The organism is Luteimonas saliphila (genome assembly GCF_016774335.1).
Lineage (GTDB): Bacteria > Pseudomonadota > Gammaproteobacteria > Xanthomonadales > Xanthomonadaceae > Luteimonas > Luteimonas saliphila.
Map to the genome: position 1 here is coordinate 270,977 of NZ_JAETWA010000045.1, position 56,305 is coordinate 327,281.

General features: G+C 70.0%; 54 protein-coding genes, 1 tRNA gene and 1 pseudogene (2 of these 56 cut by a window edge). 36 read left to right on the forward strand and 20 right to left on the reverse strand.

Features of this window, described 5'->3' with window-relative positions:
* Positions 1–2, forward strand: a 2-nt sliver of a protein-coding gene (locus JMO03_RS16575; protein WP_202844847.1) for a formylglycine-generating enzyme family protein. Its footprint begins 1,891 nt before the window's first position; a 2-nt sliver of its 1,893-nt coding sequence is all that appears in the window; its start codon lies off the left edge, out of view; only part of the stop codon is in view: it crosses the left edge, with 2 bases visible at positions 1–2.
* An 18-nt stretch (positions 3–20) separates the two neighbouring features.
* The gene (locus JMO03_RS16580; protein ID WP_202844848.1) at positions 21–932 is read left to right on the forward strand and encodes a M48 family metallopeptidase; all 912 of its coding nucleotides are present in this window, start codon (positions 21–23) and stop codon (positions 930–932) included.
* Positions 933–994: 62 nt separating this feature from the next.
* Here JMO03_RS16580 and phbB (JMO03_RS16585) read toward each other — a convergent pair whose 3' ends face one another.
* The 4 genes from phbB (JMO03_RS16585) to gluQRS all read right to left on the reverse strand — a co-directional run bounded on the left by phbB (JMO03_RS16585) (position 995) and on the right by gluQRS (position 4,206).
* The gene (gene phbB / locus JMO03_RS16585) at positions 995–1,735 is read right to left on the reverse strand and encodes an acetoacetyl-CoA reductase (protein WP_202844849.1); all 741 of its coding nucleotides are present in this window, start codon (positions 1,733–1,735) and stop codon (positions 995–997) included.
* Between the two features lie 63 nt (positions 1,736–1,798).
* Positions 1,799–2,290 carry a polyhydroxyalkanoate synthesis repressor PhaR gene (gene phaR / locus JMO03_RS16590; RefSeq protein ID WP_202844850.1) on the reverse strand — a complete coding sequence of 164 codons (492 nt, stop codon included), beginning with the start codon at positions 2,288–2,290 and terminating at the stop codon, positions 1,799–1,801.
* 215 nt (positions 2,291–2,505) lie between these two features.
* Positions 2,506–3,246: a beta-ketoacyl-ACP reductase gene (gene phbB, locus JMO03_RS16595; protein WP_202844851.1), complete on the reverse strand. Its 741-nt coding sequence runs from the start codon at positions 3,244–3,246 to the stop codon at positions 2,506–2,508.
* 48 nt (positions 3,247–3,294) lie between these two features.
* A complete protein-coding gene (gluQRS, locus tag JMO03_RS16600; RefSeq protein ID WP_202844852.1) occupies positions 3,295–4,206 on the reverse strand; it encodes a tRNA glutamyl-Q(34) synthetase GluQRS in 912 nt (303 codons plus the stop codon).
* Positions 4,207–4,346: 140 nt separating this feature from the next.
* On the opposite strand from gluQRS, the gene htpX reads away from it, so the two are divergent.
* Positions 4,347–5,234 carry a protease HtpX gene (gene htpX, locus JMO03_RS16605; protein WP_202844853.1) on the forward strand — a complete coding sequence of 296 codons (888 nt, stop codon included), beginning with the start codon at positions 4,347–4,349 and terminating at the stop codon, positions 5,232–5,234.
* A gap of 185 nt (positions 5,235–5,419) precedes the next feature.
* Here htpX and JMO03_RS16610 read toward each other — a convergent pair whose 3' ends face one another.
* Together JMO03_RS16610 and epmB are read right to left on the reverse strand one after the other, a co-directional pair.
* Positions 5,420–7,510: an EAL domain-containing protein gene (locus JMO03_RS16610; protein ID WP_202844854.1), complete on the reverse strand. Its 2,091-nt coding sequence runs from the start codon at positions 7,508–7,510 to the stop codon at positions 5,420–5,422.
* 63 nt (positions 7,511–7,573) lie between these two features.
* A complete protein-coding gene (epmB, locus tag JMO03_RS16615; RefSeq protein ID WP_202844855.1) occupies positions 7,574–8,587 on the reverse strand; it encodes an EF-P beta-lysylation protein EpmB in 1,014 nt (337 codons plus the stop codon).
* Positions 8,588–8,660: 73 nt separating this feature from the next.
* On the opposite strand from epmB, the gene efp reads away from it, so the two are divergent.
* The 8 genes from efp (at position 8,661) to JMO03_RS16655 (ending at position 17,073) form a co-directional block, all read left to right on the forward strand.
* On the forward strand, positions 8,661–9,227 hold the full coding sequence (gene efp / locus JMO03_RS16620) for an elongation factor P (RefSeq protein WP_202844856.1): 567 nt from the start codon (positions 8,661–8,663) through the stop codon (positions 9,225–9,227).
* Positions 9,228–9,694: 467 nt separating this feature from the next.
* A complete protein-coding gene (locus tag JMO03_RS16625) occupies positions 9,695–11,038 on the forward strand; it encodes a TRZ/ATZ family hydrolase (protein ID WP_202844857.1) in 1,344 nt (447 codons plus the stop codon).
* Between the two features lie 83 nt (positions 11,039–11,121).
* The gene (gene ubiG / locus JMO03_RS16630) at positions 11,122–11,844 is read left to right on the forward strand and encodes a bifunctional 2-polyprenyl-6-hydroxyphenol methylase/3-demethylubiquinol 3-O-methyltransferase UbiG (protein WP_202844858.1); all 723 of its coding nucleotides are present in this window, start codon (positions 11,122–11,124) and stop codon (positions 11,842–11,844) included.
* A 169-nt stretch (positions 11,845–12,013) separates the two neighbouring features.
* The gene (gph, locus tag JMO03_RS16635) at positions 12,014–12,712 is read left to right on the forward strand and encodes a phosphoglycolate phosphatase (RefSeq protein ID WP_202844859.1); all 699 of its coding nucleotides are present in this window, start codon (positions 12,014–12,016) and stop codon (positions 12,710–12,712) included.
* A 14-nt stretch (positions 12,713–12,726) separates the two neighbouring features.
* Positions 12,727–13,386 (forward strand): isoprenoid biosynthesis enzyme family protein, encoded by a 660-nt coding sequence (locus JMO03_RS16640; protein ID WP_202844860.1) that lies wholly within the window; start codon positions 12,727–12,729, stop codon positions 13,384–13,386.
* A 73-nt stretch (positions 13,387–13,459) separates the two neighbouring features.
* Complete coding sequence (gene folE2, locus JMO03_RS16645; protein ID WP_202844861.1) at positions 13,460–14,383, forward strand: GTP cyclohydrolase FolE2; 924 nt, start codon at positions 13,460–13,462, stop codon at positions 14,381–14,383.
* Between the two features lie 53 nt (positions 14,384–14,436).
* Positions 14,437–16,116 (forward strand): sensor domain-containing diguanylate cyclase, encoded by a 1,680-nt coding sequence (locus tag JMO03_RS16650; protein ID WP_202844862.1) that lies wholly within the window; start codon positions 14,437–14,439, stop codon positions 16,114–16,116.
* A 15-nt stretch (positions 16,117–16,131) separates the two neighbouring features.
* A complete protein-coding gene (locus JMO03_RS16655) occupies positions 16,132–17,073 on the forward strand; it encodes a C40 family peptidase (protein ID WP_238346243.1) in 942 nt (313 codons plus the stop codon).
* A gap of 396 nt (positions 17,074–17,469) precedes the next feature.
* Here the strand turns inward: JMO03_RS16655 and JMO03_RS16660 are convergent, their stop codons facing one another.
* Genes JMO03_RS16660 through yidD form a run of 3 tightly spaced genes read right to left on the reverse strand, consistent with a single transcriptional unit; the run spans position 17,470 to position 19,991 of the window.
* A complete protein-coding gene (locus JMO03_RS16660) occupies positions 17,470–18,414 on the reverse strand; it encodes a M23 family metallopeptidase (protein WP_238346244.1) in 945 nt (314 codons plus the stop codon).
* Positions 18,411–19,757, reverse strand: coding sequence for a dihydroorotase (locus JMO03_RS16665; RefSeq protein WP_202844863.1), 1,347 nt, complete (start codon positions 19,755–19,757; stop codon positions 18,411–18,413). The genes JMO03_RS16660 and JMO03_RS16665 overlap by 4 nt, the downstream gene beginning before the upstream one ends.
* Positions 19,758–19,991, reverse strand: coding sequence for a membrane protein insertion efficiency factor YidD (gene yidD / locus JMO03_RS16670; protein ID WP_202844864.1), 234 nt, complete (start codon positions 19,989–19,991; stop codon positions 19,758–19,760). It abuts the gene before it with no gap.
* Between the two features lie 97 nt (positions 19,992–20,088).
* Between yidD and dksA the strand changes: the two genes are divergently transcribed.
* Entirely contained in the window at positions 20,089–21,036 is a 948-nt protein-coding gene (gene dksA / locus JMO03_RS16675) for an RNA polymerase-binding protein DksA (protein WP_337926436.1), read from the forward strand.
* 183 nt (positions 21,037–21,219) lie between these two features.
* On the opposite strand, the pseudogene JMO03_RS16680 reads toward dksA, so the two are convergent.
* The 4 genes and pseudogenes from JMO03_RS16680 to cysS all read right to left on the reverse strand — a co-directional run bounded on the left by JMO03_RS16680 (position 21,220) and on the right by cysS (position 25,070).
* A pseudogene (locus JMO03_RS16680) lies at positions 21,220–22,472 on the reverse strand (MFS transporter).
* Positions 22,469–22,912, reverse strand: coding sequence for a SufE family protein (locus JMO03_RS16685; RefSeq protein WP_337926437.1), 444 nt, complete (start codon positions 22,910–22,912; stop codon positions 22,469–22,471). Before JMO03_RS16685 ends, JMO03_RS16680 begins: the two are co-directional and overlap by 4 nt.
* A 244-nt stretch (positions 22,913–23,156) precedes the next feature.
* Positions 23,157–23,654: a hypothetical protein gene (locus tag JMO03_RS16690; protein WP_202844867.1), complete on the reverse strand. Its 498-nt coding sequence runs from the start codon at positions 23,652–23,654 to the stop codon at positions 23,157–23,159.
* A 39-nt stretch (positions 23,655–23,693) separates the two neighbouring features.
* Positions 23,694–25,070: a cysteine--tRNA ligase gene (gene cysS / locus JMO03_RS16695; RefSeq protein WP_202844937.1), complete on the reverse strand. Its 1,377-nt coding sequence runs from the start codon at positions 25,068–25,070 to the stop codon at positions 23,694–23,696.
* A gap of 145 nt (positions 25,071–25,215) precedes the next feature.
* Here cysS and JMO03_RS16700 point away from each other — a divergent pair, with 145 nt between their 5' ends.
* The 11 genes from JMO03_RS16700 (at position 25,216) to JMO03_RS16750 (ending at position 36,548) form a co-directional block, all read left to right on the forward strand.
* Positions 25,216–25,719, forward strand: a complete 504-nt coding sequence (locus JMO03_RS16700) for a hypothetical protein (protein WP_202844868.1) — start codon at positions 25,216–25,218, stop codon at positions 25,717–25,719.
* Positions 25,720–25,974: 255 nt separating this feature from the next.
* Complete coding sequence (locus JMO03_RS16705) at positions 25,975–26,988, forward strand: N-acetylornithine carbamoyltransferase (RefSeq protein WP_202844869.1); 1,014 nt, start codon at positions 25,975–25,977, stop codon at positions 26,986–26,988.
* Between the two features lie 72 nt (positions 26,989–27,060).
* On the forward strand, positions 27,061–28,299 hold the full coding sequence (locus JMO03_RS16710) for an argininosuccinate synthase (protein ID WP_202844870.1): 1,239 nt from the start codon (positions 27,061–27,063) through the stop codon (positions 28,297–28,299).
* Between the two features lie 124 nt (positions 28,300–28,423).
* The gene (locus JMO03_RS16715) at positions 28,424–29,512 is read left to right on the forward strand and encodes an acetylornithine deacetylase (RefSeq protein ID WP_202844871.1); all 1,089 of its coding nucleotides are present in this window, start codon (positions 28,424–28,426) and stop codon (positions 29,510–29,512) included.
* Positions 29,509–30,831, forward strand: a complete 1,323-nt coding sequence (locus JMO03_RS16720) for an acetylglutamate kinase (RefSeq protein ID WP_202844872.1) — start codon at positions 29,509–29,511, stop codon at positions 30,829–30,831. Before JMO03_RS16715 ends, JMO03_RS16720 begins: the two co-directional genes overlap by 4 nt.
* A 3-nt stretch (positions 30,832–30,834) precedes the next feature.
* A complete protein-coding gene (locus JMO03_RS16725) occupies positions 30,835–31,446 on the forward strand; it encodes a GNAT family N-acetyltransferase (protein WP_202844873.1) in 612 nt (203 codons plus the stop codon).
* Positions 31,443–32,396, forward strand: a complete 954-nt coding sequence (argC, locus tag JMO03_RS16730; protein ID WP_202844874.1) for an N-acetyl-gamma-glutamyl-phosphate reductase — start codon at positions 31,443–31,445, stop codon at positions 32,394–32,396. Before JMO03_RS16725 ends, argC begins: the two co-directional genes overlap by 4 nt.
* Before the next feature lie 116 nt (positions 32,397–32,512).
* Positions 32,513–33,805 (forward strand): argininosuccinate lyase, encoded by a 1,293-nt coding sequence (gene argH / locus JMO03_RS16735; protein ID WP_202844875.1) that lies wholly within the window; start codon positions 32,513–32,515, stop codon positions 33,803–33,805.
* 32 nt (positions 33,806–33,837) lie between these two features.
* Complete coding sequence (locus JMO03_RS16740; protein ID WP_202844938.1) at positions 33,838–34,071, forward strand: YciI family protein; 234 nt, start codon at positions 33,838–33,840, stop codon at positions 34,069–34,071.
* Positions 34,072–34,075: 4 nt separating this feature from the next.
* Entirely contained in the window at positions 34,076–35,215 is a 1,140-nt protein-coding gene (proB, locus tag JMO03_RS16745) for a glutamate 5-kinase (protein WP_202844876.1), read from the forward strand.
* Between the two features lie 76 nt (positions 35,216–35,291).
* A complete protein-coding gene (locus JMO03_RS16750) occupies positions 35,292–36,548 on the forward strand; it encodes a glutamate-5-semialdehyde dehydrogenase (protein ID WP_202844877.1) in 1,257 nt (418 codons plus the stop codon).
* Positions 36,549–37,189: 641 nt separating this feature from the next.
* Here the strand turns inward: JMO03_RS16750 and JMO03_RS16755 are convergent.
* From JMO03_RS16755 to JMO03_RS16765, 3 genes are all read right to left on the reverse strand, one after another.
* Complete coding sequence (locus JMO03_RS16755) at positions 37,190–37,402, reverse strand: hypothetical protein (protein ID WP_202844878.1); 213 nt, start codon at positions 37,400–37,402, stop codon at positions 37,190–37,192.
* Positions 37,403–37,856: 454 nt separating this feature from the next.
* Positions 37,857–37,933 (reverse strand) — tRNA-Pro (locus JMO03_RS16760).
* Positions 37,934–38,025: 92 nt separating this feature from the next.
* Complete coding sequence (locus tag JMO03_RS16765) at positions 38,026–38,688, reverse strand: helix-turn-helix domain-containing protein (RefSeq protein WP_202844879.1); 663 nt, start codon at positions 38,686–38,688, stop codon at positions 38,026–38,028.
* Between the two features lie 287 nt (positions 38,689–38,975).
* Here JMO03_RS16765 and hisS point away from each other — a divergent pair, with 287 nt between their 5' ends.
* The 12 genes from hisS (at position 38,976) to hisIE (ending at position 50,598) form a co-directional block, all read left to right on the forward strand.
* Positions 38,976–40,358: a histidine--tRNA ligase gene (hisS, locus tag JMO03_RS16770; RefSeq protein WP_202844880.1), complete on the forward strand. Its 1,383-nt coding sequence runs from the start codon at positions 38,976–38,978 to the stop codon at positions 40,356–40,358.
* 192 nt (positions 40,359–40,550) lie between these two features.
* Positions 40,551–42,434, forward strand: coding sequence for an HAL/PAL/TAL family ammonia-lyase (locus JMO03_RS16775; protein WP_202844881.1), 1,884 nt, complete (start codon positions 40,551–40,553; stop codon positions 42,432–42,434).
* 16 nt (positions 42,435–42,450) lie between these two features.
* Positions 42,451–42,825, forward strand: a complete 375-nt coding sequence (locus JMO03_RS16780) for a hypothetical protein (protein ID WP_202844882.1) — start codon at positions 42,451–42,453, stop codon at positions 42,823–42,825.
* Between the two features lie 275 nt (positions 42,826–43,100).
* The gene (locus tag JMO03_RS16785) at positions 43,101–43,427 is read left to right on the forward strand and encodes a YerC/YecD family TrpR-related protein (RefSeq protein ID WP_202844883.1); all 327 of its coding nucleotides are present in this window, start codon (positions 43,101–43,103) and stop codon (positions 43,425–43,427) included.
* A gap of 9 nt (positions 43,428–43,436) precedes the next feature.
* Positions 43,437–44,351 carry an ATP phosphoribosyltransferase gene (gene hisG / locus JMO03_RS16790; RefSeq protein ID WP_202844884.1) on the forward strand — a complete coding sequence of 305 codons (915 nt, stop codon included), beginning with the start codon at positions 43,437–43,439 and terminating at the stop codon, positions 44,349–44,351.
* Between the two features lie 11 nt (positions 44,352–44,362).
* Complete coding sequence (hisD, locus tag JMO03_RS16795) at positions 44,363–45,676, forward strand: histidinol dehydrogenase (RefSeq protein WP_202844939.1); 1,314 nt, start codon at positions 44,363–44,365, stop codon at positions 45,674–45,676.
* Positions 45,673–46,791 carry a histidinol-phosphate transaminase gene (hisC, locus tag JMO03_RS16800; RefSeq protein WP_202844885.1) on the forward strand — a complete coding sequence of 373 codons (1,119 nt, stop codon included), beginning with the start codon at positions 45,673–45,675 and terminating at the stop codon, positions 46,789–46,791. The genes hisD and hisC overlap by 4 nt, the downstream gene beginning before the upstream one ends.
* Positions 46,791–47,867 (forward strand): bifunctional histidinol-phosphatase/imidazoleglycerol-phosphate dehydratase HisB, encoded by a 1,077-nt coding sequence (hisB, locus tag JMO03_RS16805; RefSeq protein ID WP_202844886.1) that lies wholly within the window; start codon positions 46,791–46,793, stop codon positions 47,865–47,867. The genes hisC and hisB overlap by 1 nt, the downstream gene beginning before the upstream one ends.
* A complete protein-coding gene (gene hisH / locus JMO03_RS16810) occupies positions 47,864–48,466 on the forward strand; it encodes an imidazole glycerol phosphate synthase subunit HisH (protein WP_202844887.1) in 603 nt (200 codons plus the stop codon). Before hisB ends, hisH begins: the two co-directional genes overlap by 4 nt.
* A complete protein-coding gene (gene hisA, locus JMO03_RS16815) occupies positions 48,463–49,215 on the forward strand; it encodes a 1-(5-phosphoribosyl)-5-[(5-phosphoribosylamino)methylideneamino]imidazole-4-carboxamide isomerase (RefSeq protein ID WP_202844888.1) in 753 nt (250 codons plus the stop codon). Before hisH ends, hisA begins: the two co-directional genes overlap by 4 nt.
* A complete protein-coding gene (gene hisF, locus JMO03_RS16820; protein ID WP_202844889.1) occupies positions 49,215–49,988 on the forward strand; it encodes an imidazole glycerol phosphate synthase subunit HisF in 774 nt (257 codons plus the stop codon). The genes hisA and hisF overlap by 1 nt, the downstream gene beginning before the upstream one ends.
* The gene (gene hisIE / locus JMO03_RS16825; RefSeq protein ID WP_337926438.1) at positions 49,981–50,598 is read left to right on the forward strand and encodes a bifunctional phosphoribosyl-AMP cyclohydrolase/phosphoribosyl-ATP diphosphatase HisIE; all 618 of its coding nucleotides are present in this window, start codon (positions 49,981–49,983) and stop codon (positions 50,596–50,598) included. The genes hisF and hisIE overlap by 8 nt, the downstream gene beginning before the upstream one ends.
* Before the next feature lie 185 nt (positions 50,599–50,783).
* Here hisIE and JMO03_RS16830 read toward each other — a convergent pair whose 3' ends face one another.
* Complete coding sequence (locus JMO03_RS16830) at positions 50,784–52,598, reverse strand: sensor domain-containing diguanylate cyclase (RefSeq protein WP_202844891.1); 1,815 nt, start codon at positions 52,596–52,598, stop codon at positions 50,784–50,786.
* A gap of 105 nt (positions 52,599–52,703) precedes the next feature.
* Here JMO03_RS16830 and JMO03_RS16835 point away from each other — a divergent pair, with 105 nt between their 5' ends.
* Positions 52,704–54,278, forward strand: a complete 1,575-nt coding sequence (locus JMO03_RS16835) for a calcineurin-like phosphoesterase C-terminal domain-containing protein (RefSeq protein ID WP_202844892.1) — start codon at positions 52,704–52,706, stop codon at positions 54,276–54,278.
* Positions 54,279–54,303: 25 nt separating this feature from the next.
* On the opposite strand, the gene JMO03_RS16840 is transcribed toward JMO03_RS16835, so the two are convergent.
* The 3 genes from JMO03_RS16840 to JMO03_RS16850 form a co-directional block, all read right to left on the reverse strand.
* Positions 54,304–55,089 (reverse strand): C13 family peptidase, encoded by a 786-nt coding sequence (locus JMO03_RS16840; protein WP_202844893.1) that lies wholly within the window; start codon positions 55,087–55,089, stop codon positions 54,304–54,306.
* 128 nt (positions 55,090–55,217) lie between these two features.
* Entirely contained in the window at positions 55,218–55,937 is a 720-nt protein-coding gene (gene mtnC, locus JMO03_RS16845) for an acireductone synthase (protein ID WP_202844894.1), read from the reverse strand.
* 48 nt (positions 55,938–55,985) lie between these two features.
* On the reverse strand, positions 55,986–56,305 hold the 3' portion of the coding sequence (locus JMO03_RS16850; protein WP_202844895.1) for a 1,2-dihydroxy-3-keto-5-methylthiopentene dioxygenase. It continues 238 nt past the right edge of the window; 320 of the gene's 558 nt are visible here — the last part of the coding sequence; its start codon lies beyond the right edge, outside the window — the gene reads right to left on this strand; its stop codon occupies positions 55,986–55,988.

A 56,305-nucleotide genomic window follows, 5' to 3' on the forward strand; every position in this document is an offset into this window, starting at 1 on the left:
GATGCAGCGGAGGCAGGGCGATGCGACGTGACCCGTTCGGTGGCCGCCACGGACGACAGTCCGCAGGGCGCAAGCGCGGCATCAACCCGCGCTTCATCATCCTGCTGCTGTTCGCCGGCTACGGCGTCTACTACTGGTTTTCCAACCAGGCGGTCGATGCGGTCACCGGCGAGTCGGTGCTGATCGACAAGGGCCTGTCGATCGAGGACGAGAAGGCGCTCGGCCTGCAGGCCTACCAGGAGATCCTGTCGCAGGAGCAGCCGGTCGATCCCAATTCCCAGATCGCGCGCCAGGTGCGCAGCATCGCCGAGCGCCTGGTCGCCAAGGTGCCGGAGGTCGAGGCTGCGCTCGCGGCCGAACACGACCTGCCGGCGCCGACGTTCTCGCGCGGCTTCGAATGGGAGGTCAACGTCATCCAGTCCGAGCAGGCCAACGCCTTCTGCCTTCCCGGCGGCAAGATGGCGGTGTACACCGGACTGGTGCCGGTGGCGCAGAACGAGAATGCGATGGCGGTGGTGATGGGGCACGAGATCGCGCATGCGCTGCTGCGCCACGGCGCCCAGCGCATGGCCCAGCAGAAGCTCACGCAGGTCGGGCAGATGGCCGGCGCGATGAGCGGCATGGACCCGCAACAGCAGCAGATGATCATGGCCGCGATGGGCTATGGCTACCTGTTGCCGTACGCGCGCAAGCACGAGATCCAGGCCGACGAGGTGGGGCTGATGCTCGCCGCGGCCGCCTGCTTCGATCCCCAGGAGGCGGTGCCGCTGTGGGAGCGGATGGGCGAAGCCAGCGGCGGCCAGGCGCCGCCCGAGTTCTCCTCCACCCACCCCAACCCCGGCACCCGCATCGCCAACCTGCAGTCGCTGATGCCCAAGGCGCTGGATTACCGCAAGCGCTTCTGCACGGAGGCAGCCGGCGCCGCTCGCTAGCGCCCGGGTGTCGATCGCCTGGGGATTGCCCGGCCAGTCGCGGCCGGATGGAGCCTGCCGGCTCAGAACGCCATGTACAGGCCGCCGTTGACCGGGATGTTGGCGCCGGTGATGTAGCCGGCCCCGTCGTCGCTCAGGAACTCGACGGTGCGCGCGATCTCGTCCGGATGGCCGAGGCGGCCGACCGGGACCTTGTCCACGATGCCCTGGCGGATCTCGTCTGGAATCGCCGCCACCAGCGCGGTCTCGCAGTAGCCCGGCGAGATCGAATTGACGGTCACGCCCTTGCGCGCCACCTCGCGCGCGAGCGCCATGGTGAAGCCGTGCATGCCGGCCTTGGCGGCGGAATAGTTGGTCTGGCCGAACTGGCCGGTCTGGCCGTTGACCGAACTGATGTTGACGATGCGGCCGAAGCCGCGTTCGACCATGCCGCCGATCGCGTGCCGGCACAGGTTGAACACGCTGTCGAGGTTGACCGACAGCACCGCGTCCCATTGCGCGCGCTCCATCTTGCGCAAGGTGGTGTCGCGGGTGATGCCCGCGGCGTTGACCAGGATGTCGAGCGGGCCGTGCGCGGCCTCCACGTCGCGCACGAAGGCCTCGCAGGCATCGAAATCGGACACGTCCAGCGCCGCGAAGTGGATATCGAGGCCGTCGACCTCGTGCTCGAAACGCGCGATCCGCTCGGGGTTGCCGCCGAGGTCGGCGGCGACGACGCGGCGACCGGCGCGCGCCAGCGCGATACAGATGGGCGTGCCGAGTCCGCCGATGCCGCCGGTGACGACGGCCAGTCGTTTGCTCATGGGGATGCTGTGGAGAGGGGAAGAAAAGTCGAACGGCCGTCGCCGGCCGCGTGTCGCGGACGATCAGCGGCCGCGCTTGTTGTCCGGCGGGCGCCGGTCCGGGTCCGGCTTCTGGCCGACGCTGCCGGTCAGGTTCTTCTGGAACTCCTTCCACAGCTCCATGTTGCGCTCGGTGAGCTGGTTCATCATCGCCCACGGCGTCTGCCCGAGCACACCGCCCATCTGCTGGCGGAACTGCTGCTGCTGGTCGAGGAACACCTGCATCGAGCGTTCCAGGTAGCTGCCCATGAACCCCTGCAGCGAATCGCCGTAGAAGCGGATGATCTGGCTGAGCAACTGGGTCGAGAGCACCGGCTCGCCGTCGGACTCGTGCTCGGCGATGATCTGCAGCAGGACCGAGCGGGTGAGGTCGTCGCCGGACTTGGCGTCGCGGACCTCGAACTCCTCGCCGTCGACGATCAGCTGGCGCACGTCCTCGATCGTGATGTAGCTCGAGATCTCGGTGTCGTACAGGCGGCGGTTGGGGTACTTCTTGATGATCCGGGTCGAAGCCATTGGAACGGATGCCCGAAGGATGGTGCCGCGCAGCATGGCGCAGCGCAGCACGGCTTGCAAGCCGACGCGTTCAGGCCTCTCGGCGCGGATGCCGCCGTGCCGGCGGGCGGGACCGCGTGCTGCGCAACATACGGGCGCGTCCGGTGCGGAAGTGGGCAGCAAGAAGGCCGGCATCGCCGGCCTTTTCGCTGTCGCAGCAGCGGCCCGGGTTTCCGCTACCAGCCCATGTGGTGGCCGCCGTTGATGTCGAGGTTGGAGCCGGTGATCCACGCGGCCTGTTCGTCCACCAGGAAGGCCACCGCGTAGGCGATCTCCTCGGGCTTGCCCAGGCGCCCGGTGGGGATGTCGGCGGCGATCTTGGCGCGCACTTCCTCGGGCACCGCCATCACCATGTCGGTGGCGACGTAGCCGGGCGAGACGGTGTTGACGGTGATGCCCAGCTTGGCGTTCTCGCGCGCCAGGGAGATGGTGAAGCCGTGCATGCCGGCCTTCGCCGCGGCGTAGTTGGCCTGGCCGTACTGGCCCTTGAGGCCGTTGATCGAGCTGATCTGGATGATCCGGCCCCATTTGCGCTCGCGCATGCCCTCGATGATCGGACGGGTGACGTTGAACACCGAGTTGAGGTTGGTGTTGATCACGTCGTTCCACTGCTCGGCCTTCATCTTGTGGAAGGTGCCGTCGCGGGTGATGCCGGCGTTGTTGACCAGGATGTCGATCGGGCCGAGGAGCCGTTCGACCTCGCGCACCATCGCCTCGGCCTCCGCCGGCGAGGTCACGTCGCCCTTGACCAGGGTGAAGTCGTAGCCGTCGGCCTTCATCTGCGACTGCCAGGCCCGGGCCTTTTCCTCGCTGCGGTAGTTGGTCGCGACCTTGTGGCCCTGATCCGCAAGCTTCTTGCAGATCGCCGTGCCGATTCCGCCGGTACCACCGGTCACCAGAGCCACCCGTGTCGTCATGTCCTGCTTCCTTCCCGTTTTCGCCGCCGCCGCGGCACCGGGGACAGTCTAGTCGCCGAGGGCGACAGTCGTGTTGTGCATCGCGGCGCGGAACGCGACCGGTGCGTGCGGGATCCGCGCCGGCTCGAAGGCGGCGATCGCGGCCGCGAGGAAGACTTCCGGCGAACCGGCGGCGCCGACCGCGCCCGGGTTCTGGCCGAGTACCCGCCAGGCCACGCGCAACGCAGGCAATGGCGCGCGCTCGTCCAGGGGCAAGGCGGCCTGCGACTTCGACAGCTTGCGCCCGGCCTCGTCGAGCACCAGCGGCAGGTGCGCGTAGCGCGGCGTCGGCAGCCCGAGGCGCCGCTGCAGCAGGATCTGGCGCGGGGTGGAATCGAGCAGGTCTGCGCCACGGGCCACGTCGGTGACGCCCTGCGCGGCGTCGTCGACGACCACCGCCAGCTGGTAGGCCCACAGGCCGTCGGCGCGGCGCAGGACGAAGTCGCCGACCGTGGAGGACACGTCCTGGCGCATACGGCCGTGGATCGCGTCGACGAATTCGATGGCCGTGCCGGCGGGGACGCGCAGGCGGATGGCCGGATCCGGACGCCGCGCGCCGGCGATGCAGCGCCGGTGGATGCCGCCGCTGCGGGCCAGTGCGGTGCGGCTGCAGTGGCAGACGAACGCGTCGCCGCTGTCCAGCAGCCGTTCCAGCGCTTGCAGATAGGCCGCGCCGCGGGTGCCCTGCCAGAGCACGGGGCCGTCGCCATGCAGGCCGAAGGCGGCCAGCGTCTGCAGTTGCGCCTGCGCCGCGCCCGGCACCTCGCGCGGTGGATCGAGGTCCTCGACCCGCACCAGCCATTCGCCGTCCGCACGCCGTGCCAGCAGCCAGCTGCCGAGCGCGGCGACCAGCGAACCGAAGTGCAGGGGTCCGGTGGGCGAGGGCGCGAAGCGGCCGCGATAGGCGATGGAGGCGGGCATGGACGGCGGCTGAATGGTTCGGCGGGCGGACGCCGCCCGGCACGATGATCGCCGCGCGCGACTTGAATTTCACCTCCGGCAACCATAATCGTTGCAGACGACGGGCAATCACGACACCCGACTCCCGAAGAGACCCGACCATGTTCAAACGCATCACCCTGTTCCTGCTGACCAACCTCGCGGTGCTGGCTCTGGTCAGCATCGTCATGGCGATCTTCGGCGTGAACCCCTCGACCTTCGCCGGCCTGCTGGTGTTCGCCGCGCTGTTCGGTTTCGGCGGTTCGCTGCTGTCGCTGTTCCTGTCGAAATGGACCGCCAAGCGTTTCAGCGGCGCGCTGGTGATCGCGCAGCCGCGCAACGAGACCGAGCGCTGGCTGGTCGAGACGGTGCGGCGCCAGGCGCAGGCCGCGGGCATCGGCATGCCCGAGGTGGCGGTCTACGACGCACCGGAAATCAACGCCTTCGCCACCGGTGCCAACCGCAACAACGCGCTGGTCGCGGTCTCGACCGGCCTGCTGCGCTCGATGGACCGCGACGAGGCCGAGGCGGTGCTGGGGCACGAGGTCGCGCACGTCGCCAACGGCGACATGGTGACGATGGCGCTGCTGCAGGGTGTGCTCAACACCTTCGTGATCGTGCTCGCGCGGGTGGTGGCGCGTGCGCTCAGCCAGTACATGGGCCGCGACATGGGCGGGATGGCGTATTTCGCCGTGGTGTTCGCCCTCGACATGATCTTCGGCCTGTTCGCGAGCATGATCGCGATGTGGTTCTCGCGCCATCGCGAATTCCGCGCCGACGCCGGCGGTGCGGCCCTGGCCGGCAGGCACAAGATGATCGCCGCGCTCGAGCGGCTGGCGCAGAACCACGGCCAGAACACGCTGCCCAAGCAGATCGCCGCGTTCGGCATCAGCGGCGGCATCGGCCACGGCCTCAAGCGCCTGCTGATGAGCCATCCGCCGCTGGAAGAGCGCATCGCCGCCCTGCGCGCCGCGCCGCCCGAGGCACTGCGCGAGGGCGTGCTGGTGTGAGGAGCCGTGATTGGTGACTGGTGATTGGGCGCCCTCCGGGCCCTGTCAATCCGTCATCGACGAAAACGCAGAAAGGCGCGGACTTCCGCGCCTTTCGCTTTTCTCGAATCACCAATCACGAATCACCAGTCACCAGTCACCAATCACCAATCACGAATCACGAATCACGAATCACCACACGTCCATCACTCGAAATCGTAATTCATCACCGGGCTGGCAGTGGCCAGGAAGTGGCCCTCGACGTAGTCCACGCCCGACGAGAACAGGATCGACATGCTGGCCGCGTCCTGCACGTATTCGGCGATGGTGCGGATGCCCAGTTCCCGCGCGCGCTTGGCGATGTCGCGCACCCGCGCCTGGTTCTCCTCGTTGCGCGGCAGGTCCTCGATGAAGCTGCGGTCCATCTTGAGGATGTTCGGTTTCAGGTGCGCCAGCAGCTGGAACGAATCCAGGCCGACGCCGAACTGCTCCAGCGCGAGCCGGCAGTCGAAGCGGCCGATCGCATCGGCGAAGGACTGTGTCGCCTTCAGGTGGGTGAACACCTTGGCCTCGGGCAATTGCAGGACCAGGTACTCGCCCGGGACCCCGTGCGCCAGCAACTGCTCGCCGATGAACGCGGCCAGCCCCGTGTCGTCGAGCGCGGCCTGGGTCACCTTGACCAGCAGCGTCGTCGGGCGATTGGACGCGATGCGCTGGCCGAGCACCGAGATCGCCTGGCCGATCACCGCCCGGTCGATTTCGCCGAGCAGGCCGTGCTCCTCGGCGATCTGCATGAAGTTGCCGGGCGAGATCAGCTGGCCGTCGCCCGGGTCCAGGCGCAGCAGCGTCTCGTAGGTCGCGCCGGTGTCGCCCTGCAGGTTGATGATCGGCTGGTAGTGCAGCACGAAGCGCTGGTTGTCGAGGGCGTCGCGCAGGCGCGACACCCAGGCGCGCACGTGCTCCTCCTCGGCGCGGTCCATCGCGGCGGGGTCGAAGATCTCGTAGCGGTTGCCGCCCACGCCGCTGGACGATTCGGCGCCCTGGGTCGCCTTGGCCAGCACCTGGGAGACGCTGGCGATCTTCTCGCCGATCTGCACGCCGCCGATGCTGGCGGTGATCACGCTCGAGCGGGTGCCGATCGAGAATACGTCCGCGGAGAAGGCCGCGAGGATACGTTCGGCCAGCGCCGAGGTGCCCGCGTAGTCGCTGCCGCGGAGCAATACCGCCAGCGTGTGCTCGGAGAAGCGCGCGCCGATCGCGCGTCCGCCGAACTCCGCGTCGCGCAGCAGCGCCTGCAGCCGCTCGCCGATCGCGGCCAGCAGCGAGTCCGCCGAATCCAGGCCGATGTCCTGCAGCAGCCGGTGGTAGTGGTCGGGCTCGATCAGCAGCAGGCCGTGCTGGCCGTTGTTCTGGCCGGCGTCGTCGACCGCGTCCTCGAGCGACCGCAGGAAGGTCGGACGGTTGAGCAGGCCGGTCACCTGGTCGCGCTGGCGCAGTTCCTCCAGTTCCTGGGCCAGTTCGGGATCGAATTCCTGGCGGCGGAGCACCACCTGCAGGCAGGGTTCGCCCTCGTACTGGGCCTGGGTGAATTCCATCGAGGCCGGGAACCCGTTGCCCTCGAGGTCGCGTGCCTCGAGTTCGTAGCGCGGCGGCGGCGGTTCGCCCTTGGCGAGCGACCTGAGCAACTGCTTGAAATCCTCGACGTGCTGCGAGCCGACCATGTCCAGCAGCGACATCCCCTCGATGTCCTCGAAGCTGTCGTAGCCGAACATCTCCAGATAGGCGCTGTTGGCGCGGATGTGCATGCCTTCGTGCACGTAGGCGATGGGGTCGCGCGAGGACTCGATCAGTGCGTCGCAGCGGCGTTCGGTCTCGCGCAGGCGCGCCTCCAGGCGGCGCTGGGCGCGACGTGCCTCGAGGTCGTCCCATTCGTTGCGGACCTGGGAGAGGACCTGCTGCGGCCGGTGGCGGAGCGCGACGGCACGGGCCCCGGCGCTCAGGACCGCGTCGTATTGCGCCTCGTCGAGGCGTTCCGCGATCGCGATCACCGGCAGGTCCTTGCCGGTGCCCGTGACCAAGCTCATGGCGTCCTCGAACGTCAGCGACTGCGCCGCCAGCGCCGCCAGCACGAGGTCGGCGGGTCCCGCCAGCGCGGTGGTGAGTTCCTCCGCGGTGGCGGCCCGCACCGGGCGGACCGCGATCCCGGCATTGCGCAGGCCGCTGACCAGCGCCTCGGCGTCCTCGACGCGCTCGTCGACGATCAGCAGGCGCAGGGCGTTGTCAGGCTTCTTCGGCATGCGGTCCTCCGGTGGAAGCGGGGTTATGCCATGGCGCCGCGGGTCGCGTCCATTGCAGTGGGTTCACAGTGGGCGCTTGGACCCATCCCCGGCCACCTCGCGCACCAGTCGCGGCAGCAGGTAGCCGGGCAGGCGCGTGCGCAGGGCGGCGTGCAGGGCCAGCGCCTCGTGGTCGGGGACCTCGAAATGCGCGGCGCCGGCGACCCGGTCGAGCTGGTGCAGGTAATAGGGCAGCACCCCGGCGGCGAAGCCGCGTTCATGGAGCGCGGCCTGGGCGTCGACCGTATCGTTGACCCCGCGCAACAGCACGGCCTGGTTGAGCAGGGTCGCGCCGCAGGTGCGCAGCGCCGCGATCGCCGCATCGACCTGCGCATCGAACTCGTTGGCGTGGTTGGCATGGAGCACCACCACCACCGGCCAGGGCAGCGCCGACAGCCAGGCGAGGAGGACGTCGTCGACCCGTTCCGGCAGCACCACCGGCAGCCGGGTGTGGATGCGCAGGCGGCGGACGTGGGGGATGGCGGACAGCGCCCCGGTCAGCTCGGCGAGCTTGGACGTCGCCAGCGACAGCGGATCGCCGCCGGACAGGATCACCTCCTGCAGCGAGTCGTCGCCGCGCAGGGTGTCCAGTGCCGCGCGCCAGCCCGCCGCCGCCGCGGTCTGCTCGGCATAGGGGAAGTGCCGGCGGAAGCAGTACCGGCAATGGACCGCGCAACTGCCGGTGGCGACCAGCAGGGCGCGTCCGGCGTACTTGTGGATCACGCCGTGGCCGGCGCGGGCGGCGGCGTCGCCCACCGCGTCCAGCGAGAAGCCGGGGACCAGGCGCAACTCGGCATCGAGTGGCAGCACCTGGCGCAGCAACGGGTCGTTCGGATCGCCCGGGCGCATCCGGGCCGCGAAGCCGCGCGGCACGCGCAACGGGAATTGGGCGGCCGCGGCATCGGACACACCCGCCAGGCCGTCCAGGCCCAGCAGCGACAGCAGTTCGCGCGGGTCGCGGATGGCTTCGCGCCAGTGCTGCTGCCAGCCTCTCGGCTGCAGCCGGGCGGGGGCAGCAGGTATCATGGTGGTTTGCATGTCTTCGCCCGGCGCGCCGGACCTACCGATTCCCACATTCTAGCCGCCCGCGGGCGGTCCAGCAGGAGACCCCATGGCCAGTTTGGGCATGAACGACGTCAAGAACGGCCAGAAGATCCTGGTCAACAACGAACCGGCGATCATCACCGAGACCGACTACGTCAAGCCGGGCAAGGGCCAGGCGTTCACCCGCGTGCGCTACCGCCTGATCAAGTCCGGCCGGGTGCAGGAAATCACCATGAAGTCCACCGATTCGGTCGAAGCCGCCGATGTGGTCGATACCGACATGCAGTACCTGTACAGCGACGGCGAGTACTGGCACTTCATGAACCCGGAGAGCTTCGAGCAGGTGCAGTCCGACGAGGCCGGCATGGGTGGCGCGGAGAAGTGGCTCAAGGGCGAGGAAACCTGCGTGGTCACCCTGTGGAACGGCACCCCGATCATGGTGACCCCGCCGAACTTCGTCGAACTGAAGATCGTCGAGACCGACCCCGGCGTGCGCGGCGATACCTCGGGCGGCGGCGGCAAGCCGGCCAAGCTCGAAACCGGCGCGGTGGTGCGCGTGCCGCTGTTCGTCGGCCAGGACGAGGTGATCAAGGTCGACACCCGCTCCGGCGACTACGTCAGCCGCGTGAAGTGACGCAACGGCCCACGCGCCCCGCGCGTGGCTGCCGTTGCGTCATCCCGAGCCGCAGGCGAGGGATCTTCTCACGAGCGATGCGATACACCGGGCCCACGCGCACCGCGCGTGGCTGCCGTTGCGTCATCCCGAGCCGTAGGCGAGGGATCTTGTCAGGCCGACGCGGGTCGCCGCAGCCCGATTCCTCACCCGCTGCACGGATTCGGAATGACAGCTAGTGGGGAGGACCGGCTGGCAGCATCGCTGGCACCTGCTCCCGCCGGCCGCGGCGTTTTGTCATCCCGAGCCGTAGGCGAGGGATCTTGCCGGGCGGCCGACGCGGGTCGCCGCAGGCGGATTCCTCACCCGCTGTGCGGGCCCAGACTGACGGATACCGCGACCCGGCTCTTCGCGCAGGTCCGGTTCCGGACAGCGATGCCGGGCGATCCGTCATCCGCTTGGCGCCTACGGGATGACAGAATGGCGCGATGACGAACAACCAAACCCCCGATCCCTGCGACCTCCTGATCGAAGCCGGTTTCGTGGTCCCGGTCCAGCCGCATGGCGTGGTGCTCGAGGACCATGCCGTGGCGATCCACGATGGCACGATCGTCGCGCTCCTGCCCACCCCGGAGGCACGCCAGCGCTTCAGCCCGGCCGAAACGGTCGCGCGCCCGGACGCGGCGCTGATCCCCGGCCTGGTCAACGCCCACACCCACAATCCCATGACCCTGCTGCGCGGCGTCGCCGACGACCTGCCGCTCAAGGTCTGGCTGCAGGGCCACATCTGGCCGATCGAGGGCGCCGTGATCAGCCCGGCCTTCGTCGAGGATGGCGTGACCCTGGCGATCGCCGAACTGCTGCGCGGCGGCGTGACCTGCGTCAACGAGAACTACTTCTTCCCCGACGTGCAGGCGGCTACCTACCGGCGCCATGGCTTCCGCGCGCGCATCGGCCTGCCGGTGATCGACTTCCCCACCGCCTGGGCCGCGAGCGACGACGAGTACTTCGACAAGGCCGGCGCGGTGCACGACCAGTGGCGCGACGATCCGCTGGTGGCCACCGCGTTCGCGCCGCACGCGCCGTACACCGTCAACGACGCCAACTTCGAACGCATCCGGATGCTGGCCGACCAGCTCGACCTGCCGGTGCACCTGCACCTGCACGAGACCGCGCAGGAAGTGGCGCAGTCGATCGACGAGCACGGCCAGCGCCCGATCGCGCGCCTGGACCGGCTGGGCCTGGTCAACGACCGCCTGATCGCGGTGCACATGACGCAACTGACCGAGGCCGAGATCCACCTGTGCGCGGAGCGCGGCGTCAGCGTGGTGCACTGCCCCGAATCGAACCTGAAGCTGGCCTCGGGCTTCTGCCCGGCCTGCGCCCTGGCACGCGCCGGGGTCACGCTCGCGATCGGCACCGACGGCGCGGCCAGCAACAACGACCTCGACATGTTCGGCGAAACGCGCACGGCGGCGATGCTGGCCAAGGCGGTCGCCGGCGATGCCGCCGCACTGGATGCGTTCACCGCGCTGCGCGCGGCGACGCTGGGCGGCGCGAAGGCGATCGGCTTCGACCACCTGGTCGGCTCGATCGAGCCGGGCAAGCAGGCCGACCTGGCCTGCGTCGACCTCTCCGCGCTGGAGACCCAGCCGCTGCACCATGTCGTGTCGCAACTGGTCTACGCCACCGGCCGGCAGCAGGTGGGCGACGTCTGGATCGCCGGCAAGCCGAAGCTGCGCGATCGCTGGCTGGTCGACATGGATGCGACCCGCATCGTCGCCAACGCGCGCCAGTGGCGCGAGCGCATCGCCGCGGTCGTGCTGCCGTAGCGGCGTCGCCAGCCGAGGCGGCGATCACGGGGGCAGGGGAAGGGCGGCCTACAATGCGCAGGCACGTACAGGATCCCATTTCGATGACGACCTCGCCAGGCAGCGCCGCGGGCGCCAACTTCCACCAACAGGAACTCGACAAGTTCGGCGCCATCGCCAACCGCTGGTGGGACCCCGATGGCCCGCAGAAGCCGCTGCATGCGCTGAACCCGGTGCGGCTGGACTACGTGGCGCGACGCAGGCCGCTGCAGGGCGCCAGCGTGCTCGACGTCGGCTGCGGCGGCGGCCTGCTGAGCGAGGCGATGGCGAAGCAGGGCGCGCAGGTCACCGCGATCGACCTCGCCCCGGAGCTGGTCAAGGTCGCGCGCCTGCACGGGCTGGAATCCGGGGTGAAGGTGGACTACCGCGTGCAGTCGGTCGAGGACCTCTCCGCCGAGCGCCCGGAGGCATTCGATGCCGTGACCTGCATGGAGATGCTCGAGCACGTGCCCGATCCGGCGGCGATCCTGCGCGCCTGCGCCGCCCTGCTGCGGCCCGGTGGACACCTGTTCGTGTCCACCCTCAACCGCACCCCGACCGCGTTCGCGCTGGCGATCGTCGGCGCCGAGTACATCGCGCGCCTGCTGCCCACCGGCACCCACCGCTACAGCGAGTTCATCAGGCCCTCGGAACTGGCCGCGTGGTTGCGCGAGGCCGGACTCGAGCTCGAGGACGTCAGCGGCATGATGTACGAGCCCTGGCGCAACGCAGCGCGGATCGTCTCGCGCACGGACGTGAACTACCTCGCGTGTGCGGTGAAGCGGTGAAGCCGTGATTGGTGGTTGGTGATTGGGATGCACAATCCGGTCCGGCCAGGCTGCGGCGGGGCGCTTTGATGGGATCACGAACGAATTCGATCGAGTCCTGGCTCGACGTCTTCACGGCGCTCGCTGAAGCGCAATGCGAACAAGGGAAAAGCCGGGAAGCGGCATGGCAATGACCGGATCACGAATCACGAATCACCAATCACGGTCTTACCCCCGCGGCGTGCTGTTCGACCTCGACGGGACCCTGCTCGACAGCGCGCCGGACATGCTGGCCACGGTCAACCGCATGCGCGCGGTGCGCGGTCGTGCGCCGATGGTGCTCGAAGCGTTGCGCCCCCACGTCTCGCGCGGTGCGCGGGCGATGGCATCGGCCGCGTTCCCCGACGTGCCGCCCGAACAGGTACCGGAGCTGGTGCCCGAGTTCCTCGCCGTCTACCGCGAGGAACTGGGCCTCCACGGCCGGCCGTTCGAAGGCGTCGAGGCGCTGCTGGCGGAACTCGAGGGCGACGGCACGCGCTGGGGCATCGTCACCAACAAGCCCGAAACCCTCGCCCGCGACCTGTTGCCCGGCCTGGGCTGGGCATCGCGCTGCGGCGTGCTGGTCGGCGGCGACACCCTGGCGGAGCGCAAGCCGCATCCGCTGCCGCTGCTGCATGCGGCGCAGGCGCTCGGACTCGATCCGGGGAGCTGCGTGTACGTCGGCGACGACCGCCGCGACATCGATGCCGCGCGCGCCGCCGGGATGGCCTCGGTGGTGGCGCTGTGGGGCTACCGGCTGGACGACGACGATCCCGCCGCCTGGCAGGGCGATGCCATGATCGAGGCGGCTGCGGATCTGCTCGATCCGGCGGTCTGGCCCGGCCGCTAGGGGCGTTCGCGCAGATGGCGGAATCCGCATCGCTGGAGAGCTTCCTCGACAAGTGGCGCGCGCGCTGGCCGGAGTGGGGCGTGCTGCTGGTCTTCGTGCCGCGCGGGCAGCGGGTGGCGGCGGCAGCCTGGTATTGCCTGCTGCAGGAGCTTGCGGATGCGGCCTGGGGCGGCGGCGATCCCACGCCGGGCCTCGCCAAGCTCGCCTGGTGGCAGGAGGAACTGCGCGGCTGGGCGCGCGGCGCGCGTCGTCATCCACTGGGCGATGCCCTGCAGAAGCAGCAGGCGCCGTGGGAGGCCCTGGGACGGGCGCTGACGGTGCTGCCGGCAACGCGCTCGCCGGAATCCGCCGAAGGGGATGTCGACGCGTTGCGCGCGTTCGCCGTCCAGTTGCTGGCGTGCGAGGCGGCGATGTTCGGAGGGCGCGGGCCGGACGACCACGTGGTCGTGGATGTAGTCGCGGGGCTGCGCGCCGAGCGGTCGCTGGTGCAGGGCGATCCCGGGATGGCCACGGGCCTGCGCCCCGGGTTGCGGCCTTGCGCACCGTCCCGGCCACGGCGTCTGCAGCAGGTGGTGGTGCGGGAGCGCCTGCGCCTGATGGAAGGGGGCGGTCCCAGTGCGCGTCCGGCGTCCTTGCGCATGCTGTTGGCGGGCTGGCGCGCCGCCCGCGGCTGAGGCAACGCTGCGTTGCGTGGGCGATCCGCAGGGAGCCGGTAAACTAGGCGCCTCCTTCCCCGAACGGTATCCCGTGACCCAGACCCCAGCCCACAGCCTGCCCGACGTCGCCGGCGATGCCGCCAGCGCCGCGCGCGCGCTCGACTGGGTTGGGATGGACCGGATCGCGCTACCGCTGCGGATCGCAGTGGCCGACGGTGCGGCGCCGCTGCTGGCCCCCGCCTCGGTCGACGTGGCCGTCGACCTGCGCGATCCCGATGCCCGTGGTATCCACATGTCGCGCCTGTACCTGCGGCTGCAGGACGCGCTCAGCGCGGAGCCGGCGGGTCACGCCGCCCTGCGGCGCGTGCTGCAGGACTGCATCGATTCGCAGCAGGGCCTGTCCACGCGCGCCCGGATTGCCATCCGCTACGGGCACCTGCTGCGGCGCCCGGCGCTGGCCAGCGACCACAGCGGCTGGAAGAACTACCCGGTGGAGGTGCGAGCGGAGCTGGCCGATGGACATTTCGCGCTGGACCTGGCGTTCTCCGTGGAGTATTCGAGCACCTGTCCCGCGTCCGCCGCGTTGTCGCGGCAGATGAACGCGCAGCGCTTCGCCGCGGACTTCTCCGCCGCCACGCCGCTGTCCACGGGGGTGGTGCGCGACTGGCTGGCCTCGCCGCGCGGCCTGGCCGCGACCCCGCACGCGCAGCGCAGCCGCGCCGACGTCAGCGTGCGCCTGCGTCCCGCCTTCGACCAGTTGCCGCTGGCCGAGCTGGTGGACGCGATCGAGGCCGCGCTCGGCACCCCGGTGCAGACCGCGGTCAAGCGCGAGGACGAGCAGGCCTTCGCCGCGCTCAACGCCGCCAACCTGATGTTCTGCGAGGACGCCGCGCGGCGGGTGGCGGCGGCACTGGCCGGGGACGCGCGGATCGAGCGCTTCGATGCCACCGTGTCCCATTTCGAGAGCCTGCACGCGCACGACGCGGTCGCAAGGGTGAGTTCCTCCCCACGCTGAAAGGTGACGGGGGCACGATCCCCGCGTGATCCCGATCGGCTACGATCGCGCCCATGGGGGATCCGTGGCGCCCGAGGTGGCGGCGCAGTCTTGGACTGTGCTTCCTGCTGCTTTGGTCGACTGCCTTGGGGGCGGTCGAGCTGACCGTGCGCGAGTTGCGCGACGACCCTCCCGCCGCCGAGGTACTGGGCGGGCAGCATGATGCGAATCTGCAGCCGCCCCGGGAGCGGGCGACGATCCAGCAGACCGCGCGCGAGACGCAGTGGTGGCGGATCGATGCCGCCGCCCCGGTCGCGGCCGACACCTCACCGAAGCTGGTGCTGCGCTCGCCGTTCCTGTATCGGGTCGAGGCCTGGGTGCCCGGCGCCGATGCGCCGACGCGGCACGCGCTGTACGGCGCACATGCCGACGACCGCTACTCCGCCCGTGCCCTGGTGGTCGATCTGCCGGCGGGGATCCCGGCCGGCGACCCGGTCTGGCTGCGGATCGAGCACCGCTCGACCATGCTCACGGCGGTCTCGGTGGAAACGCTCGACGACGTCCATCGCCAGGACCTCGGCCACGTCGCATGGCGCTCCCTCGTGCTCACCAGCCTGGCGGTGCTGGTGATCCTGGCGCTGGCGTTCTGGGGCGGTACCGGCGAACGCAGCTATGGTTACTTCGGCGCGATGCTGCTGTGCGCGGTCGGCTACCTGGCGGCGATCGGAGGCGACCTGCGCTGGCTGCCCTGGGCCGACATGGTGTTCGGCACCAGCGCGCAGACGAACCGCCTGTTCGGCTGCACCGGCATCGTGTTCAGCAACCTGTTCCAGCGCAGTTACCTCGACCTGCCGCGCAAGCTGCCGTGGTTGGACCGGTTGCTGGGCGTGGGCACCGCGGTGGCGGCGGTTTCGGCCGTCTGCACGCTGTTCGGCGACTGGCCGGTGTTTTCGATGGCGGGCAACTTCGCACTGCTGTATTCGGCGGTGGTCCTGGTGGTGGCGAGTGGCGTGCTGTCGATCGGAGGCGATCGGGTGGCCCGCGTGGTGCTGGCGTCCTGGATCTGGTTGTGCGCCTTCTCGTTCATGGCCGCGGCGCAGATGCTGGGCCTGTGGTCCGGGCCGGCGTGGCTGGGGCAGGGTCTGGCGGGCAGCTTCGTGATCGCCAGCCTGCTGCTGGCCATCGGTCTGCTCGACAAGCTGCTGCAGTTGCGCCGCGACCGGGACCACGCCAACCGCCAGGCGGTGATCGATCCGGTCACCAAGGCGATGAACCGGCAGGGCATCGAGGAGCGGCTGTACCGCGAGGTGGAGGATGCACGCGAACAGGGCGCGCCGCTGTCGATCGCCTTCATCGACGTCGACCGGTTCAAGGAGATCAACGACCGCCACGGCCACAGCGTCGGCGACCAGTGCCTGCGCATCGTGTCCTGGCGGCTGCGCAACCAGTTGCGCCGCAACGAGGCCATCGGCCGCTACGGCGGCGACGAGTTCCTGGTCGTGCTGCCGGGCCGGCGCCAGGACGAGGCGCTGTCGATCGCCGAGCGCATGCGCATCTCGGTGAACTGCCGCCCGCTGTCGATGGCGGAGCTGGAACTCCTCGCCACGCTCAGCATCGGCGTGGCGGAACTCGAACCGGGCGAATCGATGGCCAGCCTGTTCGAGCGCGCCGATGCCGCGCTGTATGCCAGCAAGTCGGCGGGACGCGACCGCGCCAGCGCGGCGGCCCCGCAGGAAGGATTGTGGACCGTCTGAACCGAGGAGAGCGAAATGGACACCAACACCACGCCCGACGCGCCACCGCTGCCGCTGGCGGACCTGCAGACCGGCGACATCCTGCTGATGCTCGGCGAAGGTCCGCTGTCGGAGCTGATCGCCTGGGCCAGCGACGGCGCCTACAGCCATGCGGCGGTGGTCGCGGACGGCGGCGACCTGATCGAGGCGGCGGCCTCCGGCGTGAGGCGCTATCCGCTGGCGCAGCGGATCGCCGACCAGGCGAACTACCATTTCATCGACGCCTACCGCATGCTCGGAGACGGCGGCGGTCCGCTCGAACCTGCCGACCTCGCCGACATCCTGGCCAAGGCCGAGTCGCTGCTCGGGATCCCGTACCCGATCGACCAGTTGGCGCTGCTCGGCGCGATCATGGCGGTGCGCGGCAAATGGCCGGTGCACCCGTGGGCGCGGCTGCTGGTGCGCGTGGCCCTTGACCACGCGCTGCCGGACTCCACCGGGGGCATGGTCTGCAGCGAGGTGGTGTATCGCGCCTATGCCGAATGCGCGGCGACCCCGCCCGGGCGACTGGCACCGGAGATCGTGGTCGGCGCGCGCGGCACGGCGCCCTTTCCCGACATCGACTGGAAGGCGCTGTTCGACGAGATCTGGCCGCTGCTCCGGCCCGGCGGGCGGCAGTCGCTGCAGGCGCCGCGCAACCAGCTCAACGCGATGAAGAGCGTCGACCTTGCAGGGCTGGGCGAGGCGGACGGATCGCTGCGCCCGGTCTCGGACGACGAACTGGAGCTGGCACGGCAGGCGGTGCTGGCGCAGTCGGCGCACGTGGTGGCGAACGAGGGCGCGGATGCATTGCTGCGCACCGGCGCCGGGCCGGTGGACCCGAAGCCGAACCCGCGGCTGGTATCGCCCGAGGATCTGGCGGACTCGCCGAGCGTCGCCCGGCTGGGCCGCCTGATGCAGCGAGCATCCGCCGCTTGAGCACCTCCGCCGATCCGCGCCGTCGACTCCAGTCCTGCGATATGGCTGAACGCGTCGCCACGCGCGACACAAGCACGTAGCCCGGGTAAGCGAAGCGCACCCGGGATGGGACGGCAGGCGTGCCGGGAACGGCGCAGGCGCCCCGGATGCGGCCTTCGGCCTTATCCGGGCTACGGCCGCCACACCACGTAGCCCGGGTAAGCGCAGCGCACCCGGGTGGGAGGATGCGGGCGCACCGCGAATCTGCGCAGGCGCCCCGGATGCGGCCTTCGGCCTTATCCGGGCTACGGCCGCCACACCGCGTAGCCCGGGTAAGCGAAGCGCACCCGGGATGGGGCGGCTGGCGCGCCGGGAGCCTGCGCGGCGCCCCGGATGCGGCCTTCGGCCTTATCCGGGCTACGGCGTGCGTTCAAGCACCAACTGGGGATCGATGCGCACGTCGAACCAGCTCATGCCCCAATGCAGATGCGGCCCCGTCGACCGCCCGGTCGAGCCCACGGCCGCGATCACCTGGCCCTGTTCCACCCGATCGCCGACCTTCACGTCGATCCGCGACAGATGCAGGAAGTTGCTGCTGATGCCATGGCCGTGGTCGACCAGCAGGGTGCCGCCGGTCAGGTACAGGTCCTTGTCGGCGAAGGTCACGACGCCCGCGGCGGGCGCGAGCACCGGCGTGCCGCTGGCGGCCGCGATGTCCATGCCCGAATGCGGCGCACCGGGCTTGCCGTTGTAGACGCGGGCGCGACCGAAACGGCCGCTGATGCGTCCCTCGACCGGGCGCACGAAGGCCTGGGTGAAATCGGCGCGGGCATCGTCGCGGACGCGCGCAGCTGCGACCCGCGCCTGCTCGCGGCGGATGCGTTCGGCGATGGCCGGCGGCGGGTCGACGGTTTTCGCCGGTACCCCGTTCACGCGTTGCAACGGCCAGTCGCGCGCGGCTACCGCGATGCCCGCCTCCTCGCGGCTGCCATCGGGGCGTACCACCGACACGACCAGCGGACCGACCGCATCGCGACCCACGCCGAACACCACGGTGCCGTAGCCGGTGGTGCGCAGCGTGCGTCCGGCGTGGGTCACGGTGCTGCCCGGCGGCACCTTGCCCAGGACCATCGCACCCTGCTGCACGCTGGCGGGAAACACCAGCCGGTCGTCCGACGTGGCGGGCGCCGCCGCCTTGTCGTCGGCGACAGCCGGCGACGGCAAGACCGCAGCGGACAGCGCGAACAGCGTCGGCACGAGCGCGAAGCCGGCGCGATGCCACCACCTTCCCTGGTCCGCCAGCTTCCCGTGCAACGCGATCGCCACCCGACCGCCCGCCGGCGGTCGCGGACGCCACGTCATCGGGCGAACTCCAGGCGCCGCCCGCGCGCCGGTCCGACCAGCGAGCTGCCGTCCCAGGCAAGCTCGCCGTTCACCCAGGTCGAGGCGATCCGCGAGCGGAAGCGCGTGCCTTCGAACGGCGACCAGCCGCACTTCGACAGGACGTCCTCGCGGCGGACCGTGAACGGGGTGTCGTCCACCAGCACCAGGTCGGCGAAACAGCCTTCGCGCAGGTAACCGCGCTCGTGCACGTCGAACAGTTGCGCCGGCGCGTGGGCGAACTTCTGCACCAACTGCGCCGTGGAGAAGTGGCCCTCGTGCACGCACTCCAGCGCCGCGACCAGCGCGAACTGCACCAGCGGCAGGCCGCTGGGCGCGCGCACGTAGGGATTGTGCTTCTCTTCCCAGGTGTGCGGCGCGTGGTCGGTGGCGAGCACGTCGATCACGTCGTCGGCCAGCGCCTGCAGCAGCGCTGCGCGGTCGGAGGCGTCCTTGATCGCCGGATTGCACTTGATCTGGTGGCCAAGGCGCGCATAGTCGGCGCGGTCGAAGCGCAGGAAGTGGATGCAGGTCTCGGCGGTGATCCGCTTGCGGCTGCCGTCGGCGCGGATCATCGGCCCGCGCTCGAACAGCGCCAGCTCGTCCGCGGTGGAGATGTGTAGCACGTGCAGGCGGGTGTCGTGGCGGCGCGCCAGCTCCAGCGCCAGGCGCGTGGACTTGATGCAGGCCTCGCGCGAGCGGATGTCGGGGTGGCACTGCGCCGGGATGTCGTCGCCGTACTTCGCCCGGTACTCGGCGAGGATCGCATCGATCGTCGGCGTGTCCTCGCAGTGGGTGATGATCGGCACCGGGGTGTCGCGGAAGATGGCGTCCAGTGTCTCCGGGTCGTCGACCAGCATGTTGCCGGTGGACGCGCCCATGAACACCTTCAGGCCGGGCGTGGCCTTCGGGTCGATGCCGCGCACGTCCTCGAGATTGTCGTTGCTGGCGCCGAAGTAGAAGCCGTAGTTGGCGCGGGCGCGACCCGCGGCCCGTGCGTACTTGTCCTCCAGCGCGGCGTTGTTCAGCGTCGGCGGGCTGGTATTGGGCATGTCCATGAAGCTGGTCAGGCCGCCGGCGACCGCGGCGGCCGACTCGCTGCCGATGTCGGCCTTGTATTCCATGCCAGGCTCGCGGAAGTGCACCTGGTCGTCGATCATGCCGGGCAACAGGCGGCGGCCGCCGGCATCGACCACCGTCTCGCCCGTCCGGGCCGCCAGCCCGCTGCCGATGGCGGCGATGCGGTCGCCTTCGATGCGCAGGTCGCCGTCGAACTCGCGGCCCTCGTTCACCAGGCGGGCATTGACGATCAGGGTGTCGGCCATTCAGCGGGTTCCGTCGGTCTTGGGGGGCACCGGATCCAGGCCGCCCGGGTGGAGGGGGTGGCAGCGACCGAGCCGGCGCAGCGCCAGCCAGCCGCCGCGGAGCGCACCGAAGCGACCGATCGCCTCCATCGCGTATTCGGAGCAACTGGGCACGAACCGGCAGCGCGGGCCCAGCAACGGGCTGATGAAGCGCTTGTAGCCCCGCAGCAGGGCGATGAGGAATCGGTCGATCACGGCTTCGGTCGGGTTCGGCGCGGTTGCCGCTGCCGCCGGGGCAGGGTATAACAGCCCGCTTTTCCCGTCCAAGGGAAACCAAGAGGAATTGCAGCAAGTGGTCGTCAAGAAGTCTGCGAAGAAAACCGCCAAGCCCGCGAAAGCGGCCAAGCCTGCCGCCCGCAAGGCGGCCAAGTCCGCCGCCAAGGCGGTGAAGAAGGCGCCTGCGAAGAAGGCCGCCGCCAAGCCGGTCGCCGCGCGCAAGGCGCCGGCGAAGAAGACGCCGGTCGCGAAGAAGGCGGCCAAGGCGCCGGCGAAGAAGGTCGCCGCCGCCAGGCCTGCTGCGGCGCCTGCGAAGAAGGCCGCCAAGCCGGTGGCGAAGAAGGCTGCGGCGCACGCCACCAAGACGGCGCCCGCCAAGTCCGCGCCCGCACCGAACAAGGCGCCGGCCCCGGTGAAGGCGGCGTCCGCACCTCCCGCCGCCAAGAAGGCGAAGGACGCCACGCCCGCCAAGGCGCCGCCGTCGCCCGCGCCCAGGCCGGCCACCCCGCGTGTGCAGGGCAAGGTCGCCGTCGCGGTGACCACCAAGTCCTCGACGCCGGCGGTGAAGCCGAAGTTCAAGGTCGTTCCCTACGAGACCGACCCCGAGTCGGGCCGCCCGATCCTGCCCGCGGGCTACAGGCCGGCCGCGGACGAGGAGTACATGAACCCGCTTCAGCTCGAGTACTTCCGGCAGAAGCTGCTCGCACGCCGCGAGGAACTGGTCGACGAGTCGCGGCAGACCATCGAGAACCTCAAGGACGAAGTGCGCGACGTCGGCGACGAGGCCGAGCGCGCCAGCCGCGAGACCGAGAACGCGCTGGAGCTGCGCACCCGCGACCGCTACCGCAAGCTGATCAACAAGATCGAGAGCATCATCCGTCGCGTCGACGAGGGCGACTACGGCTACTGCGTCGACACCGGCGAGGAAATCGGACTCGACCGGCTCGAAGCCAGGCCGCAGGCCGAACGCACCATCGATGCCCAGGAACGCTGGGAGCACATGCAGAAGCAGATGGGCGATTGAGCGGCCCGTGCATCTTCGATCCAGAGAACCCCGCTTCGGCGGGGTTTTTCTCTTCCCGGGGCCGGAGGCCGGCGAAATGCACCGGGTCTGCCTGGCCGCCAGGCGGAAGTCCGCCTCGACGCGGGCGGCTTCCCATGCGTGGACATTGTCGGCGGGCTGACGCAGGACGCCCGCCCAGGCGGGTCACTTCAGGTCGCTGAAATGCAGCCGGCGCAGCTTCGGCGAGCGCCAGGCGGTCGCGGCGGCGATGCCGATCGTGACGCATCCGCCGAGGACCACCGCCGGCACCAGGCCGAGCAGTCGCGCCATCGAGCCGGCATAGAAGGCGCCGATCTCGTTCGAGGAGCCCACGAACAGGCCGTTGATCGAAGAGACCCGCCCGCGCATCTCGTCGGGCGTCGCCAGTTGCATGATCGTCGAACGGGTGACCACGGAAACGCCGTCGCAGACGCCCGACAGCAGCAGGAACGCCGCCGACAGCCAGAAGGCCCCGGACAGCCCGAAACCGACCATGCACGCCCCGAACCCGCCACCGCCCACAGCAGGATGCGCCCGGCGTCGCGATCCAGCGGATGGCGCGCCAGCCACACGCCGACCGCCACCGCGCCCAGCGCGGGCGCCGCGCGCAGGATGCCCAGGCCCTCCGGCCCGTAGTGCAGGATCTCGGTGATGAACGCGGGCGCCAGCGAGATCGCGCCGCCGAACAGCACCGCGAACATGTCCAGCGCCAGCGCCCCCAGCAGGATCTGGTGCCCGAACACGAAGCGCGCGCCTTCGGCGATGCTGGCGAAGATCGGCGCGCGCTGCGGTCGCGGCGCCGGTTCGCTGACCCGCAGCAGAAGCATGGCCATCGCCGCGAGCGCCGCGAACACCGCGGCCACGCCGTAGGCGACGGGCTTGCCGGCCCAGCCGACCAGGAAGCCGCCGATCGCCGGCCCCGTCACCAGTCCGGACTGGAACACGATGCTGCCCAGGCTGGCCCCGCGCACGTACTGTTCGCGCGGCAGCACCCGGGCGAATACCGCGTTGTAGACCGGACCGAGGAAGGCGCGCACGCAGCCGGTCAGGGCGATCGCCGCGTAGATCGCCACGAGCCCGCCGGCGGTCCACCAGCCGGCCGCGATCGCCACCAGCAGCAGCGGCGTGATCGCAAGGCATGCGGCCGCGAACGCGCCGAGCCTGCGCCGCGGCAGCACATCGACCAGATGGCCGGCGAACGGCGCGACGCAGAAGTAGGGCACCACTTCGGCCAGCCCGATCAGGCCCAGCATCCAGGGGTCGCGCGTGAGTTCGTAGACATGCCAGCCGACGGTCACCGCCACGCCCTGGTAGGACAGGATCGTGAAGATCCGGAACCCCATCAGCAGGCGGAAGTCCCGGTTGCGCAGCGGCGCCGCGCGGCTGTCCTCCGGCCGCTTCGGCCCGCCCGGGCTCACGCCAGCGTGCGCTTGGCGGACTCTCGGATGAAGCCCAGCAATGCCGCCAGCCCGTTGTTGCGGGTCGGCGAGAGGTGTTTGGCCAGGCCGATGTCGGCGATGTAGTCGGCCTCGGTCTCGACGATCTCGCGCGTGCTGCGGCCCGAGTACACGCGCAGCGCGAGATAGATCAGGCCCGAGACGATGGCCGAATCGCTCGTCGCGCGGAAATCCAGCCGCGCCGCATCGCCCTCGGGCACGATCCAGACCATCGACTGGCAGCCGAGCAGGCGGTGTTCCTCGGACTTCCACTCCTCCGGGAACGGCGGCAGCTTGCGGCCGAGGTCGATCAGGTACTGGTAACGCTCGGACCAGTCGCTGAAGAAGGCGAATTCTTCCTTGATCGCGGCCTGGGCGGCGGCGGGGGTGGGTTCGAGGGGGAAGGGGGTGGGGGTGGTCACTTGGGATTCGCGTGGCGCCGCAGCGAGCGTGGGCGTTGATTGATGTGGAGACGATATTGTCGCAGATGGGGTGTGGTGAGGAGGGTGGCCACCGGCTCCCCCTTCCATGCCGGAGGGAGTTGCGTGTGACCTCTCTGGCGCGCCAGGACACATGTCAGGTTTTCGTCGTCACGCATCGGAAGTGCCAATCCGACCTTGTTGCCTGTGAAGTCAAGAGCGTTCCGTCCGCCTGCGGCGGCCGGGTTCATTTCTTTTGATGGCGCCAAAAGAAACGAACCAAAGAAAAGGCGCTTTCCCGCAAGTGCACAAGCTCGCGACCGGAGGCGGGAACGGGATTTTTCGACACGGCATCCATGCCGTGGCGAAAAACGGCGCGCGTCCTGCGCGCCGCCCTCCGGGTCTCTCGTTCCGACGTCGCATCACCAAGGGCAGAAGCGGACCCAGTGAGTCCAACTTTTTTTGGGAACAGCGTCGCGCAAGGATGATCGACGGGAGGCAGGACAAAGAACAGACTTTCGCGCACTTTCTCAAACCACCGCGTGAATTCCAGACCCGGAGGGCGCCGCACAGGATGTGCGGCGTTTTCCGACCGAGCCATGGATGGCGAGTCGGAAAATCCCGATTCGCTATCAGCCTCGAGCTTGTGCCGTTGCGGGGAAAGCGTTTTTCTTTGGTTCGTTTCTTTTGGCGCTTTCCAAGAGAAATGAACCCGCTCGCCGACGGCGAGCGGAAGCTGTTGCACTATTTAGAGACCGGGTGGACCAGCGAGCTGCAGCACTCTTCAAGCCCGCTTCCACCGCACCCCCTGCGCCGTGTCCTCCAGCAGGATGCCTTCCGCGGCCAGCTGGTCGCGGATCGCATCCGCCCGCGCGAAATCCCGTGCTTGCTTCGCCGCCGCGCGTTCGTCGATCAATGCCTGGATGCGCTCGTCGCCCTCGCCGGAAGCGCCGCGCGCGAACCAGGCCTGTGGTGATTGCTGCAGCAGCCCCAGCGCCAGTCCCGCACCGAGCAGCTCCGACTTCAACTGTTGCCGCTCGCCGGCCGATTCCGCCCGGCGCGCCTCACCCGCGATCCGCGCGACCTCCGCCAGCGCCGCGGGCGTGTTGAGGTCGTCGTCGAGCGCGGCGTCCACCTCCGCGGGAATCACCACGTCAGCCTCGACATCGGCCAGGTCGCGCAAGGTGCCGTACAACCGATCCAGGGTCCGTACGCTCTGCTCGATCAGCGCGTCCGACCAGTCCAGCGGCTGCCGGTAATGCGCCGACAGCAGCGCGTAGCGCAGGGCCTCGGGCGGGTGCGCGCGCACCAGGTCGTGGACCTTCTCGATGTTGCCGAGCGACTTCGACATCTTCGTGCCCGACAGCGTCAGCATGCCGTTGTGCAGCCAGGTCCGGGCGAAGATCCGCCCGCCGTGGGCGCACTCGCTCTGCGCGACCTCGTTCTCGTGATGCGGGAACTGCAGGTCGACGCCGCCGGCGTGGATGTCGATGGTCTCGCCCAGGTGCGCGGCGGCCATCGCCGAGCACTCGATGTGCCAGCCCGGGCGGCCACGGCCCCAGGGCGACGCCCAGCCGGGGAGGTCGTCGCCGGAGGGCTTCCAGAGCACGAAGTCGCCGGAGTTGCGCTTGTACGGCGCCACTTCGACCCGGGCGCCGGCCAGCATCTCGTCCGGATCGCGCCGCGACAGCTTGCCGTAGCCCTCGAAGGTGTCGACCGCGAACAGCACGTGGCCATCGGCCTCGTAGGCGTGGCCGCTCGCGACCAGGCGCTCGATCATGGCGGTCATCTGCGCGATGTGCGCGGTCGCGGCGGGTTCGAGGTCGGGCTTGAACGCGCCGTCCACGCCCAGCGCGGCCATGTCCTCGCGGTAGGCGGCGGCGAAGCGGTCGGTGATCGTGGCGATCGGCACGCCGGCGGCGCGCGCCGCGGCGTTGATCTTGTCGTCGACGTCGGTGATGTTGCGCGCATAGCGCAGGTCGCCGTGGCGCCTGCGCAGCAGCGCGGCCAGCACGCCGAACACCACCGGTCCGCGTGCGTTGCCGATGTGGACGTAGTTGTAGACCGTCGGCCCGCACAGGTACATCGTCGGGCAGGCCGGATCGAGCGGCACGAAGGCCTCGAGGCGGCGGGTGAGGCTGTTGAACAGGCGCAGAGGCATCGGCACGCGGCGGCGGGAAACCATCGATTCTAGAGCGTGTCGCGGGCTGCGGGCAGGCTGACCCGGATGGAGGCGCATCGCGGCGTCGATCAGTACCCGTCCGGGTTCAGCCGAGGGCGGGCCGCGGGGGCCTACACTGGCGGCAATGGTCCGAGTCTTGAAGTCCACCCTCCCCAGGCCGTGCCTCGCGCCGCTCGTCGCGCTGGTCCTGTGCCTGGCGCTGCCCGCGGCCGCACAGACCGAAGCGGAGGCGGCTCCGGCGCAGCAGCCGGAGAACGTGAGGGTGGAATACGCCCAGGTGCTGCGCGCCGAGCCGGTGTACCAGACGCTGCATGCCACCAGCATGGTCGAGCGTTGCGAGGCCTCGACGCCGGTCGGGGACACGGAGGACAAGACCGGCTTCGCTCGCGTGATCGGGGCGGTCAGGGGCGCGCTGACGCCCGACCCCAAGGTCGAGGAAGTCGCGCCTTCCGCCGGCGGGCAATGCCGGATGGTCCCGGTGGAGCGCGAGTTCCGGCGTCCCATCGCCTACGACGTGGACTACGTGCATCGCGGCGTGAAGTACCGCTCGCGGCTGCCGGCAGACCCTGGCAACCGGCTGCGGGTACGGGTTTCGGTGACGCCGCTGGTTTCACAGGAAACCCCTTGAGTCCGCGGTATTTGTTGCAGTGCGTGCCGCGCCGTGCGAGGATGCGCGCCGTGAAACATGCCCTTGCCCACGCCGACGTCCTGACCTCCGCCCGCATGGCGGCCGGCATGACCTCGCGTGCGCGCCGACCGGATCCCTGCGCCTGAGCTGGGTCGACCGGACGTTTTCGCCGTCATGCCGGAACCCAGCCAGAGGCTGGGTTTTTTCGTTTCTGAAGCACGCAATCGCCATCTACCCGAGACCTGGATGCCGCCAATGAAGCATTTCCTCAACACGCAGGACTGGAGCCGCGCCGACCTCGACGCGCTGCTCGTGCAGGCCGCCGCGTACAAGCGCGAGAAGCTCGGCGATGCGCTGAAGGGCCGCTCGATCGCGCTGGTGTTCTTCAACCCGTCGATGCGCACGCGCACCAGTTTCGAGCTGGGTGCGTTCCAGCTCGGCGGCCACGCCGTAGTGCTGCAACCGGGCAAGGACGCGTGGCCGGTCGAGTTCGACCTGGGCACGGTGATGGACGGAGACACCGAGGAGCACATCGCGGAAGTGGCGCGGGTGCTGGGGCGCTATGTCGACCTGATCGGCGTGCGCGCCTTCCCGAAGTTCGTCGACTGGGCCTACGACCGTCAGGACATCGTGCTGCGTTCGTTCGCGAAGTACTCGCCGGTGCCGGTGATCAACATGGAAACGATCACCCACCCCTGCCAGGAGCTGGCGCATGCGCTGGCGCTGCAGGAGCATTTCGGCACCTCCGACCTGCGCGGGAAGAAGTACGTCCTCACCTGGACCTACCATCCCAAGCCGCTGAACACGGCGGTCGCGAACTCTGCTCTCACCATCGCCACCCGCCTCGGGATGGACGTGACCCTGCTGTGCCCGACGCCGGAGTACATCCTGGACGAGCGCTACATGGGCTGGGCCCGCGAGAACGTGTCCGGAAGCGGCGGCTCGCTGACGGTCAGCCACGACATCGACAGCGCCTACGCCGGCGCCGACGTGGTCTACGCCAAGAGCTGGGGCGCGCTGCCGTACTTCGGCAACTGGGCGCCGGAGAAGCCGATCCGCGACCAGTACCGGCACTTCATCGTCGACGAGGCCAAGATGGCGCTGACCCGCAACGGCGTGTTCAGCCACTGCCTGCCGCTGCGCCGCAACGTCAAGGCCACCGACGCGGTGATGGATTCGCCCAACTGCATCGCCATCGACGAGGCCGAGAACCGGCTGCACGTGCAGAAGGCCGTGATGGCCGCGCTGGTGCGCGGCGGTGATTCGTGATTGGTGATTGGTAAGGGCAAAGGCCGGGACGACGTCCCCGTTCCACATGTTTCATTTCCAGAGATCTTCCCCATGCAGCAGTCCGCTTCATCGAATCACGGATCACGAATCACCAATCACGAGTCCCGCGACATCGTCCTCGCCTTCTCCGGCGGACTGGACACCAGCTTCTGCGTGCCCTACCTGCAGGAACGCGGCTGGAACGTGCACACCGTGTTCGCCGACACCGGCGGGGTCGATGCGGACGAACGCGAGTTCATCGAGAAGCGTGCGGCCGAGCTGGGCGTGGCCAGCCACGTCACCGTCGACGGCGGGCCTGCGATCTGGAGCGGCTTCGTCAAGCCGTTCGTCTGGGCCGGCGAGGGCTACCAGGGCCAGTACCCGCTGCTGGTGTCGGACCGTTACCTGATCGTGGACGCGTCGCTCGCGCGCGCCGCCGAGCTCGGCACCAACGCGATCGCGCATGGCTGCACCGGCATGGGCAACGACCAGGTGCGTTTCGACCTGGCGATCAAGGCCAGCGGCGATTACCGCATCCTGGCGCCGATCCGCGAGATCCAGAAGGAGCACACCCAGACCCGCGTCTACGAGCAGGCCTACCTGGAGCAGCGCGGTTTCGGCGTGCGCGCCAAGCAGAAGGCCTACACGATCAACGAGAACCTGCTGGGCGTGACCATGTCCGGCGGCGAGATCGACCAGTGGGAGGCACCGGGCGAGGGCGCGCGCGGCTGGTGCGCGCCACGCGGCGCCTGGCCGGTCGAGCCGCTGACGGTGAGCCTGCGCTTCGAGCGCGGCGAGGCGGTGGAACTCGACGGCAAGATCCTGCCGGGCGAACAGATCCTGGCGAAGCTCAATCGCCTCTTCGCCTCGTACGGCGTGGGCCGCGGCATGTACACCGGCGACACCGTGATCGGCCTGAAGGGCCGCATCGTCTACGAAGCGCCGGGTCTGGTGGCATTGCTCACCGCGCATCGCGCGCTCGAAGAGGCGGTGCTGAGTAAGCAGCAGAACCGCTTCAAGCCGGAGGTGGCGCGCAAGTGGGTCGAACTGGTCTACGAGGGCTTCTTCCACGATCCGCTGAAGACCGACCTCGAGGCGTTCCTGGCCTCGTCGCAGCAGCAGGTCACGGGCGAGGTGGTGCTGGAGACCCGCGGCGGGCGCGTGGACGCGGTGGCGGTCAAGTCGCCGCACCTGCTGCATTCCACGGGTGCCACCTACGCGCAGTCGGCCGACTGGGGCGTGGAAGAGGCGGAGGGCTTCATCAAGCTGTTCGGCATGAGCAGCACGCTCTGGGCGGAGGTCAATCGCTGAGGCGCCGGCTTTCCGTCGTCCCGAACGTAGTGGGGGATCTGCTTTGCGCCGGTCCCGCGGGAGGAGATCTCTCACTGCGTTCGAGATGACAAGCTAGAGTCCGCCTGCAGGACGAAAGAAGACCATGCTCGACAGCATCCTCAAGCACCTCGAAGCCCTGGTGTCCTTCGACACCCGTAATCCGCCGCGGGCGATCGACAGCGGCGGCATCTTCGACTACATCCGCGCGCAGCTGCCAGATTTCCGGATCGAAGTCGACGACCACGGCGCTGGCGCGGTGTCGCTGTTCGCCGTTCGTGGCCAGCCGAAGTGCCTGTTCAACGTGCACCTGGACACGGTGCCGTCCTCGCCGCACTGGAGTGCGGATCCCCACGTGCTGCGGATCGGGAACGATCGCGCGGTCGGGCTCGGCGCCTGCGACATCAAGGGCGCGGCCGCCGGGCTGATCGCGGCCGCGCAGGCCACGCAAGGCGATGCCGCTTTCCTGTTCACCAGCGACGAGGAAGCCAACGATGCGCGATGCATCGCCGGCTTCCTGGCGCGCGACCATGGCTTCCGCGATGTGGTGGTCGCCGAACCGACCTCCTGCGAGGCGGTACTCGCCCATCGCGGCATCAGCGCCGTGCGCATGGCGTTCACGGGCAGGGCGGGGCACGCATCGGGTCCGGGGGCGCTCGACGCCAGCGCGCTGCATCACGCGGTGCGCTGGAGCAGCCGTGCGCTCGACTTCGTCGGGCTCGAATCGCACCGACGCTTCGGCGGACTGACCGGGCTGCGCTTCAACATCGGCCGGATCGAAGGAGGCATCAAGGCCAACGTGATCGCGCCCGCGGCCGAGCTGCGTTTCGGCTTCCGGCCGCTGCCCTCGCACGACATCGAGCAGCTGCACGCGGCGTTCCGCGGTTTCGCCGCGCCGGATGCGCTCGAAGCCTACGAGGAGACCTTCCGCGGCCCGTCGCTGCCCTCGGGCGATGTCGCCGTAGCGGAGGATCGCCGGCTCGCCGCGCGCGACCTCGCCGATGAGCTCGGCCTGCCGGTCGGCAACGCCGTGGACTTCTGGACCGAGGCCTCGCTGTTCTCCCGTGCCGGGCTCAACGCCCTCGTCTTCGGTCCGGGCGACATCGCCCAGGCGCATACGGCCGACGAATGGGTCTCGCTCGAACAACTGCAACGCTACGCCGGCATCGTCGGCCGCATCCTCGGATCCGCATGAACATCGACGCCAACCGGCAGACCCGGCAGACCATCGTGCGCCTGCTCTCGAGCATGGCCAGCGCGAAGGAGATCAGCCAGTACCTCAAGCGCTTCTCGCAGGTCGACGCCAAGCGCTTCGCCGTCGTCAAGGTCGGCGGCGCGGTGTTGCGCGACGACCTCGAAGCGCTGACCTCGTCGCTGACGTTCCTGCAGGAGGTCGGCCTGACGCCGATCGTCCTGCACGGCGCCGGGCCGCAGCTCGACACGGAACTGGCGGCTGCAGAGATCGGCAAGCAGACCGTCAACGGCCTGCGCGTGACCTCGCCCGAGGCCCTGGCGATCGTTCGCCGCGTGTTCCAGGCTTCCAATCTCGCGCTGGTCGAGGCGTTGCAGCAGGGCGGCGCGCGCGCGACCTCGATCACCGGCGGCGTGTTCGAGGCCGACTACCTCGACCGCGACACCTACGGCCTGGTGGGCGAGGTGAAGACGGTGAACCTGGCGCCGATCGAGGCCAGCCTGCAGGCCAGCTCGATCCCGGTCATCGCCAGCCTGGGCGAGACGCCAGGCGGGCAGATCCTCAACATCAACGCCGATTTCGCCGCCAACGAGCTGGTGCGCGTGCTGCAGCCGTACAAGATCATCTTCCTCACCGGCACCGGCGGTCTGCTGGATGCGGACGGACAGGTGATCGACTCGATCAACCTGTCAAGCGAATACGAGCACCTGATGCAGCAGCCGTGGATCAACGGCGGGATGAAGGTGAAGATCGAGCAGATCAAGGACCTGCTCGACCACCTGCCGCTGGAATCCTCGGTCTCCATCACCCGCCCGGCCGACCTGGCCAAGGAGCTGTTCACGCACAAGGGCTCGGGCACGCTGGTCCGGCGCGGCGAGAAGGTGCTGCGCGGCGCGCACTGGGACGCGTTCGACCGCGACCGGCTGCGCGGCCTGATCGAGCGCAGTTTCGGCCGGCGCCTGGCGCCCGATTACTTCGAGCGCACGACGCTGCTGCGCGCCTACGTCAGCGAGAACTATCGCGCCGCGGTGATCCTCACCGATGGCGACGGCATGGTCTATCTCGACAAGTTCGCGGTGCTCGACGATGCCCAGGGCGAGGGGCTGGGTCGCGCGGTCTGGAACGTGATGCGCGACGAGACGCCGCAGCTGTTCTGGCGTTCGCGCCACAACAACCAGATCAACATCTTCTACTACGCCGAGTCCGACGGCTGCTACAAGCAGGAGAAATGGAAAGTGTTCTGGTACGGCATCGACGCCTTCCCCGACATCGAGCGCTGCGTGGCGCATTGCGCGACGCGCCAGCCGACGCTGCTGGACTGAGCGATGGCCGGCAACGAACATCCTTCCGCATGGCGCAGCGTGCCGAGGCTGGTCGGGCGCCATGCCGTGCTCGAACCGATGGACACGGGGCACGTCGCGGGCCTGCGCGCGGCAGTGGAAGGAAGCGGCCTCGATCGGCTCTGGTACACCCACGTGCCGGCGCCGGCGCAGGTCGCCGGCTATGTCGACCAGGTGCTGGCCGCACGCCAGGCCGGGCGCGTCCTGCCGTTCACGGTGCGCGATGCCCACGGCGACATCGTCGGCAGCACGCGCTTCTATGGCCTGGAGCCCGAGGTCCCGAAGCTGCTGATCGGCTACACCTGGTACGCAACGCGCGTGCAGCGCACCGGCGTGAACAGCGAATGCAAGCTGATGCTGCTCGAACATGCTTTCGAGACCCTGGGCTGCGTGAACGTGAGTTTCGAGACCAGCTGGTTCAACCATGCCTCGCGCGCGGCGATCGCCCGGCTCGGCGCGAAACAGGACGGCGTGCTGCGCAACGCCAAGCGCCACGTCGACGGTTCGCTGCGCGACACCGTGGTGTTCTCGATCCTCGACGGCGAATGGCCGGCCGTGCGCCGGCACCTGCGTTTCCGCCTGGAATCCCACGCATGAGCCACGCACCCGTTTCCCTCGGCATCGTCGGCGCGCGCGGCCACACCGGCCGCGAGCTGATCCGGCTGGTGGCCGCGCATCCGCGCTTCGCGCTGGCGTTCGTGTCGTCGCGCGAACTCGACGGGCAGCGCGTCGATGCGCACGACGACGGTTACACCGGCGACCTGCGCTTCGAATCGCTGGCCGCCGATGCGGTCGCGGCCAAGGCGGCCGACGCCGTCGTGCTGGCGCTGCCCAATGGCAAGGCCGCGCCCTTCGTCGCCGCACTGGACGCGGCGAGGCCGGAGACGGTGATCGTCGACCTGTCCGCCGACTACCGCTTCGACGAAAGCTGGCATTACGGCCTGCCGGAACTCACACGCGGCCGCCATGCGGGCCGGAAACGGATCAGCAACCCGGGCTGCTACGCGACCGCGATGCAGCTGGCGATCGCACCGGTGCTCGATCGGCTGGCCGGTCCGCCCCAGTGCTTCGGCGTGTCCGGCTACTCGGGCGCGGGCACGACGCCGTCCGACAAGAACAATATCGAGCTGCTTCGCGACAACCTGATGCCCTACGCGCTGGTCGGGCACATGCACGAGCGCGAAGTATCGCGCCAGCTGGGCAGGCCGGTGGACTTCATGCCGCATGTCGCGCCGCACTTCCGCGGCATCACCATGACCGTGAACCTGCACCTGTCGGAGCCGGTGGAGCTCGCGACGGTGCGCGCGCTGTACCGCGAGCGCTATGCCGGCGAGCCGCTGGTGCGCATCGTCGACGAGGCGCCGTGGGTCAGCCGGATCGCCGGCCGGCACGGCGTCGAGATCGGTGGCTTCGCGGTGGGCGCGGACGGCCGGCGACTGGTGGTGGTGGCCACGCTCGACAACCTGCTCAAGGGCGCCGCGACGCAGGCGATGCAGAACCTCAACCTCGCCTTCGGCTTCGACGAGATGACTGCGATTCCCGGATAGGACGGGTACTGGCCGGCATCGGAGGCGCGCCGCGACGCTTGCCCGCCGCGCTCCACGATCACCTGGTTGTTGGAACACAATGTGGCGGAGCGCGACCCCGCCCCACGGAGAACAAGATGTCCGACCTGTTGTGGCAGAAGCCTGGCGTCGAAGTGGACGCGCGGATCCAGCACTTCCTCGCCGGCGACGACGTGGTGCTCGACCGCGAGTTCTTCCTGCACGACATCCGCGCCAGCGCCGCGCACGCGCAGGGCCTGCAACGCATCGGTATCCTGTCGAGCGGGGAACTGGCCGGCCTCGAGCGCGAACTCGCGCAGCTCGGCGACGATTTCCGTTCCGGCGCCTTCGTGCTCGACGAGCGTTACGAGGACGGCCACTCCGCGATCGAGGCGCGGCTCACCGAGCGCCTGGGCGACACCGGCCGCAAGATCCACGCCGGCCGCAGCCGCAACGACCAGGTGCTGGTGGCCACGCGCCTGTGGCTGAAGGAGAAGCTGGCGCGGGTGTCGTCGCTCTCGCGCGAGATCGCGAAAGTGGCGCTGGACCGCGCGCAGGCCGAACGCGACCTGCCGATCCCGGGCTACACCCATGTGCAAAGGGCCGTGGTGTCCTCGGCCGGCATGTGGTGGGCCGGCTGGGCCGAGGCCTTCATCGACGATGCGGTGCGCGCGGCCGACACGCTCGCGCTGGTCGACTGCAATCCGCTCGGCACCGCCGCCGGCTACGGGGTCAACCTGGCGCTCGACCGCGACCACACCACCACGGCGCTCGGTTTCGGGCGCATGCAGGTTTCGCCGGTCTACGCCCAGCTCTCGCGCGGCAAGTTCGAGCTGGCCGCGCTGGAGGCGCTCGGCAGCGCCACGCTCGACCTGCGCCGCATCGCCTGGGACCTGTCGCTGTTCACCAGCGCCGAGTTCGGCTTCGTGGCATTGCCGGCGCAGTACACCACCGGCAGCTCCATCATGCCCAACAAGCGCAATCCCGACGTGATCGAGCTGATGCGAGCCACCCACGCCAGCGTCGCCGCCGCGCGCACCGAGATCGAGCAGTTGCTATCGCTGCCGTCGGGCTACCACCGCGATCTGCAGGGCTCCAAGGGCGCGATCTTCCACGGCTTCGGTCGCGGTCTGGCCGCGCTGGAACTGCTGCCGGCGCTGCTGGCCAACCTCGAATGGCGCGAGGACCGGCTGCGCGCCGCGATCGATCCGGGCATGTACGCCACAGACGTGGCGGTCGAGGCGGCGGTGGCCGGCGTGCCGTTCCGCGAGGCCTATCGGGCCGCGGCCGCCGGTGCCGGTCCGGCCGGAGAGGGACGCACGCCGGAAGCCAGCCTGGCCGCGCGCGTCTCGCCCGGCGCGGCCGGCGACCTGCGGCTCGATGCGTTGCAGGCACGCTGGGAGGCCTTGTGAGCACGCCCGTGACGCGCTACCTGGTGGTGCTGATGCGGCGACCCGGCTTCGACCAGGCGCTGGTCGCGCCGCACATGGCGTTCCTCGACGAGCTGCGCGGGCAGGGACTGCTGGAGACGAGTGGCGGTTTCGGCGACGGCAGCGGCGGGGCCTATGTGCTGATCGGGGTCGCCAGTCTCGAAGAGGCAGGGGCAATCGCCGCGCGCGATCCCCTGGCGATCCATGGCGCCTCGGACGTGACCGTGCACGAATGGATCACGCGCTGAGCCGATGGACGCCCACGCCTTCTCCGAACAGCTTCTTCCGCCCTGGCGGCGCGCCGTGCTCAAGGTCGGCAGCAGCCTGCTGGCCGCGAACGGGGGTGGCCTGTCGACCGAGTACGCGCAGGCGATCGCGGGATTCGTCGTCGCCTCGCACGCGATCGGCAGGGAGGTGGTGGTGGTGTCCTCGGGCGCGGTCGCGGCCGGGCGCGCGATCATGCGCGAGCAGCCGCAGGATGGCGCCGAGATGGCCGAACGCCAGGCGCTCGCCGCGCTGGGCCAGGCGCGCCTGATCGGCTTCTGGCAGGGATTGCTCGACCGCCACGTGGCGCAGGTGCTGCTGACCCACGACGACCTGCGCAACCGCCGCCGCTATCTCAACGCGCGAGCCACGCTGTCGGCGCTGCTGCGCCACCGCGCGGTGCCGGTGGTGAACGAGAACGACACGGTGTCGGTGGACGAGCTCAAGCTCGGCGACAACGACAACCTGGCCGCGATCGTCGCCGCGCTGGTCGACGCCGACGTGCTGTTCATCGCCACCGACATCGACGGTCTCTACGACGCCGATCCGCGCCGCAATCCCGATGCGCGTCCGGTGGAAGTGGTGCCGCAACTGACCCCGGCGCTGCTGTCGGCGGCGGGTGGCACCGGCAGTGCGGCGGGCACGGGTGGGATGCGTACCAAGCTCGAGGCGGCGCAGCGGGCTTCGGCCGCGGGCGTGGCCACGGTACTGTTCAACGGCACCCGGGCCGACGTGCTGGCGGGGCTTGCGACCGACCGCCTGCGCGGCACCCGCATCCATGCCCTGCGCAGCCGTGTCGCGGTGCGCAAGCACTGGCTGCAGAACGCACCGGCCGAACCCGGCGCCATCGTCGTCGACGCGGGCGCGGCCAATGCGCTGGTGGAGAAGGGGGCTTCGTTGCTGCCGGGCGGAGTGGTCACCGCCGAGGGCGACTTCCGCCGCGGCGACATGGTCGAGATCGTGCAGCGCGACGAGCGCGGCAGCCGCCGCGTCGCGCGCGGGGTCAGCCAGTACTCCGCCGCCGACATCCGTCGCGTGGCGCGCCGCCATTCGCGCGAGATCGAGGCGGTACTGGGTTACAGCTACGGCGGTACCGTCATCCACCGCGACGACCTCATGCTGGTGTAGGGAAACATCGCGGCATCGAAAGGGCTTCACCCACGACCCGCCAACGCACCCTGGATCACTTCCTTCCAACCCCGCCATGACCGACATCCGCCAGATCGCCCTCCGATGCCGCGACGCCGCCCAGGCGGTCGCCGCGTTGCCGACCGACGCCAAGGACGCGATGCTGCACGCGATGGCCGACGCCCTGTTGGCCGACGCGGCGGCGATCCTCGCCGCGAACGCGCAGGACATGGAGGCTGCGCAGGCCAAGGGGGTGGGACCGGCGATGCTGGATCGCCTGCGACTGGACGACGCCAGACTCGACGGTATCGCGATGGCCTTGCGCGAGGTCGCTGCGCTGCCCGATCCGGTGGGACAGGTGACGCGACGCGACAGCCGGCCCAACGGCATCGCCGTGGAGCGCGTGCGCACGCCGCTCGGCGTGGTCGCGATGATCTACGAGGCCAGGCCCAACGTGACTGCGGACGCGGCGGCACTGTGCCTGAAGGCCGGCAACGGCGTGATCCTGCGCGGCGGCAGCGAGGCGCTCGGTTCCAACCAGGCGATCGCGGCCGCGCTGCAACGGGCGCTGGTCGCCGCCGGAGTGCCGGCCGCCGCATTGACGATCGTCGAGGATCTTCGTCGCGAGACCATGCTCGAACTGCTGCAGCTCACCGATATCGTCGATCTCGCGATCCCGCGCGGGGGCGAGGGGCTGATCCGCTTCGTCGCCGAGCACGCGCGGGTGCCGGTGATCAAGCACTACAAGGGCGTCTGCCACCTGTACGTCGATGCCGAAGCGGACCAGGATCTCGCCCTGCGGCTGCTGGTCGACGGCAAGGTTTCCCGCCCCAGCGCCTGCAATGCGCTGGAGACGCTGCTGGTGCATGCCGACGCCGCCGCGGCCTTCCTGCCGCGTGCCGCCGCGGCCCTGCGCGGGCATGGCGTCGAGTTGCGCGGCGATGCCGCCACGCGGACGATCGTCGCGGATGTGGGCGAGGCGACCGAAGACGACTACGGTGCCGAGTACCTCGACCTGGTGATCGCGATCCGGGTGGTCGACTCGCTCGACGCGGCGCTCGCCCACATCCGCCGCCACGGCTCGGACCACACCGAGGTGATCGCCACGCGGAATGCCGGGAATGCGGAGAGATTCGTGCAGGCGCTGCGCTCGGCGGTGGTGATGGTCAATGCCTCGTCGCGTTTCAGCGACGGCGGCGAGCTCGGCCTCGGCGCCGAGATCGGCATCTCCACCACCCGGCTGCATGCCTACGGACCGATGGGCCTGGAGGCGCTGACGGTGGAGCGCTTCGTGGTCCGGGGCGAGGGACAGACGCGCAACATCCACGCCTGACTCTGAGCGCCGCAAAAAGAAGGATCTTCTCCAATGTAAGGGATACTGACCCGGTTGTCGGAGATTGGACCCGGGCTTGCGGCCGGGGGTCGTTCCGGGCCGGGGATTGCTACCCGGCTCGGTCAGCCCGCTGCGCGGTCCGGCTCGGCGCAGCGCGCCGGGCGCTCACGCGGACGCGCGGCTGTGCCGCGCAAGACGTCCGCGCTCGCCCATGGCTGACTCGCCGCCGCAGCGCATCCATGCGCTGCTTTTCGCAACCCCCGACCCGGAACGCCCATCGGCCAGTCATCTGCCTGGCTTCGAAGGAGCTGGCCACCGGGCCACCGCGGCCAGGGCAACAACGGTGAGCCGCGTCCTGGCGCCCGGGGATCGCGGCAAGCAAAACATGGATGTTTTGCGCGCGAGTCAGGGCACGATGCCCTGACCGAGCGGAAAGCGATCCCCGGGCGCCGGGGCGCGGCGTCCATCCGAAGTCCTGACTGGGACTTCCCCATCGCAGACCATTTCTCCCTCACATGGGAGAAGAGCCAAAAAGAAGGGACCGGCCTGGCGGCCGGCCCCGAGACGAATGATCGTTGCCTGGAGAAGGGTGCGCGGTGCTTGCCGCGTACTCGATGAAGTGCCTGTTCCGCGAGTGCCGTTCAGCCGAACGCGGCGATGGTCTCGAGCTCGCCGTCGTCGTTCTGCGCCTCTACCCTGGTCAGCCGGCCGTCGTTGAGATTGCGCGCGTCGGCCATCAGCCGGGCGATCTCCAGCCCTTTGCTGCGCTCCGGGAACCAGAACACCGGCCTGCCGTCGTCCAGCAACTGCCAGCCGCCGCCGCTGTGGACCAGTCGTAGGGTGGATCCGGACATCGGCCGCTCCATCGGAAGAAAAGGCGCCCCGGCCCAGCGGTCGACTTGCTCAAGGTCGCGGCTCTGGTTTCCGTTGCTGAGCGGCATCCGTTGCCAGTTGCATTGGCCGGGCTGCCGGGGCGTCGCCAGTGTCGGCGGCGCGGGGCTGCGACACAGTCGGCGGAGCCCTCGATGCCGTGTAGGATTTTTCCTACACGACGCATCCGGCGGGCCATGCTCCCCTCGGTCGTTCCCGGTCGCCGCGATCACGGAGGAATCCCGATGAAACCGATCCCGAACCCAGGTCGTCGCCCGTGCGGGCCCGACCGCCGTCCTCGCGCCGATCACCGCTGCGACCGCCTGCGCGTCCATATCGATGCCGGCAACACCATCGAGGCCGTGCGTTGCGAGTAGGGTGCGGGCGGATACGAAAAAGCCGGCACACGGCCGGCTTCTCGCAACTGCTTGATCCGATTGGTCGGGGAGACAGGATTTGAACCTGCGACTTCTACGTCCCGAACGTAGCGCTCTACCAGGCTGAGCTACACCCCGACTTGGGCAAGCCGCGTATTTTAGTGACCCGGCCGGTCGCTAGGCAAGGGGTTTGCCGCCGGTACCGGCCTCGCGCCGGTCCCGGCGCGCGTTCAGTGCAGCGCCGAGGCGAGCTCGGACAGGCCCTCGGCGTCGAGGATTTCGACGTGCTGAGGGTCCGGAAGCGCGATCAGGCCCTGTTCGCGCAGCCGGGTGAAGCTGCGGCTGACGGTTTCGACAGTGAGACCCAGATGGTCGGCGATGTCGCTGCGACCCATCGGCAGCGCCATGCGCGGGTCGTCGTCGCGGATCTTCATCTGTTCGCGCAGGCGCAGCAGGAAGCTCGCCAGCCGCTCCAGCGGCGACAGTCGCGCGAGCAGCAGCATCGCGTCGTGCGCGTCGTCGAGGTCGCGACAGGCCCGTTGCAGCAGGGTGTGCTCGAAGCTCGGGAAGCGCTCGCGCAGGTCGCGGATCCCGTCGAGCTCGAACGCGCAGACCCGGCTCGGCACCACCGCTTCGACGCTGTGGCGATGGACCGCACGCTCCGAAAGGCCGACGAAATGCCCGGGCAGGACGAAGGCCACCACCTGGCGCCGTGCATCGGCCAGCGTGCGCACCAGCCGCAGCATGCCGCTGGTGACGCTGTAGGCCTGGCGGCAGGGCTGGCCGGCGCGGGCCAGTTCGGCATTGGCCTGTAGTTCCACCGACGAGACGTAACGCTCGAGCGAGTCGACCTCCGGCGGCGGCAGGGACGCGCAGATGGCCAGGTCGCGCACGGCGCATCGCGCGCAGTCGAGCGGAACGACGGCGCGGGAATGTTGTCTGCAGCGGGCGAGGGTATGGCTGGTCATGCGGCTGGCTTTCGCAGGAGTCCATCATAGCGGCCCATGCGCCGGCGTGCGCTGGATGAAATGTCCCAGGCCCCGGATACCGGGGAGGAGGCGGCCGGCGACAGGTGCGCGACCCGCCGCGTCATTGCCGCCGAACAGGCGCCCACGGCGGCCGGCCGGTGCGGCGGGCGGGTAGAATGGCCGTCTTTCCCCTCGATTCCGACCGCCCCGGCATGATCAAGCCCCGTACCCCGCCCGGCGTCATGGAACTGCTGCCGCGCGACCAGATCGCGTTCCAGCGCATGCTCCACACCATCCGGCGCAGTTTCGAGGGCTTCGGCTTCCTGCCGATCGAGACGCCGGTGTTCGAGCTGTCGGAGGTGCTGCTGACCAAGTCCGGCGGCGAAACCGAGCGCCAGGTGTACTTCGCCCAGTCCACGGGCGCGCTGGAGAAGGCATCCGACGGCTTGCCGGAACTGGCGCTGCGGTTCGACCTGACGGTGCCGCTGGCCCGCTACGTGGCCGAGCACGAGCACGAACTGGCGTTCCCGTTCCGGCGCTACCAGATGCAGCGCGTGTACCGCGGCGAGCGTGCCCAGCGCGGCCGCTTCCGCGAGTTCTACCAGTGCGACATCGACGTGATCGGCAAGGACGCGCTGTCGCCGCGCCACGATGCCGAGATCCCGGCGGTGGTCAGCGCCGTGTTCGAGGCGCTGGACATCGGCGATTTCACCATCCAGTTCAACCATCGCAAGCTGCTGCGCGGGTACTTCGAGGGGCAGGGGATCGCCGCCGATGCGCAGGTGCCGGTACTGCGCGAGATCGACAAGCTCGACAAGCGCGGCGAGGACGCGGTGCGCGCGACGCTGTCGGGCGAGGGCTTCGGCCTGTCGTCCGCGGTGATCGACCGGCTGATGGCGTTCTCGCGCGTACGCTCGTCCGGCCATGCCGATGCGCTGGCCAGGCTCGACGCGCTGGGCGATGGCACGCCGCTGTTCGAGGAAGGACGCGACGAACTGCGCGAGGTGCTGCGCCTTCTGCAGGCGCTGGGCGTGCCCGAGTCGCGCTATGCGATCAACCTGTCGATCGCGCGGGGGCTGGATTACTACACCGGCATCGTCTACGAGACCACGCTCGACGCCCATCCGGACATCGGGTCGATCTGTTCGGGCGGCCGTTACGACAACCTCGCCAGCCACTACACGAAGTCGAAGCTGCCGGGCGTCGGCATCTCGATCGGCCTGACCCGGCTGTTCTGGCAGTTACGCGAAGCCGGCCTGATCGAAACCGCGGACAGCTCGGTCGACGTGCTGGTGACGCTGTTCGACGAAGCCGGGCTCGACCACGCCCTGGGCCTGTCCCAGCAGTTGCGCGGCGCCGGGCTCAATGTCGAGACCCAGCTCGAACCGCGCAAGCTGGCGCGCCAGTTCCAGTATGCCGATCGCGCCGGGATCCGCTTCGTGGTGGTGCGCGGCGAGGACGAGGCGGCGAAGGGCGTGGTGGCGGTCAAGGATCTGCGCCGCGGCGAGCAGTTCGAGGTGGCGGATGCCGACTTGGCGCGAACGCTGCTGGTCGAGCGCGAGCAGTGGCGGGCGCTGGGCAAGGGCGCGTGCTGAGGCGGACATCGGCACTGGTTCTTCCAGCCGCGGAGCATCTGGAAGTTGTCATCCCGAGCGCAGCGAGGGATCTGTCTTCGGCGCAACCCGGCAGATCACGGATCGATGAGCTTCGATGTCGCAGAGCCATTCCCGCAGCAACCGCAATGACAGCGCCCCCGCAATCCGGAAGATGACGATGGCGATCGAACGATGAAACCGGTACTGCTCGACGGCAGGTCGCTCACCCGCGACCAGCTGGTGATGGTCGCGCACGGCGCCAAGGTGGCGCTGGACGAATCGGCGCTGCGCGACGTGGCGCGCGCCGCCGATTTCCTCGCCGCGCAGGTGGCGCGCGAGGAGCCGATCTACGGCGTCTCCACCGGCTTCGGCAGCAACGCGGACAAGCTGCTGGGCGCGCATCCGTTGCGCGACGAGTTGCCCGGCGCCAGGAAGTCCGGCCGCTCGCTGCACGAGGAGCTGCAGTACAACCTGATCGTGACCCACGCGGTGTGCGTCGGCGAGCCGCTGTCGGCCGACCTAGTGCGCGCCATGCTGTGCATCCGCATCAACACGCTGCTGCGCGGCCATTCCGGTATCCGGGTGTCGACCCTGCAGGCGCTGACCGCGCTGCTCAACGCGGGCATCGTGCCCGTGGTGCCGGCGCTGGGATCGGTTGGCGCGTCCGGCGACCTGGCGCCGCTGTCGCACCTGGCGATCGTGCTGCTCGGCGGCGGCGAGGCCTTCTACGGCGGGGAACGCATCCCCGGCGGCGAGGCGCTGAAGGCCGCCGGCATCGAGCCGGTCCGCCTGTCTTACAAGGAAGGGCTGGCGCTGAACAACGGCACCGCGCAGATGCTCGCGACCGGGGTGCTGGCGCTGTACCGCCTCGACCGCCTGCTCGACACCGCCGACCTCGCCGCGGCGATGACCATCGACGCCTTCGCCGGCCGGCTCGGCGCGTTCGCCGAAGAGGTCCACGCCCTGCGTCCGCATCCGGGCCAGGTGCGCACCGCCGCGCACCTGCGCGAGCTGCTGGACGGTTCCACGTTGGCCGACATTCCCTACCACCTGGTGCCACGCTTCCGCCCGTGGCTGCCGGCGAGCTGGGACACGCCAGAGGCGCAGCGCCTGAGCTTCGACATCGGCTGGGACTGGGTGCCGAGCGACCAGCGTCACGGCCGCGAAAAGTTCTACGCGCGCTTCAAGCCGTTCCGCGGCGGCAAGAAGCACCAGCCGCAGGACAGCTATTCGCTGCGCTGCATCCCCCAGGTACACGGGGCCGTGCGCGATTGCGTCGAACACGCCAAGCGGGTGTTCGACATCGAGCTCAACGCGGTGACCGACAATCCCCTGGTTTTCCCCGACAAGCAGGCCGAACACGTCGAGGAGCAGGTCATCTCCGCCGGCCATTTCCACGGCATGCCGCTGGCGCTGGCGATGAGCGGGGTCAAGGCCGCGATCCCGGTGCTGGCCTCGATCAGCGAGCGGCGGCTCAACAAGCTGGTCGATCCGGCCACCAGCGACGGCCTGCCGGCCTTCCTGATCGGCAACGAGGACGGCACCGAGTCGGGCTACATGATCGTGCAGTACACGGCCGCGGCCATCGTCAACGACCTCGCCACGCGCGCGCATCCGGCCAGCGTGTACTCGATCCCGACCAGCGCCAATGCCGAGGACCACGTGTCGATGGGCACCAACGAGGCGCGGCACGTGCTGGCCATGGCCGACGACCTGGGCAAGGTGCTGGCGCTGGAGCTGTACACCGCGGCGCAGGCGCTGGACCTGCGCCTGGACATGATCAACGCCGCGCGCGACCTGGCGCGCCGCGCCGATGCCGCCGCGCTCGCGCGCAAGGTGCATGGTGTGGGCGAGGGCGATCCGCGGCATGCGCACTTCCTGCGCGAGGTCGAGGCGCTGCGGACCGAACTGGCCGCGGCCGACGCGTTCCACCCCGCGGCTGCGGTCGCGGCGGCCCATGCGGCGATCCGCGAACGCATCCCCTTCCTCGACCGCGACCGCGCGCTCGACGGCGAGGTGGCGGCGGCGGTGGCGCTGGTCGCGGACGGCAGCCTGCTCGCAGCGATCGGGCGCTGATCGCCAGCGGGCGCCGATGAACCTGCCTCTCCATTTCGGCTGGCTCGGGGTGATGGAAGCGGCGCTGATCGCGTTCGCCGTCGGGGTGCTGTGCTTCGGCTTCTGGCGCTGGCTGTGCAGGCGCGCCGGGTGGGGCGAGGCCCGTGCCATCGGCTGGGCCTGCGTCAGCGCGATCGCGATCGCTGCCGGGATCGACAGCTGGAACCTGTTCTACCTGGGCGTCGCGGGTCTTGAATCGCCGGTCTACGCGAGGATCGCGCTGTCGAAGATCCACGACGCCGATGCCCTCGGCACGCGCGTGTTCATGGAATGGACCGGTGCGCTGTGCGGCGTGGTCGCAGGCTGGCTGCTGACCGGACGCGCAGACCCGCAGGATGCCGCCGCCTCCTGAATGGCGTTCGCCGCATGGCCCTGTTTCCATGCAGACGGGCAGGGCATCCCGCAGATGCCGGTCGGCCCGCTACCCTGCGCGAGGGGGCGTTGATCGACCTTGGACAGCCCAAGAAGGCTGACGTGGCGGCGGCGCAGCGGGGCACGGCTCCGCGCCCGAGCGGCCCCTGCATAGCTGCGACTTCGGAAGTCAGGCAGGTTTTCCGGCGCGAGCTCGGAAAACCCCGGCACCAGCCGCGCTTGACTAATGTAATAACGCGCTATTACATTAGCTGGATGAAGCAGCGCATCGAACCCCTGCCCGAATCCGACGCCGACGCCTCGTTCAGGGCGCTGGCGAAGGCGCTTGCCGCACTGGACCGGGTCGAGGACGTAGCCGCGTTCCTGCGCGACCTGTGCACCCCGGCCGAGCTCGAGGCCATGGCCGACCGCTGGCGGGTGGTGCCGATGCTGCTGCAGGGCGTGCCGTACCGCGAGATCCACGAGCGCACCCTGGTCAGCGTGACCACCATCGGCCGCGTCGCGCGCACGCTCGAGCATGGCGCCGGCGGCTATGCCGCGGCGGTGAAGCGCCAGCACCCCCGGCTCGCCCAGAGCCACTGAGGATCCGAGATGAGCCCTTCGGCCGTTCCCGCGGCGCGCGACCGCCTGCGCATCGCGATCCAGAAATCCGGTCGCCTGAGCGATCCCGCGCGTGCGTTGCTCGCCTCGTGCGGGCTGTCCTGGCGCGAAAGCCGCGACAAGCTGTTCTGCTACGGCGAAACGCTGCCGGTCGACCTGCTGCTGGTGCGCGACGACGACATCCCCGGCCTGCTCGCCGACGGCGTCTGCGACTACGGCATCGTCGGGCGCAACGTGCTGGAGGAACAGGCGGCGCTGCGCGCGGGCGAGGGCAGGTCGCAGGTCTCGAAGGAGGTGCGCTCGCTCGGGTTCGGTGGCTGCCGGCTCGACATCGCCGTGCCCGAGGCCTGGGACTGGGAAGGCCCGCAGCAGTTGCAGGGCCGGCGCATCGCGACCAGCTATCCCGGCCTGCTGGCGAAATGGCTGGCGGAGAACCGGGTGGAGGCGAGCGTGGTGATGCTGTCGGGTTCGGTCGAGATCGCGCCGCGGCTGGGGCAGGCGGACCTGATCTGCGACCTCGTCTCCAGCGGTGGGACGCTGCTCGCCAACCAGCTCAAGCCGGTGGCGACGATCATGCGCAGCGAGGCGGTGCTGGCGGGCCCGGTGCAGCCGTTCGCGGACATCCGCGGGGAACTGGCGCAGATGCTGCTGCGCCGCCTGGACGGTGTGCTGCGGCTCAAGGACAGCCGCCTGCTGCTATTCCAGGCGCAGCGCGACGAAGTCCCGGGGCTGCTGGAAATGCTGCCCGACGCGGAACAGCCGACCGTCCTGCAGGTCGATGGCGCCGACACCCTGGCGCTGCAGGCGCTGTGCCACGGCGCGATGACTTGGCAGCGGCTGGAGGACCTCAAGCGGGCCGGCGCGCGCGGGCTGATGGTGCTGCCGGTCGAGAGGATGCTGGCGTGAGCGCGGAGCTCGTGCAGCGGCTGGACTGGCCGGCGCTCGATGTCGCGGCGCGGGAGGCTGCGCTGCAGCGGCCGGCGCAGTCGGTCGCCGGTCGTACGCGCGACACCGTTGCTGCGATCATCGGCGAAGTACGCCAGCGGGGCGACGAGGCGCTTCGCGAGATCAGTGCCCGCTTGGACGGGGTGGCGCCGGATGCCTTCGAAGTCGCCGAGTCGGAGTACGAAACCGCCGAGGCTTCGTTGTCGCCGACGCTCAGGGCCGCGATCGTGGATGCGGCGGAGCGGATCGAACGTTTCCACCGCGCCGGTATGGTCCAGCCGTATTCGGTCGAGACCGCGGCGGGGGTGGTCTGCGAGCGGATGGTGCGTGCGATCGCGCGGGTGGGCCTGTACGTGCCCGCCGGCAGCGCGCCGCTGCCGTCCACGGCCTTGATGCTGGGAATTCCCGCGCGCCTGGCCGGGTGCCGCGAACGCGTGCTATGCACGCCGCCGCGCCGCGACGGCAGCGCCGATCCCGCGGTGCTGTTCGCCGCACGCCTGACCGGCGTGCACCGCGTGTTCAAGCTCGGCGGCGCGCAGGCGATCGCGGCGATGGCGTTCGGCACAGCCAGCGTGCCGCGCTGCGCCAAGCTGTTCGGTCCCGGCAACAGCTACGTCACCGAGGCCAAGCAGCAGGTGGCGCAGGGCGGGGTGGCCGCGATCGACATGCCGGCCGGGCCTTCGGAGGTGCTGGTGATCGCCGACGCGGGTGCGGATGCGGCCTTCGTCGCCGCCGACCTGCTGTCGCAGGCCGAACATGGTCCCGACTCGCAGGTGCTGCTGCTCAGCGACAGCGAAGCGCTGCTCGATGCGGTGCAGGGCGAGGTGGCCATCCAACTGGCGACGCTGCCGCGCGCGGACATTGCCCGGCAGGCGCTGGCGGGCTCGCGGCTGGTGCGGGTCGCGGCACTCGAGGACGCGTTCGACATCAGCAATGCGTACGCACCCGAACACCTGATCCTGGCGCTTCGCGAGCCGCGTGCCTGGCTCGACCGTGTCGATGCAGCGGGTTCCGTCTTCCTTGGCGACTTCACGCCCGAGGCGCTGGGCGATTACTGCAGCGGCACCAACCACGTGCTGCCTACCAATGGCGCGGCGCGTGCCTGCAGCGGCGTGTCCGTGGCGAGCTTCCAGAACTTCGTGAGCGTGCAGGCCGCGAGCGCGTCGGGCATCGCCGGCATCGGCGCCTGCGCGGTGACCCTGGCCGAGGCCGAGGGACTCGAAGCGCATGCCAACGCGGTGCGCCTGCGCATGGGCCGCGTGGGATCCGCCCAGGAGGCCGCGTGAACGCCGTGACCGACCTGCTGCGAGAGGATCTGCGCGGCTTCGCCGGCTACAGCTCGGCGCGCAGCGAGGCGCTGAGCGGAGAGGTCTGGCTCAACGCCAACGAATCGGCCTGGCCCAACCCGGCCGATGGCGATGGCGCCTGCCGACGCTACCCGGATCCGCAGCCGGCCGCGTTGCGCGACGCGCTGGCGGCCCTGTACGGCGTCGCGCCCGAGCGCCTGCTGATCGGGCGGGGCAGCGACGAGGCGATCGACTTGCTGGTGCGCGCCACCTGCGTGCCCGGTCGCGATGGCGTGCTGGTGACCTCGCCGGTGTTCGGCATGTATGCCGTCAGCGCGCGGCTGCAGGGCGCGGTGTTGATCGACGTGCCGTTGCTGGACGACCCGCAGGCGGGCCTGGTGCCCGATTTCGAGGCGATCGGCGACGTGGCCGCGGTGCGTGGCGCGAAGCTGGTGTTCCTGTGCTCGCCGTCCAACCCGGGTGGTGGTGCGATCGCCCTCGGCGATATTGCCGCGCTCGCACGGCGGCTGGCGGGCCGCGCCCTGGTCGTGGTCGACGAAGCGTACGCCGAGTTCGGGGAGTCGCAGTCCGCCACCACCCTGCTGGACGCGCTTCCCAACCTGGTCGTGCTGCGCACGCTGTCCAAGGCCCATGCCCTGGCGGCCGCGCGGATCGGCGTGGCGATCGCCGACCCGGGCCTGGTCGCCGCGCTGCGCCGCTGCCAGGCGCCCTATCCGGTGCCGTCCCCGTGCGCCGCGCTCGCGGTCGCCGGTCTCTCGCCCGAGGCCCGCGCGGCCACGGCGCAGCGTGTTGGCAATGTGCGCCGCGAACGTGTACGGCTGCGGCAGTCCCTGCAGGCGCTCGCGGGCGTGCTGCGCGTGTATCCCTCGCAGGCCAACTTCCTGCTGGTGCGGTTCCGGGACGCCGAAGCGGCCTTCCACGCCCTGCTGGCGGCGGGCATCGTGGTGCGCGACCAGCGGGCCGCGCGCGGCCTCGGCGACGCGCTGCGGATCACCATCGGCACGCCGGAACAGAACGATCGCGTACTCGCGGTGCTGTCGGCGCTGGAACCCGCGACCGCCCGGATCGCGGCCAACGGGCGGGGAGCCGCCTGATGGCCACGAAGATCCTGTTCGTCGACCGCGACGGCACCCTGATCGAGGAACCCGAAGACTTCCAGATCGACGCCTTCGAGAAGCTGAGATTCGTGAGGGACGTGATCCCGGCGATGCTGCGGCTGCGCGACGCCGGCTTCGAGTTCGTGATCGTCAGCAACCAGGATGGACTGGGCAGCGAGGCCTATCCGCGTGCGGCCTTCGACGGCCCGAACGACCTGATGCTGCAGGTGTTCGAAAGCCAGGGCATCGTGTTCCGCGAGGTGCTGGTGGACGGCACCTGGCCGGCCGACAACGCGCCCACGCGCAAGCCGGGGCTGGGGCTGGTGCAACACTACCTGCGCGATCGCGGCATCGACCTCGACCGTTCGGCGATGGTCGGCGACCGCGAGACCGACCTGCAGTTCGCGCGCAACCTCGGCATCCGCGGCTTCCAGCTGCGCACCGCGCAGTTCGGCGGCGAGTGGGACTGGGCCGGCATCGCGCACGAGCTGGCCGACGCGCCGCGTCGCGCGGTGGTGCAGCGGAACACGAAGGAGACGCGGATCCGCGTCGAACTCGACCTCGACCGCGCCGCGGAGGCGAGGGTCACCACCGGGCTGCCGTTCTTCGACCACATGCTCGACCAGATCGGCAAGCACGGCGGCTTCGCGCTGGACGTGTCCGCCGAGGGCGACCTGCACATCGACGAGCACCACACCATCGAGGACACCGGCATCGCCCTGGGCCAGGCCTTGCGCGAGGCGCTGGGCGACAAGCGCGGGATCGCGCGCTACGGCTTCACCCTGCCGATGGACGAGACCCTCGCGAGTGCCGCGCTGGATTTCGGCGGCCGACCGTACCTGGTGTTCGAAGGCAGCTTCCGGCGCGAGCGCGTCGGCGACATGCCGACCGAACTGGTGGAACATTTCTTCCGTTCGGTCTGCGATGCCGCCGCGCTCAACCTCAACCTCAAGGTGGACGGCGAGAACGACCACCACAAGATCGAAGCCTGCTTCAAGGCGTTCGCGCGGGCATTGCGCATGGCGATCCGGCGCGAGGGCGTCGAGCTGCCCAGCACCAAGGGGACGCTGTGATCCGGTTGGCCCTGGTCGACGCCGGCGGCGCGAACATCGGTTCGGTACGGTACGCGCTGGAGCGGCTCAACGTCGAGGCCACGCTGACGTCGGATGCGGAAGCGATCCGCAACGCCGACCGCGTGATCCTGCCCGGCGTCAGCACAGCTGCCACGGTGATGCGGCGCCTGCGTGAGCTCGACCTGATCGAAACTCTGCGCGCGTTGCGCCAGCCGCTGCTCGGCGTCTGCGTCGGAATGCAGTTGCTGTTCGAGCATTCCGAGGAGGACGACACGCCCTGCCTCGGCATCTTGGGCGGACGGGTGCGCCGGCTGCAGACCGCGCCAGGCATTCGCGTCCCGCACATGGGCTGGAATCGTCTGCAGCCGCGACGCGACGATCCTCTACTGGCCGACTTCGCCGAGGGCGAGTTCGCCTATTTCGTGCACGGCTACGCCGCACCGGTCACTGCCGAATGCGTCGCCTCCACCACACACGGCGTCGAGTTCGCCGCGGTGGTCCGTCGCGGCAACGTCATGGGCGCGCAGTTCCACCCCGAACGCTCGGCCGCCGCCGGGGCACGGCTGCTGCGCAACTTCCTGTCGATGGAGCCCGCATGAGCGCCACCTTCACCCTGTATCCGGCGATCGACGTGCGCAACGGCCGCGTGGTGCGGCTCGCGCAGGGCGACTATGCCCAGGAAACCCGGTACGGCGACGATCCGCTGGCGCTGGCCCGGGCCTACGCGGAGCAGGGGGCGCAGTGGCTGCACCTGGTCGACCTGGATGCCGCGCGCGCCGGTGGCTATACCCTGCTGCAGCTGGTGCGCGACATCACGTCCTCGACCGGGTTGCAGGTGCAGACGGGTGGCGGCGTGCGTTCGCGCGACGACGTGCAGCGCATCCTCGACGCCGGCGCCGCGCGCGTGGTGATCGGTTCGCTCGCGGTCCGCGAGGCCGACCATGTCTGCGACTGGCTCGACGCGCTGGGCAGCGAACGCCTGACGATCGCCCTGGACACGCGCCAGGACCGCGAAGGCATCTGGCGCCTGCCGGTGCACGGCTGGACCGAAACCGCCGCAGGCACCCTGCAGGAGATGGCGCAGCGCTACGCTGCGCGTGGCCTGCGTCATCTGCTGTGCACCGACATCACCCGCGACGGGATGATGACCGGGCCGAACCTGATGCTCTATCGCCTGCTGGCCGAGGCGGTGCCCGGCCTCGCCCTGCAGGCCTCCGGCGGCGTGCGCGACCTCGACGACGTGCTGCAGTCGCGCGCGCAGGGCTGCGCCGGCGTGGTGCTCGGTCGCTCGCTGCTGGAAGGCAGGTTGCAGCTGCCGCAGGCGCTGGCCGCCGCGGAAGCGCGCTGATGCTCGCGCGCCGCATCATTCCCTGCCTGGACGTGCGAGACGGGCGCGTGGTCAAGGGCGTGCGTTTCCGCGACCACGTCGACATGGGCGACATCGTCGAACTGGCCCTGCGCTACCGCGACGAGGGCGCGGACGAGCTGGTGTTCTACGACATCAGCGCCACGCCGCAGCAGCGCTCGGTGGACCGCGGCTGGGTGGAACGCGTTTCGGCGCGGATCGACATCCCGTTCTGCGTGGCCGGTGGCATCCGCGACGTCGAAACCGCGCGCGCGGTGCTGCACGCCGGCGCCGACAAGATCTCGATCAACTCGCCGGCGCTGGAACGGCCGGCGCTGATCTCCGAGCTGGCCGAAGCCTTCGGCGTGCAGTGCGTGGTCGTCGGCATCGACTCGATCCGCGAGCCGGACGGCGAGTGGCGGGTGCGCACCCATACCGGCGATCCGGACCGCATGCGGGCGCCATCGGTCCGTACACTGGACTGGGTGGTCGAGGCGCAGCGCCTGGGGGCCGGCGAGATCGTGCTCAACTGCATGGACAGCGACGGCGTGCGCAGGGGCTACGATCTCGGGCAATTGCGCGTCGTGCGCGAGCTGTGCACGGTGCCGCTGGTCGCCTCCGGCGGCGCAGGGGAGCCCGCGCACTTCGAGGCGGTGTTCCGCGAGGCCGATGTCGACGGCGCGCTCGCCGCAAGCGTGTTCCATGGCGGCACGATCCGCATCCCGGAGCTCAAACGACTGCTGCGCGCGCGCGGCGTGGAGGTGCGCAGTGACTGAGGCAGGCGCGACCGGGGCCACGCTGGAGAGCCTCGACTGGGACAAAGGCGGTGGCCTGGTGCCGGCGATCGTCCAGGACGCGCGCACCTTGCGCGTGCTGATGCTCGGCTACATGGATCGCGCCGCGTTGGAGGCGACGCTGTCGTTGCGGCGGGTGACATTCTTCAGCCGCAGCAAGGGCCGGTTATGGACCAAGGGCGAGTCGTCGGGGCATGTGCTGGACCTGGTTTCAGTCGACGTGGACTGCGACGGCGACACGCTGCTGGTGCTCGCCCATCCGCAGGGGCCGACGTGCCACCTGCAGCGCGAGAGCTGCTTCGCGTCGGCGCCGGGTTCGACGCTGGCCGAGTTGTCCGCCCTGGTCGAACGGCGTGCGGCGGAGCGGCCGGAAGGCAGCTACACCACGAAGCTGTTCGAGGCTGGCGTGCGCCGGATGGCGCAGAAGGTGGGCGAAGAGGGCGTGGAGACCGCGCTCGCCGCGGTCGCCGAGGACGACGACGCGGTGCTGGGCGAGGGCGCCGATCTGCTGTTCCACCTGCTGGTGTTGCTGCGCGCCCGGGGCCTCGGACTTGCGGACGTGGAGGCGAAACTCGCGACGCGGCGCCGCTGAGGTGGTAGCAGGGGCTTCGCGCCTCCGTCGTGCCGGAGGCGGCAGGAGGTCGGACCCGGGATCCCGAACAGGCGAGGGATTCTCCCGGTAATGGCGCCAGCTCGAGATCCCTCGCTGCGCTCGGGATGACAAGGCGCCGTGCCCGAAACGACAAGGCGACGTACGCCGCGCGCGGCGACAGCCTGCTAGGCCGCGGTGATCGAAGTGCGCACGCAGTCGCGGCCGTTGGCCTTGGCCGCGTACAGCGCCTTGTCGGCGGTATCCAAGGCGTCGTCGATGTCGTCGGAGGCTTCCGGGGCGATCGTATGCACTCCGATGCTGGCGGAGATCTGCAACCGCGTGCCCTGCGACTCCCAGTGCTCGGCGACCAGCGCCTGTCGCACTTCTTCGGCCACCGCCACCGCGGCGCGCAGGTCGTGGTCGGGAAGCACCACCACGAATTCCTCGCCACCGAAGCGCGCCAGCAGCGCCTCGTGCGGGCGCAGGGCACGCCCGATCCGGCGCGCCGCCCAGCGCAGGCAGTCGTCGCCCACCAGGTGCCCATGGCGGTCGTTGATCGACTTGAAATGGTCGAGATCGACCATCAGCAGCGACAGCGGCCGCCGCGAGTCGCGGCATTCCGCCAGCAGACGATCGAAGCCCTCGTGGAAGTAGCTGCGGTTGTACAGGCCGGTGAGCGCGTCGCGGCGGCTGGAATCCTGCAGCTTCATGTGCGCGTCCTCGAGCTGTGACAGCGCCTGCTGCAGCTCCTGGGTGCGCAGGGCCACGTTGCGCTCCAGCTCGCGGTTGGCCTCGTTGGTGATGCGCTGGTTCTCGTTGCGCAGTTGCGCATAGCGGTAGCCCAGCGCGATCGAGAGCAGCAGCATCTCCAGCGCCGAGCCGATCTGCACGCCGTACTCGGTGGCGAAGTTCTTGGGCAGGGCGCCGAAGGCGAGCAGGGTGAAGATGGCGGTGCCGAGCAGGAACATCGACCAGGCCAGCAGCAGCAGCCGCGCGGGCGTGTAGCCGCGACGCAGCACGTGGATGGTGGCGAGCACGATCCAGATCACGCCCACCAGCACCGCACGCGAGGCGATCGGCGTGGAGATGCGGTACGGCAGCCAGATCGAGGCGAGGCCGAAGACCAGGAAGAACACGATCAGCGCGATCGTGCCCGCGTTGAGTCTTGGCGCCCGCTGCGGAAGCTCGAGGAAGGTGCGCGCGAATTGCAGCATCGCCACCAGCGCCAGGCAGATCGAGATCGGCACCATGTGGTCCGCCATCCACGGCGAATCCGGCCACAGGTACTCGAAACCCAGCCCGTTGAGCGTGAACAGCACCAGCCCGAACGCGGTGATGTGGCACAGGTACCAGAAGTAGCTGGCGTCGCGCAGCGAGAGCCACAGCACCAGGTTGTAGAAGAACAGCGCCAGCAGGATGCCGTAGTACAGGCCGATCGCCAGCTGCGCGTCGCGCGAAACCTCGGTGAACGCGGCCTGCGTGTACAGGTGCAGCGGCACCTGCATCGAGCTCTCGCTCTCGACACGGACCAGGAGCTGCACCGGCGTGTCGACCGGCAGGTCGACCAGGACGTTGGGATGCCGGTAGCGCACGCTGCGGGCCGAGAACGGCACGTGGTCGCCGCCGACATGCTGCACGACGCGGCCATCCGGGTAGCGCAGGAACATCTCGATCCGGTCGCTGAGCGGATACTCCTGCACCAACAGCCAGCGCTGCTCGCCGGCATTGCGGTTGACGATCGTGGCGTGGAACCAGAACGCGCCGCTCTGGAAGCCGAAGGCGTCCTTGCCGTCCGGCAGCGGCGCGAACTCGCCGTCGGCGACGCGGCGCCAGGCATTGGCGGGCTGGTCGGCGAGGCTGGCGTCGTGCCGGTAGGTGAGGTGCGGCGAAAGTCCGGCGTTGGTGGTGTCGGCGGCCAGCTCGAGGGCGGGGCCGGCCGCGACGGGCAGGCTCAGCACGAGGGCCAGCCACGCGAGGATGCAACGCAACGCCATCGTCATCGTCTGCCCCGGCCTGTCGCGGATTCCATCAGCGCGTTTCCGTCCATTGCTCCCGTCGGCAACAGGGGTAACGCCAATGCCCGCCATAATGGGACAAACCGGGCGATGTGGGGAGACACCGTGCGTCAAGGTCGAGGCACCTGCTTGCTGTCGCTGCTGCTGTTGCCGGTCATGGCGGCGAGCGCGTGGGCGTGCACCAGTGGCGCGGTGTTCGAGGACGGCAATCGCGACGGCCGCCGCCAGTCCGGCGAGCGCGGCCTGGCGGGCGTGCGCGTGTCGAACGGTCGGGAAATCGTTTCCAGCGATACCAGTGGCTTCTGGCGCCTGCCCGGGGGTGGCTCGATGCCGGTGTTCGTGATCAAGCCTGCCGGCTTTACCGTCACCAGCGCCGAGGGCGGGCTGCCCGCCTCCTGGCACGGACCAGGCGCCGCGTCCTGCGACTTCGCGCTGCAGCCGGCGGCACGTGGCGGCGAAGGACTGAAGGTGATCGTCTCCAGCGACCCCCAGGCCGGCACGGTGCGCGAGGTCGACTACTACGCCCGTGTGGTGGCGCGTGCGCTCGCGCCGCATCGCGACGCGGCGCTCGGGCTGACCCTGGGCGACATCGCCAACGACGATCTGGCGCTGTACGACGGGATCAACCGCGCCACCGCGTCGCTCGGCGTGCCCTGGGTGCATGTCGCCGGCAACCACGACCTGGACCCCGGCGCACGGGACGACCACGATTCGCTCGCCACGTTCCGGCGCGTGTTCGGTCCGGACACCTGGGCCTGGGAGGAGCACGAGGCGGTGTTCGTGATGCTGGACAACGTCGTCGCGATGCCGGGCGGCCGTCCCGCCTATGTCGGCGGCCTGCGCGAGGACCAGTTCGGTTTCCTCGAGCGCTACCTACAGCACATCGATCGCGAGCGCCTGCTGGTGATCGCGGCCCACATCCCCTGGTTCGACACCGCAGCGGTCGATCGTCCAGCCAGCGTGCGCGTGGCCGACCGCGAACGGCTGTTCGCCCTGCTGCGATCGTTCCCCAGGCTGCTGTTGCTGAGCGGTCACCGCCACGCCCAGCGGCAGTTCTTCCACGATGCACGCACGGGCTGGCAGGGCGATGCGCCGTTGCGCGAGTACAACGTCGGCGCGATGAGCGGGTCGTACTGGTCCGGCGTCGCCGACACCGATGGCATCCCGCTGTCGACCATGGCCGACGGCACGCCGCGCGGCTTCGCGACCTTGCGCATCGCGGACGACGGCGGCTACCGGCTGGCCTGGCATCCGACGACGCTCCCGGCGGACGATCCTTCGCGGACCGACGCGATGGCCCTGCATGCGCCGAAGCTGCTGCGGCATGGCGCCTATCCCGCCTGGGGGGTGTACGCCAACGTCTTCATGGGCCACGCCGGGACCCGGGTCGAGTACCGCGTCGACGAAGGCGAGTGGTCGCCGATGGCCTGGACGCAGGCGCCGGACCCGCGAGTGCTGGTCGAGAACGTCCGCGACGATCTCGCCGACACGCTGCGCAGCTTCGACCGTTCGCCCGAAGCGGAACCCTCGCCGCACCTGTGGCGTGGCGCGCTGCCGACCCGCCTCGCGCCCGGCCCGCACCGGGTGGAGGTGCGCGCCTTCGACGACCACGGCGGCGAGCACCGCGCCTCGATCGTCTACCGGCTGGTCGAGCTGTCGCCGTGAAGCCGCGGCTCCGGGCCTCGCGCCGCTAGAGCGGATGCGGATAGGCCAGCACGGGACCGCGCACCAGGCCCGCCTCCCAGGCGTGCAGGCGCGCGCGGATCTCCTCGCCGATCCAGATCTGCGGATACGACGATTCGTGTCCCTCCATCGTCTCGCGCCGCGACACCTGGCGGCGGGCGTAGTCGAACGCGTCGAGCAGGCCGCCGTCGCGGTTGAGGCCCTCGACCAGCAGCGCGCGCCCGAAGTAGGTGGCGCTGGTGCTGTCGCCGCAGCCGAAGGACGGCCGGTCGTGGCGCGCGGCGGTGACGACGAGGGTGTCGGGTGCGGCCAGCACGGGGATGAAGCCGCCGGAATAGCACGCCGAGACGATCAGCAGCCGGTGGCGGATGCCGGCGTCGTCGAGCGCGGCGCGCAGCTGCTGCGGCGACAGTGTGGTGTCGAACCGGTCGGCGAGGCTGACCGTCAGCTCGTGCCCGGGGCTGCCGTGGCTGGTGACGAAGAGCAGCAGCAGGTCCTCTTCCGGGTCCATCCTGGCGGCGATGCCCTGCAGCGCATGGCGCAGGTTGTCGAGCGTGGCCAGCGGGCGCGGCGCGGCCGCGAGGCTGTCGGGATGGTTGACCAGTGCGAGCGCGCGGCCGCCGGCGCCATAGCGCGCCGTGGCCAGCGTTTCGAAATAGGCGGCCTCGTTGCGGAACACGTCCTCGTTGCCGTCGCCGGCGAACGACAGTGCGAACAGGTCGACTCGCCCCGCCTGCTGCGCGGGCATCTGCGCAAGCCGGGCCTCGATCAGCGCACGATCGCGCAGGGCCACCGGATCGATGGCCTCGTCGGCGGCCGCCGTGGCATGGCCCGCGAGGCATGCGACTGCAAGGAGGCAGGCCAGAAAGCGCGGCGCCCGAAGCGGGCGCCGGGATCGCAGTGCCTCGGCCCCCACGCAACTCACGCGCCCGGCGTGACGCCGTCGAATCCGGTGGCGCGCGGATGGCCGCCGGTCCCGTCGCCGCTGCGCGGCTGCGGGTAGTCCGGGAGCCGGTCGATCAGGGTGGTGCGCATGCCCGCGTCGCGCGCGGCATCGAGTTCGGCGACCACGTCGGACAGGAACAGGATGTCCCCGGGCGCGACACCCAGCTCCCGCGCGATCCGTGCATAGCTCCCGGCCTCGCGCTTGCCGCCCACGCCCGTATCGAACCAGCCGCAGAACAGTCCGCTCAGGTCGCCGGCATCGGTATGCGCGAACAGCAGCTTCTGCGCCGGCACCGAGCCCGACGAATACACGGCCAGCGCATGCCCGTCGGCGTGCCAGCGTCGCAGCGCCGCTACCGCATCCGGATACACCGGCGCGGTGAAGTCGGCGCTCTCGTAACCCGCTGCCCAGACCATGCCCTGCAAGGCCTTGAGTGCGGTGTGCTTGCGGTCCTCGTCGATCCAGCCCTGCAGGGTCTCGACGATCATCGCGTCCTGGCACAGGCCACCGCCTTCGAGCGCGACCATGTCCAGCCAGCGACGGACCTCCGGATCCTGGCCGTGCTCGCGCACGAAGCGCGGAAGTTCGCGGCGCGCATACGGGAACAGCACGTCCTTGACGAACGAGATCGAGGACGTGGTGCCCTCGATGTCGGTCAGGATCAGCGGCGGGCGGGAGGTCGCGGGCGTCGTCATCGCCATAGCGTAGCGCGTTGCGTGCACGATCCGGCCCCGGCGGACGGGTCAGCCCGTCGTCGGCACGTCGTAGCGCGGGAACCTGCGCGCGATGTCGGTGCCGGTGAAATGGCCGATCCAGCCGTCGGGCTGCTGGAAGAAGCGGATCGCGACGAAGCGCGGCTCCGGGCCCATGTCGAACCAGTGGGTGGTGCCGTCGGGCACCGCGATCAGGTCGTCCTTCACGCATTCGATCTCGTAGACCTTCTCGCCCACGTGCAGGGTGAACAGGCCCGAGCCGTCGACGAAGAAGCGCACTTCGTCCTCGTTGTGGTAGTGCTCGTCGAGGAACTTGCCGCGCAGTTCTTCCTTCTTCGGGTTGTCCGGGA

Coding starts and splice junctions, on each gene's coding strand:
- JMO03_RS16580 (WP_202844848.1), top strand. CDS start 21: ATGCGACGTGACCCGTTCGGTGGCCGCCACGGACGACAGTCCGCAGGG.
- phbB (WP_202844849.1), bottom strand. CDS start 1,735: ATGAGCAAACGACTGGCCGTCGTCACCGGCGGCATCGGCGGACTCGGC.
- phaR (WP_202844850.1), bottom strand. CDS start 2,290: ATGGCTTCGACCCGGATCATCAAGAAGTACCCCAACCGCCGCCTGTAC.
- phbB (WP_202844851.1), bottom strand. CDS start 3,246: ATGACGACACGGGTGGCTCTGGTGACCGGTGGTACCGGCGGAATCGGC.
- gluQRS (WP_202844852.1), bottom strand. CDS start 4,206: ATGCCCGCCTCCATCGCCTATCGCGGCCGCTTCGCGCCCTCGCCCACC.
- htpX (WP_202844853.1), top strand. CDS start 4,347: ATGTTCAAACGCATCACCCTGTTCCTGCTGACCAACCTCGCGGTGCTG.
- JMO03_RS16610 (WP_202844854.1), bottom strand. CDS start 7,510: ATGCCGAAGAAGCCTGACAACGCCCTGCGCCTGCTGATCGTCGACGAG.
- epmB (WP_202844855.1), bottom strand. CDS start 8,587: ATGCAAACCACCATGATACCTGCTGCCCCCGCCCGGCTGCAGCCGAGA.
- efp (WP_202844856.1), top strand. CDS start 8,661: ATGGCCAGTTTGGGCATGAACGACGTCAAGAACGGCCAGAAGATCCTG.
- JMO03_RS16625 (WP_202844857.1), top strand. CDS start 9,695: ATGACGAACAACCAAACCCCCGATCCCTGCGACCTCCTGATCGAAGCC.
- ubiG (WP_202844858.1), top strand. CDS start 11,122: ATGACGACCTCGCCAGGCAGCGCCGCGGGCGCCAACTTCCACCAACAG.
- gph (WP_202844859.1), top strand. CDS start 12,014: ATGACCGGATCACGAATCACGAATCACCAATCACGGTCTTACCCCCGC.
- JMO03_RS16640 (WP_202844860.1), top strand. CDS start 12,727: ATGGCGGAATCCGCATCGCTGGAGAGCTTCCTCGACAAGTGGCGCGCG.
- JMO03_RS16650 (WP_202844862.1), top strand. CDS start 14,437: ATGGGGGATCCGTGGCGCCCGAGGTGGCGGCGCAGTCTTGGACTGTGC.
- JMO03_RS16655 (WP_238346243.1), top strand. CDS start 16,132: ATGGACACCAACACCACGCCCGACGCGCCACCGCTGCCGCTGGCGGAC.
- JMO03_RS16660 (WP_238346244.1), bottom strand. CDS start 18,414: ATGACGTGGCGTCCGCGACCGCCGGCGGGCGGTCGGGTGGCGATCGCG.
- JMO03_RS16665 (WP_202844863.1), bottom strand. CDS start 19,757: ATGGCCGACACCCTGATCGTCAATGCCCGCCTGGTGAACGAGGGCCGC.
- cysS (WP_202844937.1), bottom strand. CDS start 25,070: ATGCCTCTGCGCCTGTTCAACAGCCTCACCCGCCGCCTCGAGGCCTTC.
- JMO03_RS16700 (WP_202844868.1), top strand. CDS start 25,216: ATGGTCCGAGTCTTGAAGTCCACCCTCCCCAGGCCGTGCCTCGCGCCG.
- JMO03_RS16705 (WP_202844869.1), top strand. CDS start 25,975: ATGAAGCATTTCCTCAACACGCAGGACTGGAGCCGCGCCGACCTCGAC.
- JMO03_RS16710 (WP_202844870.1), top strand. CDS start 27,061: ATGCAGCAGTCCGCTTCATCGAATCACGGATCACGAATCACCAATCAC.
- JMO03_RS16715 (WP_202844871.1), top strand. CDS start 28,424: ATGCTCGACAGCATCCTCAAGCACCTCGAAGCCCTGGTGTCCTTCGAC.
- JMO03_RS16720 (WP_202844872.1), top strand. CDS start 29,509: ATGAACATCGACGCCAACCGGCAGACCCGGCAGACCATCGTGCGCCTG.
- JMO03_RS16725 (WP_202844873.1), top strand. CDS start 30,835: ATGGCCGGCAACGAACATCCTTCCGCATGGCGCAGCGTGCCGAGGCTG.
- argC (WP_202844874.1), top strand. CDS start 31,443: ATGAGCCACGCACCCGTTTCCCTCGGCATCGTCGGCGCGCGCGGCCAC.
- argH (WP_202844875.1), top strand. CDS start 32,513: ATGTCCGACCTGTTGTGGCAGAAGCCTGGCGTCGAAGTGGACGCGCGG.
- JMO03_RS16740 (WP_202844938.1), top strand. CDS start 33,838: ATGCGGCGACCCGGCTTCGACCAGGCGCTGGTCGCGCCGCACATGGCG.
- proB (WP_202844876.1), top strand. CDS start 34,076: ATGGACGCCCACGCCTTCTCCGAACAGCTTCTTCCGCCCTGGCGGCGC.
- JMO03_RS16750 (WP_202844877.1), top strand. CDS start 35,292: ATGACCGACATCCGCCAGATCGCCCTCCGATGCCGCGACGCCGCCCAG.
- JMO03_RS16755 (WP_202844878.1), bottom strand. CDS start 37,402: ATGTCCGGATCCACCCTACGACTGGTCCACAGCGGCGGCGGCTGGCAG.
- hisS (WP_202844880.1), top strand. CDS start 38,976: ATGATCAAGCCCCGTACCCCGCCCGGCGTCATGGAACTGCTGCCGCGC.
- JMO03_RS16775 (WP_202844881.1), top strand. CDS start 40,551: ATGAAACCGGTACTGCTCGACGGCAGGTCGCTCACCCGCGACCAGCTG.
- JMO03_RS16780 (WP_202844882.1), top strand. CDS start 42,451: ATGAACCTGCCTCTCCATTTCGGCTGGCTCGGGGTGATGGAAGCGGCG.
- JMO03_RS16785 (WP_202844883.1), top strand. CDS start 43,101: ATGAAGCAGCGCATCGAACCCCTGCCCGAATCCGACGCCGACGCCTCG.
- hisG (WP_202844884.1), top strand. CDS start 43,437: ATGAGCCCTTCGGCCGTTCCCGCGGCGCGCGACCGCCTGCGCATCGCG.
- hisB (WP_202844886.1), top strand. CDS start 46,791: ATGGCCACGAAGATCCTGTTCGTCGACCGCGACGGCACCCTGATCGAG.
- hisA (WP_202844888.1), top strand. CDS start 48,463: ATGAGCGCCACCTTCACCCTGTATCCGGCGATCGACGTGCGCAACGGC.
- hisF (WP_202844889.1), top strand. CDS start 49,215: ATGCTCGCGCGCCGCATCATTCCCTGCCTGGACGTGCGAGACGGGCGC.
- JMO03_RS16830 (WP_202844891.1), bottom strand. CDS start 52,598: ATGACGATGGCGTTGCGTTGCATCCTCGCGTGGCTGGCCCTCGTGCTG.
- JMO03_RS16835 (WP_202844892.1), top strand. CDS start 52,704: ATGTGGGGAGACACCGTGCGTCAAGGTCGAGGCACCTGCTTGCTGTCG.
- mtnC (WP_202844894.1), bottom strand. CDS start 55,937: ATGACGACGCCCGCGACCTCCCGCCCGCCGCTGATCCTGACCGACATC.